General features: G+C 63.1%; 55 protein-coding genes, 2 tRNA genes and 1 pseudogene (2 of these 58 running past the window's edge). 38 read left to right on the top strand and 20 right to left on the bottom strand.

Going from position 1 to position 57,459, the window contains the following annotated elements; translation table 11 throughout:
- The 9 genes from E3O45_RS11170 to dnaA form a co-directional block, all read right to left on the bottom strand.
- Positions 1-30 (bottom strand) — tRNA-Ala (locus E3O45_RS11170) (it extends 43 nt beyond the left edge of the window).
- A gap of 51 nt (positions 31-81) precedes the next feature.
- A tRNA-Ile gene (locus tag E3O45_RS11165) sits at positions 82-155 on the bottom strand.
- Positions 156-304: 149 nt separating this feature from the next.
- The gene (locus tag E3O45_RS11160; protein WP_092448022.1) at positions 305-709 is read right to left on the bottom strand and encodes a DUF3566 domain-containing protein; all 405 of its coding nucleotides are present in this window, start codon (positions 707-709) and stop codon (positions 305-307) included.
- The gene (gene gyrA / locus E3O45_RS11155) at positions 702-3,329 is read right to left on the bottom strand and encodes a DNA gyrase subunit A (RefSeq protein ID WP_241978997.1); all 2,628 of its coding nucleotides are present in this window, start codon (positions 3,327-3,329) and stop codon (positions 702-704) included. Before gyrA ends, E3O45_RS11160 begins: the two co-directional genes overlap by 8 nt.
- A gap of 52 nt (positions 3,330-3,381) precedes the next feature.
- On the bottom strand, positions 3,382-5,400 hold the full coding sequence (gene gyrB, locus E3O45_RS11150) for a DNA topoisomerase (ATP-hydrolyzing) subunit B (protein WP_134443457.1): 2,019 nt from the start codon (positions 5,398-5,400) through the stop codon (positions 3,382-3,384).
- 131 nt (positions 5,401-5,531) lie between these two features.
- On the bottom strand, positions 5,532-6,071 hold the full coding sequence (locus E3O45_RS11145) for a DUF721 domain-containing protein (RefSeq protein ID WP_134443456.1): 540 nt from the start codon (positions 6,069-6,071) through the stop codon (positions 5,532-5,534).
- Positions 6,064-7,233 carry a DNA replication/repair protein RecF gene (recF, locus tag E3O45_RS11140; RefSeq protein WP_134443455.1) on the bottom strand — a complete coding sequence of 390 codons (1,170 nt, stop codon included), beginning with the start codon at positions 7,231-7,233 and terminating at the stop codon, positions 6,064-6,066. The genes E3O45_RS11145 and recF overlap by 8 nt, the downstream gene beginning before the upstream one ends.
- A 5-nt stretch (positions 7,234-7,238) precedes the next feature.
- Entirely contained in the window at positions 7,239-8,387 is a 1,149-nt protein-coding gene (gene dnaN, locus E3O45_RS11135; RefSeq protein WP_134443454.1) for a DNA polymerase III subunit beta, read from the bottom strand.
- 438 nt (positions 8,388-8,825) lie between these two features.
- Positions 8,826-10,244, bottom strand: a complete 1,419-nt coding sequence (gene dnaA / locus E3O45_RS11130; protein ID WP_092448016.1) for a chromosomal replication initiator protein DnaA — start codon at positions 10,242-10,244, stop codon at positions 8,826-8,828.
- Between the two features lie 420 nt (positions 10,245-10,664).
- On the opposite strand from dnaA, the gene rpmH reads away from it, so the two are divergent.
- The 8 genes from rpmH to E3O45_RS11090 all read left to right on the top strand — a co-directional run bounded on the left by rpmH (position 10,665) and on the right by E3O45_RS11090 (position 15,859).
- Positions 10,665-10,802, top strand: a complete 138-nt coding sequence (gene rpmH, locus E3O45_RS11125) for a 50S ribosomal protein L34 (RefSeq protein WP_010204566.1) — start codon at positions 10,665-10,667, stop codon at positions 10,800-10,802.
- Positions 10,803-10,825: 23 nt separating this feature from the next.
- Positions 10,826-11,212: a ribonuclease P protein component gene (rnpA, locus tag E3O45_RS11120; RefSeq protein ID WP_134443453.1), complete on the top strand. Its 387-nt coding sequence runs from the start codon at positions 10,826-10,828 to the stop codon at positions 11,210-11,212.
- A complete protein-coding gene (gene yidD, locus E3O45_RS11115; RefSeq protein ID WP_104132961.1) occupies positions 11,209-11,520 on the top strand; it encodes a membrane protein insertion efficiency factor YidD in 312 nt (103 codons plus the stop codon). Before rnpA ends, yidD begins: the two co-directional genes overlap by 4 nt.
- An 8-nt stretch (positions 11,521-11,528) precedes the next feature.
- Entirely contained in the window at positions 11,529-12,512 is a 984-nt protein-coding gene (gene yidC, locus E3O45_RS11110; RefSeq protein ID WP_092448013.1) for a membrane protein insertase YidC, read from the top strand.
- A 164-nt stretch (positions 12,513-12,676) separates the two neighbouring features.
- Entirely contained in the window at positions 12,677-13,153 is a 477-nt protein-coding gene (locus tag E3O45_RS11105) for a R3H domain-containing nucleic acid-binding protein (RefSeq protein ID WP_241985329.1), read from the top strand.
- 42 nt (positions 13,154-13,195) lie between these two features.
- Positions 13,196-13,861 carry a 16S rRNA (guanine(527)-N(7))-methyltransferase RsmG gene (rsmG, locus tag E3O45_RS11100; RefSeq protein ID WP_241985326.1) on the top strand — a complete coding sequence of 222 codons (666 nt, stop codon included), beginning with the start codon at positions 13,196-13,198 and terminating at the stop codon, positions 13,859-13,861.
- A gap of 76 nt (positions 13,862-13,937) precedes the next feature.
- Positions 13,938-14,909: a ParA family protein gene (locus tag E3O45_RS11095; protein ID WP_174843082.1), complete on the top strand. Its 972-nt coding sequence runs from the start codon at positions 13,938-13,940 to the stop codon at positions 14,907-14,909.
- Positions 14,909-15,859: a ParB/RepB/Spo0J family partition protein gene (locus tag E3O45_RS11090; RefSeq protein WP_166789470.1), complete on the top strand. Its 951-nt coding sequence runs from the start codon at positions 14,909-14,911 to the stop codon at positions 15,857-15,859. Before E3O45_RS11095 ends, E3O45_RS11090 begins: the two co-directional genes overlap by 1 nt.
- 771 nt (positions 15,860-16,630) lie before the next feature.
- On the opposite strand, the gene E3O45_RS11085 is transcribed toward E3O45_RS11090, so the two are convergent.
- The 6 genes from E3O45_RS11085 to E3O45_RS11060 all read right to left on the bottom strand — a co-directional run bounded on the left by E3O45_RS11085 (position 16,631) and on the right by E3O45_RS11060 (position 24,517).
- Entirely contained in the window at positions 16,631-17,587 is a 957-nt protein-coding gene (locus tag E3O45_RS11085; protein WP_134443450.1) for a D-alanine--D-alanine ligase, read from the bottom strand.
- Positions 17,588-17,629: 42 nt separating this feature from the next.
- Positions 17,630-18,994, bottom strand: a complete 1,365-nt coding sequence (locus tag E3O45_RS11080) for a PLP-dependent aminotransferase family protein (RefSeq protein ID WP_241985325.1) — start codon at positions 18,992-18,994, stop codon at positions 17,630-17,632.
- Positions 18,995-19,096: 102 nt separating this feature from the next.
- Positions 19,097-19,420 carry a thioredoxin gene (trxA, locus tag E3O45_RS11075; protein WP_092448009.1) on the bottom strand — a complete coding sequence of 108 codons (324 nt, stop codon included), beginning with the start codon at positions 19,418-19,420 and terminating at the stop codon, positions 19,097-19,099.
- Between the two features lie 22 nt (positions 19,421-19,442).
- Entirely contained in the window at positions 19,443-20,405 is a 963-nt protein-coding gene (gene trxB / locus E3O45_RS11070) for a thioredoxin-disulfide reductase (RefSeq protein WP_092448008.1), read from the bottom strand.
- A gap of 181 nt (positions 20,406-20,586) precedes the next feature.
- Positions 20,587-22,215, bottom strand: coding sequence for a murein biosynthesis integral membrane protein MurJ (gene murJ / locus E3O45_RS11065; RefSeq protein ID WP_134443449.1), 1,629 nt, complete (start codon positions 22,213-22,215; stop codon positions 20,587-20,589).
- Complete coding sequence (locus E3O45_RS11060) at positions 22,208-24,517, bottom strand: DUF6049 family protein (RefSeq protein WP_134443448.1); 2,310 nt, start codon at positions 24,515-24,517, stop codon at positions 22,208-22,210. Before E3O45_RS11060 ends, murJ begins: the two co-directional genes overlap by 8 nt.
- A gap of 79 nt (positions 24,518-24,596) precedes the next feature.
- Between E3O45_RS11060 and E3O45_RS11055 the strand changes: the two genes are divergently transcribed.
- From E3O45_RS11055 to E3O45_RS11020, 8 genes and pseudogenes are all read left to right on the top strand, one after another.
- Complete coding sequence (locus E3O45_RS11055) at positions 24,597-26,027, top strand: CCA tRNA nucleotidyltransferase (RefSeq protein WP_134443447.1); 1,431 nt, start codon at positions 24,597-24,599, stop codon at positions 26,025-26,027.
- Positions 26,028-26,175: 148 nt separating this feature from the next.
- Positions 26,176-26,544, top strand: a pseudogene (gene rpsF / locus E3O45_RS18050) (30S ribosomal protein S6); the annotation flags it as partial.
- A gap of 243 nt (positions 26,545-26,787) precedes the next feature.
- Positions 26,788-27,306, top strand: coding sequence for a single-stranded DNA-binding protein (locus E3O45_RS11045; protein WP_092448003.1), 519 nt, complete (start codon positions 26,788-26,790; stop codon positions 27,304-27,306).
- 49 nt (positions 27,307-27,355) lie between these two features.
- The gene (gene rpsR, locus E3O45_RS11040; RefSeq protein WP_035835236.1) at positions 27,356-27,619 is read left to right on the top strand and encodes a 30S ribosomal protein S18; all 264 of its coding nucleotides are present in this window, start codon (positions 27,356-27,358) and stop codon (positions 27,617-27,619) included.
- A gap of 9 nt (positions 27,620-27,628) precedes the next feature.
- On the top strand, positions 27,629-28,078 hold the full coding sequence (rplI, locus tag E3O45_RS11035; protein WP_134443445.1) for a 50S ribosomal protein L9: 450 nt from the start codon (positions 27,629-27,631) through the stop codon (positions 28,076-28,078).
- Positions 28,079-28,672: 594 nt separating this feature from the next.
- Positions 28,673-29,980, top strand: coding sequence for a replicative DNA helicase (gene dnaB, locus E3O45_RS11030; RefSeq protein ID WP_369828705.1), 1,308 nt, complete (start codon positions 28,673-28,675; stop codon positions 29,978-29,980).
- A gap of 100 nt (positions 29,981-30,080) precedes the next feature.
- Positions 30,081-30,677, top strand: a complete 597-nt coding sequence (locus E3O45_RS11025; RefSeq protein WP_134443444.1) for a hypothetical protein — start codon at positions 30,081-30,083, stop codon at positions 30,675-30,677.
- Between the two features lie 47 nt (positions 30,678-30,724).
- The gene (locus tag E3O45_RS11020) at positions 30,725-30,973 is read left to right on the top strand and encodes a hypothetical protein (RefSeq protein WP_092448189.1); all 249 of its coding nucleotides are present in this window, start codon (positions 30,725-30,727) and stop codon (positions 30,971-30,973) included.
- Between the two features lie 42 nt (positions 30,974-31,015).
- Here the strand turns inward: E3O45_RS11020 and E3O45_RS11015 are convergent, their stop codons facing one another.
- The gene (locus E3O45_RS11015; protein ID WP_241985324.1) at positions 31,016-32,026 is read right to left on the bottom strand and encodes an AraC family transcriptional regulator; all 1,011 of its coding nucleotides are present in this window, start codon (positions 32,024-32,026) and stop codon (positions 31,016-31,018) included.
- 226 nt (positions 32,027-32,252) lie between these two features.
- On the opposite strand from E3O45_RS11015, the gene E3O45_RS11010 reads away from it, so the two are divergent.
- The 5 genes from E3O45_RS11010 to E3O45_RS10990 all read left to right on the top strand — a co-directional run bounded on the left by E3O45_RS11010 (position 32,253) and on the right by E3O45_RS10990 (position 37,985).
- The gene (locus E3O45_RS11010) at positions 32,253-33,599 is read left to right on the top strand and encodes a sugar ABC transporter substrate-binding protein (protein WP_134443442.1); all 1,347 of its coding nucleotides are present in this window, start codon (positions 32,253-32,255) and stop codon (positions 33,597-33,599) included.
- Positions 33,600-33,673: 74 nt separating this feature from the next.
- Positions 33,674-34,624, top strand: coding sequence for a carbohydrate ABC transporter permease (locus E3O45_RS11005; protein WP_134443441.1), 951 nt, complete (start codon positions 33,674-33,676; stop codon positions 34,622-34,624).
- Entirely contained in the window at positions 34,624-35,436 is an 813-nt protein-coding gene (locus E3O45_RS11000) for a carbohydrate ABC transporter permease (protein WP_134443440.1), read from the top strand. Before E3O45_RS11005 ends, E3O45_RS11000 begins: the two co-directional genes overlap by 1 nt.
- Complete coding sequence (locus E3O45_RS10995; RefSeq protein WP_134443439.1) at positions 35,437-36,930, top strand: mannitol dehydrogenase family protein; 1,494 nt, start codon at positions 35,437-35,439, stop codon at positions 36,928-36,930. It begins immediately after the preceding gene.
- A 47-nt stretch (positions 36,931-36,977) separates the two neighbouring features.
- Positions 36,978-37,985 (top strand): NAD(P)-dependent alcohol dehydrogenase, encoded by a 1,008-nt coding sequence (locus E3O45_RS10990; protein WP_370450368.1) that lies wholly within the window; start codon positions 36,978-36,980, stop codon positions 37,983-37,985.
- 59 nt (positions 37,986-38,044) lie between these two features.
- Here the strand turns inward: E3O45_RS10990 and purB are convergent, their stop codons facing one another.
- Entirely contained in the window at positions 38,045-39,427 is a 1,383-nt protein-coding gene (gene purB / locus E3O45_RS10985) for an adenylosuccinate lyase (protein ID WP_134443437.1), read from the bottom strand.
- Complete coding sequence (locus tag E3O45_RS10980; RefSeq protein WP_092448187.1) at positions 39,424-39,951, bottom strand: low molecular weight protein-tyrosine-phosphatase; 528 nt, start codon at positions 39,949-39,951, stop codon at positions 39,424-39,426. The genes purB and E3O45_RS10980 overlap by 4 nt, the downstream gene beginning before the upstream one ends.
- 126 nt (positions 39,952-40,077) lie before the next feature.
- Here E3O45_RS10980 and E3O45_RS10975 point away from each other — a divergent pair, with 126 nt between their 5' ends.
- Together E3O45_RS10975 and E3O45_RS10970 are read left to right on the top strand one after the other, a co-directional pair.
- Positions 40,078-40,359: a hypothetical protein gene (locus tag E3O45_RS10975; protein ID WP_134443436.1), complete on the top strand. Its 282-nt coding sequence runs from the start codon at positions 40,078-40,080 to the stop codon at positions 40,357-40,359.
- Positions 40,356-41,816, top strand: a complete 1,461-nt coding sequence (locus tag E3O45_RS10970) for an alpha/beta hydrolase (RefSeq protein WP_134443435.1) — start codon at positions 40,356-40,358, stop codon at positions 41,814-41,816. The genes E3O45_RS10975 and E3O45_RS10970 overlap by 4 nt, the downstream gene beginning before the upstream one ends.
- A gap of 9 nt (positions 41,817-41,825) precedes the next feature.
- Here E3O45_RS10970 and E3O45_RS10965 read toward each other — a convergent pair whose 3' ends face one another.
- Positions 41,826-42,218, bottom strand: coding sequence for a phage holin family protein (locus E3O45_RS10965; protein WP_092447992.1), 393 nt, complete (start codon positions 42,216-42,218; stop codon positions 41,826-41,828).
- Between the two features lie 114 nt (positions 42,219-42,332).
- Between E3O45_RS10965 and E3O45_RS10960 the strand changes: the two genes are divergently transcribed.
- The 14 genes from E3O45_RS10960 to E3O45_RS10895 all read left to right on the top strand — a co-directional run bounded on the left by E3O45_RS10960 (position 42,333) and on the right by E3O45_RS10895 (position 55,165).
- Positions 42,333-43,439 (top strand): histidinol-phosphate transaminase, encoded by a 1,107-nt coding sequence (locus E3O45_RS10960; protein WP_134443434.1) that lies wholly within the window; start codon positions 42,333-42,335, stop codon positions 43,437-43,439.
- Between the two features lie 37 nt (positions 43,440-43,476).
- Positions 43,477-44,628, top strand: coding sequence for a thiamine pyrophosphate-dependent dehydrogenase E1 component subunit alpha (locus tag E3O45_RS10955; protein WP_134443433.1), 1,152 nt, complete (start codon positions 43,477-43,479; stop codon positions 44,626-44,628).
- Positions 44,628-45,632, top strand: a complete 1,005-nt coding sequence (locus E3O45_RS10950; protein ID WP_134443432.1) for an alpha-ketoacid dehydrogenase subunit beta — start codon at positions 44,628-44,630, stop codon at positions 45,630-45,632. Before E3O45_RS10955 ends, E3O45_RS10950 begins: the two co-directional genes overlap by 1 nt.
- Positions 45,633-45,664: 32 nt before the next feature.
- On the top strand, positions 45,665-47,074 hold the full coding sequence (locus E3O45_RS10945; RefSeq protein WP_134443431.1) for a dihydrolipoamide acetyltransferase family protein: 1,410 nt from the start codon (positions 45,665-45,667) through the stop codon (positions 47,072-47,074).
- Positions 47,075-47,391: 317 nt separating this feature from the next.
- Positions 47,392-48,444 (top strand): metal ABC transporter substrate-binding protein, encoded by a 1,053-nt coding sequence (locus E3O45_RS10940; protein ID WP_134443430.1) that lies wholly within the window; start codon positions 47,392-47,394, stop codon positions 48,442-48,444.
- 7 nt (positions 48,445-48,451) lie between these two features.
- The gene (locus E3O45_RS10935; protein WP_241978863.1) at positions 48,452-49,249 is read left to right on the top strand and encodes a metal ABC transporter ATP-binding protein; all 798 of its coding nucleotides are present in this window, start codon (positions 48,452-48,454) and stop codon (positions 49,247-49,249) included.
- A complete protein-coding gene (locus tag E3O45_RS10930) occupies positions 49,250-50,149 on the top strand; it encodes a metal ABC transporter permease (protein ID WP_241985323.1) in 900 nt (299 codons plus the stop codon).
- Positions 50,149-51,000: a metal ABC transporter permease gene (locus E3O45_RS10925; RefSeq protein ID WP_134443428.1), complete on the top strand. Its 852-nt coding sequence runs from the start codon at positions 50,149-50,151 to the stop codon at positions 50,998-51,000. Before E3O45_RS10930 ends, E3O45_RS10925 begins: the two co-directional genes overlap by 1 nt.
- A complete protein-coding gene (locus E3O45_RS10920) occupies positions 50,997-51,416 on the top strand; it encodes a Fur family transcriptional regulator (RefSeq protein ID WP_134443427.1) in 420 nt (139 codons plus the stop codon). The genes E3O45_RS10925 and E3O45_RS10920 overlap by 4 nt, the downstream gene beginning before the upstream one ends.
- A gap of 244 nt (positions 51,417-51,660) precedes the next feature.
- Positions 51,661-51,897, top strand: coding sequence for a 50S ribosomal protein L28 (gene rpmB, locus E3O45_RS10915; RefSeq protein WP_035835252.1), 237 nt, complete (start codon positions 51,661-51,663; stop codon positions 51,895-51,897).
- Positions 51,897-52,064 carry a 50S ribosomal protein L33 gene (gene rpmG / locus E3O45_RS10910; protein WP_035880539.1) on the top strand — a complete coding sequence of 56 codons (168 nt, stop codon included), beginning with the start codon at positions 51,897-51,899 and terminating at the stop codon, positions 52,062-52,064. Before rpmB ends, rpmG begins: the two co-directional genes overlap by 1 nt.
- Before the next feature lie 2 nt (positions 52,065-52,066).
- Positions 52,067-52,372, top strand: a complete 306-nt coding sequence (rpsN, locus tag E3O45_RS10905; protein ID WP_092110538.1) for a 30S ribosomal protein S14 — start codon at positions 52,067-52,069, stop codon at positions 52,370-52,372.
- 302 nt (positions 52,373-52,674) lie between these two features.
- The gene (locus E3O45_RS10900; protein WP_092447981.1) at positions 52,675-52,962 is read left to right on the top strand and encodes an HU family DNA-binding protein; all 288 of its coding nucleotides are present in this window, start codon (positions 52,675-52,677) and stop codon (positions 52,960-52,962) included.
- A gap of 211 nt (positions 52,963-53,173) precedes the next feature.
- On the top strand, positions 53,174-55,165 hold the full coding sequence (locus tag E3O45_RS10895; RefSeq protein ID WP_134443426.1) for a cytochrome c oxidase assembly protein: 1,992 nt from the start codon (positions 53,174-53,176) through the stop codon (positions 55,163-55,165).
- Here the strand turns inward: E3O45_RS10895 and E3O45_RS10890 are convergent.
- Complete coding sequence (locus tag E3O45_RS10890; RefSeq protein WP_134443425.1) at positions 55,162-56,229, bottom strand: hypothetical protein; 1,068 nt, start codon at positions 56,227-56,229, stop codon at positions 55,162-55,164. The two genes, E3O45_RS10895 and E3O45_RS10890, sit on opposite strands and share 4 nt — an antisense overlap.
- A gap of 126 nt (positions 56,230-56,355) precedes the next feature.
- On the opposite strand from E3O45_RS10890, the gene E3O45_RS10885 reads away from it, so the two are divergent.
- A protein-coding gene (locus E3O45_RS10885; protein ID WP_134443424.1) for an ATP-dependent RecD-like DNA helicase crosses the window boundary here: on the top strand, positions 56,356-57,459 show its 5' portion. Its footprint extends 252 nt past the window's final position; only the first 1,104 of its 1,356 coding nucleotides appear in the window; its start codon is at positions 56,356-56,358; its stop codon lies beyond the right edge, outside the window.

The following is a 57,459-nucleotide window of genomic DNA, read 5'->3' as shown; positions in this document are numbered from 1 at the left end:
CAGGCGCTCTACCAATTGAGCTATGGCCCCGCTTTCTCACCCCGTTTACAGCGAGTGAGAACTGATGAATCTGGTGCTGCGTGGGGATACCGGGATTTGAACCTGGGACCTCTTCATTATCAGTGAAGCGCTCTAACCAACTGAGCTATATCCCCCTGTTGGGCAGATTGAAGACTATCGGAATCTGGCCGGAACCTGAAATCGAGTCACGCCGCGGTGCGGCGGATTTACCCAAATTCGGGCGTGAGGGCTATTTCCGCGGAGAAACAGCCCTCGATCGTGCCTACAAAGCCTTGACTGCAGCTTAGTTGTTGGTGAAGCCGACGAGCAGACCGCCGGTAATTTTGACGCTCAGGTTGTACAGAACGGCATAGATGGCGCCGAGCGCGGTGATCACGACCAGGTTCAGCACGGCCACAACGACCGCGAAGCCCATAACGTTGCCGATCGAGAGAATGGCGGCCAGGTCGGCCGATTCTCCCGCCACGGTGGCGTACAGCTCGTCGACACTGGTCAGCACCTCGGTCTGCACGAGGACGGTGTAGGTAAGGAAGGTAGCAACGATGGTGACGATCGCCAGGCACACCGCCACCAGGAACGACAGTTTCACGCTCGACCAGAAGTCGACGTAGACCAGTTTGAGTCGAACCTGCTTGCTTGTGGTCTTGCGAGTGGACTTCTTGGCGAGCTTTTCGGCGACGCTACTCATTCGGTGTCTCTACTTTCCCTGAATCCGCGTGAGGAACAGCGCCGTCTGCAGCACTGCTGTCGACCGCACCAGCTGGTAGGTCGGCATCCGTCACATCTTCTTCGTCGGTGGTTTCATCGGTGTTTTCATCCGTGGCGACCAGATTACGTTCAATGTTTTTCGCGATGGAAATGATTCTGTCTTCATTCGCAAACTTTGCGAAAACAACACCCATGGTGTCCCGACCCTTGGCCGGAACCTCGGCGACGTCAGAGCGTACCACCTTGCCACTGGCAAGTACCACAAGGACCTCATCCTCGGGATTGACGATCAACGAGCCGACCAGATCGCCGCGATCGTCGTTGAGCTTGGCCACTTTAATGCCCAGGCCGCCACGATTCTGCAGCCGATACTGGTCTGCCGCGGTGCGCTTGGCGTAGCCACCCTCGGTGACGACGAAGACGTAGCCGTCGTCATTGATAACGGATGCGTCCAGCAGCGTATCCTCACCGCGGAAGTGCATTCCGATCACGCCGGACGTGCTGCGGCCCATCGGGCGCAGCGCTTCGTCGGTGGCGGTGAAGCGAATCGACATGCCCTTGCGGGATACCAGCAGCAGGTCGGAATCATCTTCGACCAGCAGGGCAGAGACGAGTTCGTCGCCCTCACGCAGCTTGATCGCGATGATGCCGCCAGTGCGGTTGGTGTCGTATTCACTAAGCGCGGTCTTCTTGATCAGTCCATCGCGGGTGGCGAGGGTCAGATATTGGGCAACCCCGTAGTCACGAATGTCGAGAATCTGTGCGATTTCCTCGCCCGGCTGCAGCGCGAGCAGGTTGGCAACGTGCTGGCCCTTGGCATCGCGACCGGATTCCTGCGCCTCGTAGGCCTTGGCCCGGTAGACCCGACCGGTGTTGGTGAAGAACAACAGCCAGTGGTGTGTCGTGGTCACGAAGAAGTGTTCGACCACGTCGTCGGCGCGCAGCTGGGCGCCCTTGACGCCCTTGCCGCCTCGGTGCTGGTTGCGGTAGTTATCGCTCCGGGTGCGCTTGATGTAGCCGCCGCGGGTGACGGTGACCACCATCTCCTCTTCGGGGATGAGATCCTCGATCGACATATCGCCGTCGAAACCGAACATGATTTCGGTGCGGCGGTCGTCACCGAACTTCGCGGTGATCTCGGCGAGTTCTTCGCTGATGATCGTGCGCTGACGCTCGGGGCTGGCCAAGATCGACTTGAATTCGGCGATCTGCACTTCGAGTTCGGCGGCCTGGTCGATAATCTTCTGGCGCTCGAGGGCTGCCAGGCGGCGCAACTGCATGGTGAGAATCGCGTCGGCCTGAAGCTTGTCCACGTCGAGCAGAGCCATCAGGCCTTCGCGAGCGTCGTCGACCGTATTCGACCGACGAATGAGCGCGATAACCTCATCGAGAGCGTCCAGCGCCTTGAGATAGCCGCGCAGAATGTGGGCATCCGCTTCGGCCTTGTTCAAGCGGAATTGGGTGCGCCGAACGATGACCTCGATCTGGTGCGCGACCCAGGCCGAGATGAAACCGTCGAGGGCGAGCGTGCGCGGCACGCCGTCGACGATGGCCAGCATATTGGCGCCGAAATTCTCCTGCAGCTGAGTGTGCTTGTAAAGGTTGTTCAGCACAACCTTCGCGACGGCGTCGCGCTTGAGCACGATGACGAGGCGCTGGCCGGTGCGACCAGACGTCTCATCCCGAATGTCCGCGATGCCGGCTACTTTGGCGTCCTTGACCAGATCGGCGATCTTGATCGCGAGGTTGTCGGGGTTCACCTGGTAGGGCAGCTCGGTAATTACGAGGCAGGTGCGACCCTGCAACTCTTCGATGCTGACCACGGCACGCATCGTGATCGAACCACGCCCGGTGCGGTAGGCGTCCTGAATACCCTTGGTGCCCAGAATTTGAGCGCCGGTAGGAAAATCCGGTCCCTTAATGCGCGAAATCAGCGCTTCGAGCAGCTCGTCGCGGGTGGCGTCGGGGTTGTCCAGGTACCACTGGGCGCCGGCGGCTACCTCGCGCAGGTTGTGCGGCGGAATGTTGGTGGCCATACCGACGGCGATTCCGACCGAGCCGTTGACCAGCAGGTTCGGAAAGCGGGCCGGCAGCACGGTCGGCTCGAGCGTGCGGCCATCGTAGTTGTCCTGAAAATCGACGGTGTCTTCGTCGATGTCGCGCACCATTTCGAGGGCGAGCGGCGCCATCTTGGTTTCGGTGTACCGCGGGGCTGCTGCGCCGTCATTGCCGGGGGAACCGAAGTTTCCCTGGCCCAGGGCGAGCGGATACCGCAGACTCCACGGCTGAACCAGACGCACGAGCGCGTCGTAGATCGACGAGTCACCGTGCGGGTGGAACTGTCCCATCACGTCACCGACGACGCGCGCGCACTTGGAGAACGCCTTGTCCGGGCGGTAGCCGCCGTCGAACATGGCGTAGATCACGCGACGGTGCACCGGCTTCATACCGTCGCGCACGTCAGGCAGCGCACGCCCGACGATGACGCTCATCGCGTAGTCGAGGTAGGAGCGCTGCATTTCCAGCTGCAGGTCGACCTGGTCGATCTTGCCGTGCTGCACGAGATGAGCCGCCGCCGCAGCCGCGTTCGCTGCACTCAGTTCAGGGGTCACTCCTTCGGGCGTATTCGAGTCGGAGTTGCTCGTGGTGTCATCAGATGTCAAGGAAACGCACGTCCTTCGCGTTTTTCTGGATGAAGTTGCGTCGGGATTCGACGTCTTCACCCATCAGGGTGGAGAAGATTTCGTCGGCGGATGCCGCGTCATCCAAGGTGACCTGCAGCAGGGTGCGGGATTCGGGGGCCATCGTGGTTTCCCACAGCTCCTTGTAGTCCATCTCGCCGAGGCCCTTGTAGCGCTGAATGCCGTTGTCCTTCGGGATCCGCTTGCCCGAGGCCGCGCCATCGGCAAGAAGGGCGTCGCGCTCGGCATCGGAGTACACGTATTCGTGCGGCGAGTTGGTCCACTTGAGCCGGTACAGCGGCGGCTGGGCCAGATAGACGTAGCCGAGGTCGATCAGCGGACGCATGTATCGGAATAGCAGTGTCAGCAGCAGGGTCGTGATGTGCTGGCCGTCGACATCGGCGTCGGCCATTAACACGATCTTGTGGTACCGAACCTTGTCCGGGTTGAATTCTTCGCCCATCCCAGCACCGAAGGCCGTGATCATGGCCTGAACCTCTGCGTTACCGAGGGCACGGTCGAGGCGAGCCTTTTCGACGTTGAGGATCTTGCCGCGCAGCGGCAAGATGGCCTGGAACTCCGGGTTGCGCCCCTGAACGGCGGAGCCGCCGGCCGAATCGCCCTCGACGATGAAGATCTCGGACAAGGAGGGGTCCTTGCTCTGGCAATCCTTGAGCTTGCCCGGCATGCCGCCGCCCTCGAGCAGTCCCTTGCGACGGGCGGTTTCCCGAGCTTTGCGTGCCGCCATACGAGCGTTCGATGCCTGCAAGGACTTACGAATAATTTCGCGGGCCGGGTTCGGGTTGCGGTTGAACCAGTCGGTGAGCTGATCGTTGGCGACCTTTTGTACGAACGATTTCGCCTCGGTGTTGCCGAGTTTGGTCTTGGTCTGGCCTTCGAACTGCGGTTCGGCGAGCTTGATCGACACGACCGCGGTCAGTCCTTCACGCACGTCATCGCCGGTGAGGTTGTCATCCTTTTCTTTCAGGATGCCCTTTTCGCGGGCGTACTTGTTCACGAGTGTGGTCAGCGCGGCGCGGAAACCCTCTTCGTGGGTGCCGCCCTCGTGGGTGTTGATCGTATTCGCGTAGGTGTGCACGCTCTCGGTGTAGGCCGTGGTCCATTGCATGGCCACTTCCAGCGCCATCTTGCGTTCGTGGTCTTCCCACTCGAACGAGATGATCTCTTCGTTGACGAGGTCGGCCTTTTTGGCACGGTTGAGGTACTCGACGTAGTCGACGAGTCCCTGATCGTACTTGAAGGTGTTACTGACGACCGTGCCGTCGTCAGTGCGGTGGGCTTCACGCTCGTCGGTGAGGGTGAGACGCAGGCCCTTGTTCAAAAAACCCATCTGCTGAAAACGAGCGCGCAACGTTTCGTAATCGAAATCGATCGTCTCGAAGGTCTCAGCGCTCGGCCAGAAGGTAATGGTGGTGCCCGTTTCGTCGTTCGCTTCGCCCTGTTCCAGGGGAGCGTTGGGGACACCATTGGCGAAACTCTGGCGCCAAATGAATCCCTGGCGACGAACCTCGACCTCGAGGCGGCTCGACAGGGCGTTCACCACGGAGCTGCCGACACCGTGCAGTCCACCGGAAACGGAATACCCGCCGCCGCCGAATTTTCCACCGGCGTGCAGCACCGTCAGGACGACCTCAACGGTCGAACGGCCCTCTGCCTTGTGAATGTCGACGGGGATTCCGCGACCGTTGTCTTCGACGCGAATGGCGCCGTCGGCCAGAATGCGAATATCAATTGTGTCGCAGTGCCCCGCCAGGGCTTCGTCGACGGAGTTGTCAACGATCTCATAGACCAGGTGGTGCAGTCCGCGCGGTCCGGTGGATCCGATATACATACCGGGTCGCTTTCGAACGGCTTCCAGCCCCTCGAGGACCTGGATATCGTCTGCACCGTATTCGTGCTCCGGCTCCCGCTCCGCCACTATTGGGGATATATCTGGGGACGTGCGTTCGGGCGTCGGTTCAACTGTCATCTGAAAATAGGCTCCTGACCATCGCACGGGCGACCATTTAGTCTACCAAATGAGGCGAGACCAACCGGCCATAATCGCCGTTTGACGCCTTTTGACGCCTTTTGTTCATGGGGGTGACCTTATTTGCTGGATCACCCGTAGGTATCGCGTGGACCACGCCCTGGAATTGATCTGGGACCCTTTTTCCAGGATGGTGCGTTGGGCCCCTGGAAACGAATCGATTGGATGCCGGCATCTGGGTAGCGGGTCGCAATGTGTTCCATGATGACGTTCCGCATCAGACGTAGCTGTGTCGCCCAGGCAGTCGACTCGCAGTGCACCGTGAGTACGCCGTCATCGATGCCCGCCGGGGTGGAATGGTTGGCGGTTTCTTCACCGGCCAGCAGTATCCAGGAAGCAAGCAGTTCCGATTGCGCCAGTGGTGAATTCCAGCCGAGTTGCATGGTGAGCGAGTTGATGGTGTCGCCGAGGCCACGCGGATCGCGTCCAATTCCAAAGGGCACACTCGAGCCGGCGGCCGGGGCGATGCGCTTGCGTCCGCGGGTACGGCGTGCGTTCGGATCGCCGAAGATACTCTTGAATCGTAGGTAAACCTGGCTGGCTTCACTGGCATTGGATTCCAGTGAATCACTGCTCTTTGGTGTTTCACGTGGAACATTCTGGTCAGCCATCGATGACCGCGCCGGCGTGAATGTGGATGGTGTGCGCGACCAGCGCCTGGGGAACGTCTTCCAGTACGGCGGCCGTGATCAGAACCTGCTCAAAAGACCCGATCGCCGCGGCCAGTCGGGCTCGGCGGTCCAAATCCAGCTCTGCAAATACGTCGTCGAGAATCAGCACTGGATCCCCGCTCGCTGAATCCTGGCGTAATAGCTGAGCGGATGCCAATTTCAGCGACAGCGCGAACGACCACGATTCCCCATGACTCGCGTAGCCCTTGGCCGGCAGCTCGTTGAGCATGAAGACGAGGTCATCCCGGTGCGGGCCAGCGAGGGTGATACCGCGTTCGAGTTCACGTTTGCGTAGTCCCACCAAGGCGGTACGAAAGATCTCAGTGGTGGAGGATTCCACCGAACCCGGTCCGGCCGCCGAGCCAATGCCGCCGAGCGCAGCCCCGTCGACGTCTTCATCGGCGCCGAGAATGCTCAAATTTGCCACCAAGGAAGGCCCATGGTCTTCATTCACAACGGCCCGATAGGCCGCGCGCAGAGGATCTCCGAGCAGATGCACGAGTTTGGCCCGCTCGTCGATAATTTCTGAACCGAACTCGACGAGTCGTTCGTCCCAGATATCGAGGGTGGACAGCTGATTTCCGCGGAGACCGGAAGAGCGCGCTGACTTGAGCAGGGTATTGCGCTGCTTGAGCACGCGGTCGTAATCGCTGAGAACCGCGGCCAGCCGCGGGGTCCGCAGCACCAAAAGTTGATCGAGAAACTTACGCCGACCAGAGGGATCTCCGCGCACGAGCGCCAGGTCCTCCGGGGCGAACACGACACTGGAGAAATAGCGGGGTAGGTCACGGGTCTTAATCACCGAGCGATTGACCTGCGCTCGATTCTGTCCCGTGCGGTTGAGCTGGACCTCGGCCAAGATGTCACGACCGTTGTATTCGAGTCGCGCCCGAATGATTCCGGCGTCCTGCCCGGCCCGAATCATGGCCTTATCGGTCGAGACCCGATGCGAGCCGAGCGTACTGAGAAAACCGAGGGCTTCGACCAGGTTCGTTTTTCCCTGACCATTACGTCCGACGATGAGATTAGGCCCGGCGTTGAATGAAACCTCGGCCGTCGCGTAGTTGCGAAAGTCGGTGAGCGAAAGGTGGGTGACCCGCACCGTCGTTAGCGCAGTAGCAGGTTGGGCTGGAGCAGATACTTGTAGCTGTCCGCTCCGGCCTGCTCGCGCGACGTCTGGCTGGTTATCAGAACGGGACCGGGCTTATTCGGGTTTTCCGTCTTCGTGAATGAGATGCGCACGAATTCCGAGTGCACTGCGCTGAGTCCGTCGAGGAGGAACTGCGGCTTGAGCGACACGATCGTCTCGGTACCGGAGAGAATCGCGTCGATGGTCTCCGAGGCCTGCGCCTGTTCGGAACCGACCGCTTCCAGGGTGACTCCGTCAGCGGCGAAGGTGAAACGAAGGGCTGCTTCACGTTCAAGCACGAGCTGCACGCGGCGCGTTGCCTCGATCAGGTCGGCTGTGTTCATGACCGCGTAGTTGTCGACCGTTTCGGGGAACAACCGACGCACCGGAGGAAAGTTGCCCTTGATCAGCAGTGATGTGACGGTTTTCTTGTTGGCGGTGAAGGCGATCAGTTCTCGGTCGTCATTGTTGGTGATCGACACCGAAATGGTTCCGCTGTGGCCGAAGGTCTTGCCGACTTCCTGCAGGGTTCGAGCCGGCACCAGGGCCGTAATTGTTCCCTCGGTGGTGTTGCTTCCGTGGTCCCAGTCGATTTCGCGAACGGCCACACGGTAACGGTCGGTGGCAACGAGGCTCAGGCTGTTTTCGGTTATTTCCAGCTGCACGCCGGTGATGACGGGCGTGACATCATCACGGGATGCAGCGACGGCCACCTGGGCTACTGCGGCGGCAAATTCTTCGGCGGGCACCAGACCGGACTGGGTGCTCACCTGCGGAATGCTGGGGTATTCCTCAACCGGCATAGACAGCAGGGTGAAGCTCGCCGAACCACAACTGACCTTGATCCGGGAATTTTCCGTGGAAAAACGTACTGGCGCGTTGGGCAGTCGGCTGGCGATCTCGGCCAGAAGGCGTCCGGAGACGAGTATTTTGCCCGTTTCTTCTACTTCGGCGGTGATCTCGGTCTGGGCGGAGACTTCGTAGTCGAAGGACGAGAGGATCAGACCCGTTGCCGTGGCTTCGATGAGCACACCGCTGAGGATTGGCAGGGTCGTTCGCTGGGGTAGAAGTTTTACGGCGAAGGAAACTGCTTCGCTGAAGACATCCCGATTTGCCTGAAATCTCACGATGTCATTCCTTAGCGTTGCGAAAGCGGATGGGTGGGCCTCAATGCTAGCTGGCTTCACCGTCCGGTTCGGTACCGGGCCCCATCGGTGGCTTCGGCAGTCAAGGTTGTCGGCTAGATCTGGTTAAAGAATTTTTGTTAATCTTCTTAACCGTTGTGGAAACTGTGGATAACTCTGTGAAAACGGCTGAGGCACTGAGAACTACACGTTTGTAACTTGTGGGCGACCTGTGGAAGTTTGTCATTCGTTTGCGCAAGCGCAACTCTTGGTAATTACAAGTTTCTACAGGGAAGCCCCGAGTTTCTACAGGCGACGACCGGTTGTGTGAGTTAATTCCACAGGGTTATCCACAGGTGTGAAAACTAAAAAAAATTCAGCGCCTCCGGGTCAAACTCAGCTGAGTTTGCCGTGAGGGGCTGAAAATTTTACCGTTGGCGCTTACTTGTACCGGTGATCCTGCTTGATGCGATTGGTCAGTTCAGTGACCTGATTGTAAATCGACCGTCGCTCCTTCATGAGCTCACTGATCTTCTTATTGGCGTACATCACTGTCGTATGGTCCCGATTGCCGAACAGCTGCCCAATCTTGGGCAGCGACAGATTTGTGAGCTCACGACACAGATACATGGCGATTTGGCGGGCCGTGGCGATGGCCTGCGAGCGACTCGACCCGTACAGGTCATCGACCGAGAGCTTGAAGTAATTAGCCGTGTTGGTGATGATGTCGACCGGAGCAATGACGTTGTCTTCGTCCAGGGTGATGAGGTCCTTCAACACCGTTTGAACGAGGTCCATGTCGACCGGAGTCTTGTTCAGACTTGCGAAGGCAGTGACCCGAATCAGTGTTCCCTCCAGTTCGCGAATGTTGGACGAAACCTTCGACGCCATGAACTCCAGAATGTCGTGGGGCACCTGCAGCTTCTCGCTCTGGGCCTTTTTGCGCAGAATGGCGATGCGGGTCTCGAGGTCGGGAGCCTGGACATCCGTTATCAAACCCCACTCGAAGCGGCTGCGCATTCGGTCTTCAAAACCGGTGAGGTGTTTCGGCGGCAGGTCACTCGTGATGACCACCTGCTTGTTGTGGTCGTGCAGGGTGTTGAAGGTATGGAAGAAGGCTTCCTGGGTCTCCGCCTTGTTCTGCAGAAATTGGATGTCGTCAATCATCAGAATGTCGATATTGCGGTACCGAGCCTGAAAAGCTGAGCCACGGTTGTTGGCGATGGAATTGATGAAATCGTTGGTGAACTCTTCGGAACTGACATAACGTACCCGGATGCCGGGATACAAGCTCATAGCGTAGTGACCGATCGCGTGCAAAAGGTGAGTCTTGCCCAGCCCGGACGATCCGTAGATGAAGAGCGGGTTGTAGGCCTTGGCCGGCGCTTCGGCCACGGCAACAGCGGCCGCGTGAGCGAAGCGGTTGGATTGCCCGATGACGAAGTTGTCAAAACTGTATTTGGGGTTGAGTCGCGTCTCGTGCGGCCCCGCTGGCGCGGCACTCTCGAAGACCGATTGCGGCGGTGCCGGCGTAATAACGTCGGGCGGGGTCATTGTCTGCTGAACCGGGCGCAACGACTCCTGCTCGAGTTCGGGATTCACGACGACGTAGAACGTCGACACCGCGGTGGCCTCGTCGAGCTGACCCATTGCGGTGAGCAGGGGAACCCGCATTCGCTGATTGAGCATGCTGGCCGTGAACTCGTTGGGTACCTCAAGATAGAAGGTGCCAGCGGCGATACCTTTCGGCTCGACCAGACTGAGAAAGCCGTAGAGCATGGGCGTAATCGTGGCGTCGGACTCCAGGGAGGTCAGAACGGACCGCCAGGTTTCGGCTATCGGCGCTTCAACGTCTGCCATGGTTCCTACAATCTGTGTGGTTCGGGATAACTCTGTTCAACTGTGACGGCCGGCGCGCCTTCGTTCGGGTGGTGCCGGTACGTTCGTCAGGACTGGATCAAAGTTATCCACCGCTTGTGTATAAAACCGGTCGAATTCTCAGGTTTAGGGCACCAGCCTGTGGATAACTTGTCTTTACGGTAGTCAATCCCGGTCGTGGAGGCTAATTTTGCAGTTCCTGCGCCCGACCGTTCGGTTTCTGCGTTGGTGTCATTATTGTGGAGAATCACTCGATTCGGGCGCTGAGTTTGACCAGACGTTACCGAGGCCGTAGTTTTAATCAGTTGACCCCATCCCGCGGGCTTCCAACTTCTGTGCGCGCCGCTGTTCTGGCCGAGGGGAAATTGGCCAGCGGTGATTCAAATACGTGGAGATTGAACTATGAGCAAGAGAACCTTCCAGCCGAACAACCGCCGTCGCGCCAAGGTGCACGGCTTCCGCCTGCGCATGCGCACCCGTGCGGGCCGCGCCATTCTCGGTGCTCGCCGTCGCAAGGGTCGCACCGAACTCTCCGCGTAAGTTCTCGTGGTCGCCAGGTTATTGTGATCGCTCACGTAAATCGCATCACGAGCGGCAGTGATTACCAGGGCGTCGTTCGGCGCGGTGTGCGGATCGTTGGTGCGCACACCGTTTTGTACATACGCAAAAGTGACGCTCGACCCGGATCCGCTCAAACGGATGCTGTCGACCCGGTTCGCTTCGGATTCATCGTCGCTAAGAATGTGGGTGACGCCGTGAGGCGCAATCTCGTTCGCCGCCGCCTCAAGGCGGTCACGTTCGAGCTGCTCCCCGCGGTGACGCCGGGAACGGATGTCGTCATCCGTGCTTTGCCGACGGCGCGCGATGCCGCGTGGCAGACGCTGCACGACGAAGTTCAACGTTCCCTGTCTCGCCCCCTCCCAATGCGAAAAGGCAGCCCGGGCCGATGAACCCCGTACTCGCGACGATTATTCTGCTCCCGCGCAATGTGGGCGTGCTGATTCTTCGCGTGTATCGCGCCGTGATTTCTCCCCTCTACGGGGATGTGTGCCGGTTTTACCCGTCTTGCTCGGCCTACGCACTGGGGGCCGTTCAGGAACACGGACTAGCGTGGGGAAGCGTCCTCGCTGCACGGAGACTGAGCCATTGTCATCCGTGGTCTGAAGGCGGCATCGATGATGTACCTCTCAAAAGCACGCGTCGCTTTCGTTTGACGTCGTTCGGTTTTGTCGTTGCACCCAGCCACGGAAAGGGCTAACCCACAGTATGGACCTCATAGGTACGATCCTCTGGCCTCTGAAATGGGTGGTCGAGCTGCTGCTCGTAGCCTTCCACTGGCTGTTTTCCCAGATCGGAATCGCGGGACTGGGCTACGACGACGGTCTCACGTGGGTGCTGTCCATCGTCGGCCTCGTTCTGGTGGTGCGTGCCGCCCTCATCCCCATCTTCGTGCGGCAGATCAAGAGCCAACGCAAGATGCTCGAGGTCGCCCCACAACTGAAGAAGATCCAGGACAAGTACAAGGGCAAGAAGGACCAGTTCTCGCGTGAGGCAATGTCCCGCGAGACCATGGCCATGTACAAGAAGACGGGGACCAACCCGCTGAGCTCCTGCCTGCCGCTGTTGCTGCAGATGCCAATCTTCTTCGCACTGTTCTCGGTGCTCAACGACGCCCAGCGTGCCAAGGCCGGCGTCGGACCGCTCAATCAGAGCCTCGCCGAGAGCTTCGGCAATGCCACCCTCTTTGGAAATGCACCCCTGCACGACACCTTCGCCTCCCAGTGGTCGCTGTGGACGGCGGGTGACCCCTTCAATGGCACCGTCATGATCATCGCGGCCACCATGGTCGTGCTGATGACCGCGTCGCAGTTCATCACCCAGCTGCAGATCGTCTCCAAGAACATGTCGCCGGAAACCAAGGCGAGCCCCATGTTCAAGCAGCAGCGCATCATGCTCTACCTGCTCCCCCTCGTCTTCGCCTTCTCCGGTGTCGCGTTCCCGCTCGGCGTCATGTTCTACTGGCTCACCTCCAACTTCTGGACCATGATTCAGCAGTTCCTGGTGATCCGAAACATGCCGACGCCCGGCAGTGAGGCCGCTAAGGCTCGCGAAGAGCGCATGGCCCGCAAGGGCAAGCTCATCGCGACCGATGGTGACATCATTGTGGTTGAGGAGCCCGCCAAGCCGGTACAGCGTCAGCAGCCGGTCGGCAAGGCCCGCGCTAAGAAGCAAACCGGCCCGAAAAAGTAGTGGAGATCACCGTGACGGAAAAGATCCACCTGACCGAGGTCAACAACGCTGAGGTCGATATCACGGCGGCCGCTGCTGTCGAAGGCGACAGCGCGGCGTTCCCCAGTGATATTGCTGCAACGGATCCGTCCCCGGACGTTCCAGAAACAGGTTCCGTCGCGAGCATCGACGCTCCCCTCACGACCGATCAACTCGAACGTGAGGGCGACATCGCTGCGGACTATATCGAGGAATTCCTTGATATCTGCGACCTCGATGGAGACATCGACATTGATGCTCGGAACGGTCGGGCCTACCTCTCGGTCAAGGCATCCGACGCGGACAACCTGCGGGTGTTGTCCAAGCCAGAAACTGTCAATGCGCTGCAAGAGCTGACCCGCCTCGCGGTGCAGAACAAGACGGGATCATTCTCCCGTCTCATTCTCGACATCGGCGGATCTCGCGAGGCTCGTGAAGCTGAGCTGGCGGCGCTCGTTGCCCGTGCCATTGCCCGCATCGAAGCCGGAGCGACCGAGGCCGACCTGCCGGCCATGTCCTCTTACGAGCGCAAACTCGTGCACGACATCGTGTCGGCGAGCGGATACCGATCCGAGTCGTCCGGCGAGGGCCGCGATCGCCATACCGTCATTACCGCAGCGTAGTTTCCGGCCGTTATGTCGGAGTCAGCCACACCGGGACCGCGCGTGCCCGAACCCCTCACACCGGGAACTGCCGAGCCTGAGGTCGTTGAACTCGAGAAGGAACCGGCGGAGGCTTCGAACTTGTTCGGAGCCCAACTCGACCTGATCCGAGCTTTTACGGGTAATTTGGCTGATCAGGGAGAAATACTGGGCTTGATCGGCCCGCTGGAACTCCCCCGGTTGTGGTCGCGTCACATTCTTAATTGCGCGATCGTAGCCCCCCTGCTGCGCCCGGGCCTCGTGGGCGACGTTGGCTCCGGCTCCGGCCTCCCCGGCCTCGTTCTGGCCATCGCTCGCCCCGACGTGAACTTCGTTCTGATCGAACCGATGGAACGGCGAGTCGCCTGGCTGAACGACCAGGTGGCGGTGCTCGGCTTGAAGAATGTCACTGTAGTGCGGGCGCGCGCGGAGGAAGCGCGCCTGAAGCATCCGCTTGACCAGGTCACGGCACGAGCCGTGAGCGCTCTCGGTAAGCTGATCCCATTGACCGCTCCCCTGGTTCGCTCAGGCGGGGAGCTCATCCTCATGAAGGGCGAGGGCGCGCAGCGCGAAATTGAGGCCGCAGCGAAGGCCATTCGCAAGTACGGCCTGCGCGATGTCGAGGTCATTACCCTCGGTGCTGGCGTGCTGCCGGAGGTAACCCGGGTCATCCGGGCTACAGTGGACTAGTCCCGAATGCCGAAAGAATTGGTGTTTGGGGGTCCCTTTCGGGTGGCTCATCAACCGTCGAACGTAAAGGTTTCACGTGAAACATCCTGCTGAAGATCAGCGCGCTGCCAAGGCGGCCGGGATCGACGCTGCACCGCCACTCGCCCGCGAAATTGCTGAGCTGACCCGCCGGCGCCAGGTCATTGCTGCCGGCGAACTGCCCAAACCCGAGAAAACCCGGGTCCTGACCATCTCCAATCAGAAGGGCGGGGTTGGCAAGACCACGACCGCTGTCAACCTTGCCGCGGCCCTCGCGCGTCAGGGAGCCCGGGTGTTGGTCATCGATCTCGACCCGCAGGGAAATGCTTCAACCGCCCTTGGTGTTGAGCACCGAGCCGAAACGCCCAGCGTTTACGACGTCATCATTAACGACATGCCCATGATCGAGGTCGTGCAGAAGAGCCCCGAATTCGGTGCTCTGTTCTGCGTTCCGGCCACGATTCACCTGGCCGGTGCCGAGATTGAACTGGTCTCCCTGGTTGCGCGCGAACAGCGCCTGCGTCGTGCTCTCGACCTGTACCTCGCCGAAATGACCGAGCCGTACGACTATGTCTTCATTGACTGCCCGCCGTCCCTGGGACTGCTGACGATCAATGCGTTTGTCGCGGCGCGAGAAGTGCTCATTCCCATTCAGTGTGAGTACTACGCGCTCGAGGGGCTGAGCCAGCTGCTCAAAAACATCAAGCTGATCGAGAAACACCTCAACCCGGATCTGGTCGTGTCGACGATTCTCCTGACCATGTACGACAGCCGTACCAATCTGGCGACCCAGGTAGCTAAGGAAGTGCGCGATCACTTCCCCAAAGAGGTCCTTAATACGGCAATTCCGCGCTCTGTGCGGGTTTCTGAGGCCCCGAGCTACGGTCAGAGCGTCGTTAGCTACGACCTGAACTCGGCAGGATCGCTCTCCTATCTCGAAGCAGCATCAGAAATGGCCCATCGGGGGGCACCGAGAACCGCAGATCAGCCCCAATCGAACGAAAAGCCCCACAAGAGAGAGCAATACTGATGGCAAAGAGAACCGGGCTTGGCCGCGGTATTGGTGCACTCATTCCGGTGCAGGATGACGCTTCGGCTCCGCGCCCGGTCGACGTCTTCTTTCCCCGCGCCGTGACCGTTGAAGCGGATGCCTCCCCCGCGCTGGTTCCCGTGCCCGGAGCGCGCCTCGCGCACCTCAACCCGCAGGATATCGTTCCCAACCGGGCCCAGCCGCGCACCATATTCGACGAGGATGACCTCGCCGAACTCGTGCACAGTATTCGCGAAGTCGGGGTGCTGCAGCCCATTGTGGTGCGCCCGTTGCCCGACGAGCCCGGCAAGTATGAACTCGTCATGGGTGAGCGCCGGTTGCGCGCCACCAAGGAAGTTGGGCTGGACATTATCCCGGCCGTCGTTCGCGACACTGCCGACGTGGACATGCTGCGCGACGCACTCCTGGAGAACCTGCACCGTGCGCAGCTGAATCCGCTCGAGGAAGCATCCGCTTATCAGCAGTTGCTCGCGGATTTTGGCATTACCCAGGAAGAACTGGCGAGCCGGATCGGGCGCTCGCGTCCGCAGATCACCAACACTTTGCGACTGCTCAAACTACCGGAACCGGTTCAGTTGCGTGTCGCAGCGGGGGTGCTATCGGCGGGTCACGCTCGCGCCATTCTGTCGGTCGGGGACCCGGCCGGCATGCTGCGCCTGGCCGACAAGATTGTCGAAGAGGACCTTTCGGTTCGTGCGGCGGAGGCAGCAGCGTCCGCTGGTCCCAAGAAAGTTGTTGTGAAGGCGTTGCCTGGACGGCGCCAGGGACACCTCGATGAGATCGCCGAACACCTCGGAGATCGTCTCGACACCCGGGTCAAGATCAATCTGGGCGCACGAAAAGGCCAGATCACAGTAGATTTCGCGACAATCGGTGATCTAAATCGCATTCTGACCGTTTTGGGAGAGCCTGGCTTCAGCGCCAGCTAGCTCGTGCCTACGTTTCACGTGAAACGTACCCATTCCGTTGGTCGGTTTTGCCGCCGACGCCACCGTCACCGCAATCGCAATCGCGTGAGCTGCCTGCCGGGAGGGCCATTTTGGCTGGTCGAGCCTGCCTCGACCGCCTTGGTCCTCCCGGAACGATCTCCAAGAGCCGCCCATTTCGTTGGTCGAGCCTTCCGAGACCGCCATCGTCCCCTCGTGAGTTGTTTGCGGGAATCTGGTTGATGTGTTTCACGTGAAACGTCATCACATCACATCACATCACATCACGTCCTGGCTGTTCAAAGGCATTTTTGGCGATGCAGGCGGTCTGGTCTGCGGTGTACGGTAACGCGCTCGTCAGCTGAAACATTCAGCCCTTGCGGGGAGTTTTTGCGAAAAGCGTGCGGAGACTCCCCGCAAACACCTTAAACTCGCACCCCGCGCATGACCTGATTCCGACTGCACTTTCGGTGACTGAACCTGCGCCAGGGTGGTCACTGGAGTTTCACGTGAAACATTCCCGATGCCGCTCGTGTCGCGTGTGTGTGTCCCAGAGTTCGGTAGGCACGGTCAGGCTGCGGCATGGCCATCTCGGCAAGCTCGATCAACGGTGGTTGCACGGGAGTGTGGCCTCGGTCCCGCAGGCTGGGCAGACTGAAGGTGCACGAATGCCCAACCCGTCGGTCGAGCCTTCCGAGACCGCCATCGCCCTCAGCTAAATGATCTGGGGAAGGCGCTGCCGCGATGTTTCACGTGAAACGCAGGAGAGAGAGGTTATTGGGCGGCGCGGGCGTGGGTGGCCAGGGTCGAGTAGGTGGCGCCAAGGGTCTGTTTGGCGGCCTCGATGGCCTGCGGCACCAGGGATGTCTCGGTCAGACCCGGGAAAACATTGGCCTCGAGGAACCAGGCGGTGCCCGCTGCGTCGACGATGAGGTCGACTCGGCTCAGGTGGCGCAGGCCGAGCAGGATGTGAATTGCCACTGCGGTGTCGGAGACGGCTGCCGAGACCGCGTCGGCGAGGCGAGCGGGGGTGTAGAAGTCCGTTTCGCCTGCGTTGTAGCGTGCCTCAAAGCTGTAAACGCCGTCGACGGGCACGATTTCCACGATGGGCAGTGCGGTGGGGCCGTCGCCGGAGTCGATCACAGCCACGGTGACCTCGGTGCCGTCCACGTACGCCTCGACCAGGGCGGTATCGGCGTAGGTGTACGCGTCGACCATGGCGCGGGGCAGATCAGCGGGCGTGCGCACGATCGTGACGCCCTGCGAGGAGCCGCCCTGTGCTGGTTTCACAACCAGGGGCAGGCCGATCGCGCTGACCAGATGCTCGAGAACGCTCGTGGCGCCGAGATCCCGAAAGGTCTCGGTCGAGAGTGCTATGGCTGGGGGAGTGGCAAAGCCGGCGCGCAGCACGAGTTCTTTGGCGGTGGCCTTGTTCCAGGCGAGGGCTGCGGCCGGCCCGCGGGAGCCGAGAAAAGGAATCCCGGTTGTTTCGAGCAGGGAGAGCAGGGCGCCATCCTCGCCGGTGGCGCCATGCAGGGTGGGCCAGATGAGGTCGGGAGCTTGTTCGGTGAGGGTCGTGAGCAGGTTGGCACCGGGGTCGAGCACCGTCACCGTGTGACCTTCACCGGTGAGGGCATCCGCTACCCTTCGGCCCGAGCGGAGCGAAACGTCGCGCTCGTGCGAGATGCCACCGGCCAGGACGGTGATGTTCAGGGGGATGAATTCACTCATGATCAGGACTTTTCCTAGCTGAATACGGGTAAGGTGGGGAATTTAGGAGATATTGGCTGGCGGGCCAGCGAAGCGCTGATTCCTGGCTCCGGGCCGGTCGGGTGCTGCGCCGAGCGCGCCCGTTCCGGCGAAAGTATCGAGCAAGTCGAGTTCCCCGCGAATCACCGTGGCGAGACGACGGATACCGACCCGAATGTTGTCCGGCGTGGGATAACAGAAGGCAAGCCGCATGTTCTGGCGACCATCACCGTTGCCGTAGAAGGCTGTTCCGGGCGTGTAGGCCACGAGTTCCTTCACCGCGCGGGGCAGCATGGCTTTCGAATCTAGCTGTTCGGGCAGGGTGACCCAGACGTAGAAGCCGCCGGTGGGGTTGGTCCAGGTGAGGTCGGGAAGGTACTCGTCGAGCGCCGAGAGCATGGCGTTCTTGCGCTCGTGGTACACGCCGCGGAAGGTGTTGATCTGGCCCTTCCAATCGGCCGTGGAGAGGTACTCCGAGATGACCATCTGCGTGAACGAGCTGGGAGAGAGCACGGCGGCTTCGTTGGCGAGCACGAGTTTCTCGCGGATCGCGTGTGGGGCGAGCGCCCAGCCGACCCGGAAGCCGGGGGCTAGGGTTTTCGAGAAGGTACCCAGGTAGACGACGCCGTCGCGCTCGAGCGAGCGGATCGCATCCGGGGCTGGCTTGTCGAAATAAAGCAGGCCGTATGGATTGTCCTCGAGGACCAGGATGTTGTTCGACCGGCAGATTTCAAGAATTTCCAGACGGCGCTCCCAGCTGAGGGTGACTCCGGCCGGGTTGTGAAAGCTTGGGATCGTGTACAAAAACTTGATCGTGCGCCCGGCAGCCTTGAGGGCAGCGATGTGTTCGCTCAGCGCGGCCGGGATGAGGCCGTTTTCGTCCATCGGAACGTGGTCGACCTCGGCCTGGTAAGACTTGAAGATCACCATGGCGGTGACGTAGCTCGGGCCCTCGGAGATGACGACATCGCCGGGGTCGAGAAATAGTTTGCTGACCAGTTCGAGGGCGTGCTGGGAGCCGGTTGTCACGACGACATCATCGGCGTTGGCCTTGATTCCTTCGAGCGCCATGACGTCGAGAATCTGCTCGCGCAATAAGGGAATTCCCTGACCAGAGCCGTATTGTAAGGCTGTGGCACCCTTCTCGCGCATGACCCGGTCCATGGCGTTGATGACGAGGTCCTCGGGCAGTGCCGCAACGTACGGCATGCCGCCGGCCAACGACACCACTTCGGGGCGGGAGGCCACGGCGAAGAGAGCACGGACCTCGGAGGCCTTCAGGCCCGCGGCTCGTTCGGCGTAGTGGTGGTACCACGGGTCGAGGTTGTTTCCGGCCTGTACAGTACTTGACTGCACAGCGCTGACGTCAGTGGAACCCTGATTTGTCACGTCACATCCGTTCTGCTGTTCACTTCATCGTATGGGGTGGCACCGGGCACAAAAAAACCCGCCCGGTCGAAACCGGGCGGGTCGGGTAGTGCAATGGATCAGTTAGACCAGGTAATCGGCCAGGTCCTTCTCCAGCTGGGGCTTCGGCTTGGCGCCGATGACGGTCTTGACCACCTCGCCCTTCTGGAAGACCTTCATCGCGGGGATGGAGGTGATCTGGTACTTGGCGGCCAGGGCCGGGTGCTCATCGACGTTGAGCTTGACGATGTCGATCTTGTCCGAGTTCTCGGCCGCGATCTGGTCGAGGATCGGGCTGACGGCGCGGCAGGGGCCACACCACTCGGCCCAGAAGTCCACCAGCACGGTCTTCTCGTTGTTAATGACTTCCTGGTCGAAGTTGGCCTCTGTTACAGCGCGTGCAGTCATGTGTATCTCCTTCTTGGGTAAATTAAACGAGCTCGGGTTCGCTGGCCGAGGCCAGCAGGTTCTGGGAAAGTGTGCTGAGGTAGTGCTCGGCATCGAGAGCGGCCGCGCAGCCGGAGCCGGCTGCGGTGATGGCCTGCCGGTAGCTGGAGTCGATGACATCACCGGCCGCGAACACGCCCGGCTGGCTGGTCAGTGACGACCGGCCTGCGACGGCGATGGTGCCCTCGGGGGTGAGGTCAAGCTGCTTGTGCACGAGGTGGGTGCGCGGGTCGTTGCCGATCGCCACGAACACGCCGCCGACCGGGAGGCTGGTCTCGGTACCGGAGACGGTATCGCGCAGGGTCAGGCCATCGACGGCCTCTGCACCCGTGATGCCGACGACTTCGGAGTTCCAGATGAACTCGATCTTGTCGTTGGCGAAGGCACGCTCCTGCATGATCTTGGAGGCGCGCAACTCGCCCTTGCGGTGGATGACGTGCACCTTGGAGGCGAACCGGGTCAGGAACGTTGCTTCTTCCATGGCCGAGTCGCCGCCGCCGATGACGGCGATTTCCTTGCCCTTGAAGAAGAAGCCGTCGCAGGTGGCACACCAGGAGACGCCGCGGCCGGACAGACGCTCTTCGTCGCTGAGGCCGAGCTTGCGGTAGGCGGAACCGGTAGCGAAAATGACCGTGAGCGCCTGTTCAACATCGCCATTGCCGAGGGTGACCGTCTTGATCGGGCCGGACAGGTCGACCGACTCGACGTCGTCGTAGACGACCTCGGTGCCGAACCGTTCGGCCTGTTCCTGCATCTTGGTCATCAAATCGGGGCCCTGCACGCCCTCCGGGAAACCCGGGAAGTTTTCAACATCGGTCGTGTTCATCAATTCGCCGCCGGCCTCAACGGAGCTGGCGATCAGAAGCGGTTTGAGGTTGGCTCTGGCGGCATAGATCGCCGCGGTATAACCGGCCGGTCCTGAACCGATGATGATGATCTGACGCACGCGCACGCTCCTTGCAGTGGGGGGGGCGAGACGGGCGATATCCCGCCTCACATTTCGATACAACACATCCTAATCGGATGCTATTCCACGCCCTCCCAGCTTGGGAGGCGGTGTTCAGCTGGCGGAAGACTATCCTGAGGCGCTCACGGGAGCGCTGAGCCGTGTGTCCGGACCGAAGGCCTTACCGGCCCAGGCGCCGCTGCAGGGGCGCGAGAAAGGCCGTCAGCTCGGCGCTGCGCATGACCAGGAGCAGGCCGAAGTACGCCGCGGCCATGACGAGCCCGATGAGGAGCATGGAGAGGATGGCGGTCAGTCGGGACGCGACGGCAAAACCGTCCTCGACGTTTCCGCCGAGAATGAACAACAGTGTGAATCCCAGGCCGACCGGAATGATCGCCGCGGCGAGGTACTTCACCAGGCTGCGCACGATGCGTCGGCCGTCGATGCCGCCGAGGCGGCGCCGCAGCAGTACGGCGGCCAGCAGGCACTGGAGCACGCCGGACACGGTGATGACCAGGGCGATCCCGACCGCGATCCACTCCACCGGCAGCCCCGCGCAGCCCGCGACCCCGAGCACAATCAGCACCACCTGGAACAGAGTGAAGAAGAACGGCGTACGGGTGTCCCCGAGGGCGTAGAAGGTGCGCTGCAGCACAAACAGGATGCAGAATGCGATCAGTCCGAGAATGAAGGCGATGATGACGTTTCCGATGCCCTGGACCTGCTCGAACGGTGCCACGAATACCGCGGCGAACGGATACGCGCACACGGCGATCACGGCCGTCGCGAGCACGATGATCAGGGTGGTGCCTCGGATCGCGGAGGACGCATCCGTTCTGACCAGATCGAACTTTTCCAGCGCAGCATGCTCGCTCATGCGGGTGAAATACGCGGTGGCGACGGAGACGGTGATCACCGAGTGCGGCAACATGAAGATGAGCCAGGCGGTGGCGAGCACCGCAATGGACGCCTCACCGGTGGCGAGCGAAACGACCTGCGTCTCGACGATCCCGGCGATGGTGGTCAGCAGCAGCATGCCGAAGGTCCAGGTGGCCATTTTGCCGGCGGCTCCGAGGCCGACGCCGCGAAAGTGAAAGTCGGGGCGATAGCGCAGGCCGATGCGCTTCCAGAAGTAGAACAACACCACGGCCTGCGCGATCACGCCGAGGGTGGCGCTGCCGGCCAGGACCGCGATCATGGCCGGGGTGAATTCACCGGCCGCTCGGTTGCCGGCGGCATCGGCACCGTACATGGCGCCGAACACCAATAGGCCGGCGATCGCCACGACGTTGTTGAGCACCGGAACCCAGGTGAATGGTCCGAACATTCTGCGCGCGTTGAGCACCTCCCCGAGCAACGTGTACAGGCCATAAAAAAACATTTGCGGCAGGCACCAGTAGGCGAAGGCGATGGCGAGGTTCTTTTGGTCGGCCGGCAGGTTAATGCCAATGAATCCGGTGATGGCCGGCGCGAACAGCGTGCCGAGGATCGTCGTCACCGCGAGAATCGACAGGGCAAGGGTGAGGAGCTTGTTGATGTAGGCCGTACCGCCGTCGCGGTGCTGGCTGGCACGCACGATCTGTGGCACCAGAACAGCCGTGAGGATTCCGCCGGCGACGATGACGTAGACGGTGTTGGGCAGCTGATTGGCCAGCGCGAACGCATCGGCGCTATCGCCGAGCTGGCCGATCATGCCGGCCAGCACGATGAGCTTGACGAAGCCGAGAAGGCGCGACACGATCGTGCCGGAGGCCAGGAAGGCGCTGGCCCGGCCGATGCTGCCGCCCGTGCTGGTCGGGGTGTCAGACATCGGGGGTCACCGTCAACTGCCCCGCCGCATTTTCACCAGCGGATGCCTCGGCGGAGTGTTCCCGCCGACGGCTGATGATATTGCGCCAAATACCGAATCCGAAGAAACCCACGACCAGGATCGCAAAAATGCTCGCGCCGACGCCTTCCCAGTCGGCGCGCACGGTGACGTCGATGGGAGCGGGCTGGCCGAGGGGGGTGCCGTTCAGGGTGAACAGGGTGACCCGAAGAACGACGTCACCGTTTCCGACCGCAGCGCTCAACGGCACGGACACCGCCTGCGCGGAGTTGGGCTGGATGATCGTCTCGAGCGTGTCGCCCACAACGAGGCGCCCATTCGACGGTACGACCTCGGTGCGCACGGTCACGGCCTGTTCCAGGGCGTTGTTGAGGGTGATGCGGAGGTCGACCTGGCTACCGACGACGATGATCGGCCCGCGCGTAGTCACGGTGACGGCATGCATGAGGTCGAAGGATGACGCCAGACTGGCCGCGACATGGTCAGACCAGGCCGAGGACTGCACGTTCCACGAGGTATCCAGTAGTGCCAGCAGGTCGAGGCGCTGGGGGGCCGTCACCACGATCGGATCGGCCAGGATCGTGGCAAAGTCAGCGACCGCGCCCTCACGGTCGAGCAGGGAACGGGCCAGCGTGACCCTGCCGGAGTCGATTGCCTCGTTCTGGAACGTCACGGTGGTGGCCGGAGTGGACTCCTGCGCCGCCTGAAGGGAGACGGCATCCGCCCAGGAAAGACCGGCCACGGCGGCCATGGTTTGCTCGACCCGGTTGGCGGGGGTCGGACTGCTGCGATCAAACGTGGCCAGCAGCGTGCGCGCCGAGTTCGGGTTCTCGGCCGAAACGATTGCCAGCAGCGAGGCGGCTTCCGACATGCTGACCCGCCAGTCATGGTCGGTCGTGGCATCGGCGGCAGCACGAATGGCCGAGGACAGCGCGCTGTCGCTGACCAGGCCGAGCCCGGTGGGGAGGGTAACCGCGGTGTTCGGGGTGAAGACGTCGGACTGCTCCACATTTCCGCTGGAGAGGATGGTGGTGGTCAGCCCACTCGCGGCGAACACGTCGAGGTCGGTGCTGGCGACCTGGCCTGCGCTGGGCCAGCCGATCGTCGTGCTGGTGTAGTTCCAGGCCAGTAGGTCACTGGTTGTAGGAATGACCGTCTCGCCCGGCGTCACCGTCGGGCCGGGCGTCGGAGTCGGTGCCGGCGTGGTCTGAATGGATGTGCGGGAGGTGACGCTCGGCACGTCGCTGGTCGTCTCAGGAACGGGAGTGTTCGAGGGGACAACGAACAAACTCGGATCGATGGCCTGCGCGAAGGACGTCGGTGCGCGCAGGGTGGACGCACCGGCCTGGGCCTGCAGGGAGATATCGGCGTCGGCGTAGCCCAGCGGGAAAATGTCGTTGCTCGCCGTGGCAAGGCGATCGAGCCAGGCCACCGCGGACGCGGGAGCTTTGCTGCCCAGAACTCGAATGGACGCGATGATCTGCGGGTCGATGGCGATAGCCATCGTTGGCAGGTCGATCACGGAATCGAGCTGGCGTGAGAGCAGCCCGACCGAACTCGTATAGGACTCGAGCGCCTTGGCGGTAATCAGGCCGGTCGCGCTCTCCGGGGTCGTGATCGGCATGATCGACGCCAGCCTGACCGGGGTGGTGGCGCTGCCCGGTGACCAGACAAAAGTTCCCCGGCCCTCGGAACGAACGACATCATCGACCGTGAGAATGGCCGCAACACCGCGCGCCCCCCAGGCGTTCTGGTCGGTCAAGCCAAGGGAGGCAGCGGGAACGGTGATCGACAGATTCGTGTTCGCACCGGCCGGAATAGCTTGCGTAGTCGGCACGCTCAGCATTTGATCGCCCGAATTGGCGTCAGCGTCCGGGCGGAGCCAGGACTCGAGGGCCGCTCGGGTCGTGAGGGCGAGGTCGGCGAGGTACACATCGACCCGGCCGATCGGAATCGCCGCATCGGTATTGTTCTGCACGGCAACCGTCAGGAGCAGATCCTGGCCGGGCGACAGCTCGGAGGAATTCGTGCCGGATATGGTGATCCCGACCGAATCGGCGGCGGTCGTGGCGGTGCCGACCGCCGTCCGTGGAGCCTGGGCCTGGGCTGCAGAGAGCCCATTGACTGGCGTCAGAATCAGCGCGGCCAGAGTGAGGATGCCCACCAGTAACCCCGCCGTCGGCCGCAAGCGCCCTGCTCTGCTGGTGCGCTGGGCCGGGCGCACGGCAGTGCGTGCGGCAGCCGGGAGCGCGGGCCGATGCGCGGAATCTGACTCGGCCACCATAGGGGGATTCTACGGCGTGCCAGCCGGAAGCCACCTGCACCGCGTCTTCGCGCCGCGCGCTGGCAACTAATATGGGCATATGCAGACCGTCGCGGCAGCCCTCGCACGACTGGGCGACCTGGCTGCCTCTCCCACGGTTTCCCGTCTGGCGAACGCATTTGCGGCGGCCGGCCATGAGCTGGCCCTGGTTGGCGGTCCGGTGCGAGATGCGTTCCTCGATCGGCCAGTGCACGACTTGGACTTCACGACGGATGCGACGCCGGATCAGATTCTCGCGCTCGTCAAACCACTCTCCGAGGCACAGTGGGACATCGGTCGGGCCTACGGCACGATCGGAGCGAGCCTGGCCGGTGAAACCGTGGAAATCACCACCTATCGCGCCGACAGCTACGACGGGACCACCCGTAAACCCGACGTGGTCTTCGGTACGAGCCTCGAACCCGACCTGCTCCGCCGGGACTTCACGGTCAATGCCATGGCGCTGCGCCTGCCGCAGCTGACCCTGGTCGACCCGTCCGGTGGCATCGACGACCTGCTGGCCGGGCGCCTGCGCACCCCGAGCACCCCGGAGGTCTCCTTCGGAGACGATCCATTACGGATGCTGCGCGCGGCCCGATTCACCGGCCAGCTGGGTTTCACGCTGGATCTGGACACGGCACTCGCGATGGAAAAGATGTGCGACAGCATCCGTATCGTGTCGGCCGAGCGCATCGGCGACGAGCTCTCGAAGATGCTCGTATCAGCGGACCCGCGCGCCGGCATCGAGGTGCTGATGGAATCGGGACTAGCCGAGATCGTGCTGCCGGAGATTCCCGGCCTGCAGTTGGAGATCGACGAACACCACCACCATAAAGACGTCTATCAGCACACGCTGACGGTACTCGAGCAGGCGATGGGTTACGAGAAATCCCGCGGCAACCTGGAGGCACCCGACCTGATCGTGCGGCTCGCAGCTTTGCTGCACGACATTGGCAAGCCGGCCACCCGCAAACTTGAACCGGGCGGGGTCGTCAGCTTCTACCACCACGACGTGGTCGGCTCGAAGCTGGCCAAGAAGCGACTGCGCGCCCTGCGCTTCGACAATGACACGATCAACGCGGTGTCCCGGCTAATCGAGCTGCACCTACGGTTCTTCGGGTATACCGAAGGCGCCTGGACCGACTCCGCCGTTCGCCGCTATGTTCGCGATGCCGGTGACCAGCTGGAGCGGTTGCACATTCTGACCAGGGCCGACGTGACGACCCGCAACCGGCGCAAGGCCGACCGGCTCGGCTTCGCGTACGACGACCTGGAACACCGCATTGCCGAGCTCAACGAGAAGGAAGAGCTCGGTGCTGTGCGCCCCGACCTCGACGGCGAGCAGATCATGGCCGTGCTCGGACTGAAGCCGGGGCGTGAGGTCGGCGAGGCCTACCGGTATCTGCTCGAACAGCGACTCGACGACGGTCCGCTGGGCGAAGCGGAAGCCACCCGCCGGCTGCAGGAGTGGTGGGCAGGGCGGAACCGGTAGGAGCGCAGTGGCAAAAGCTGCCAACATCCGGTAGTCTGGGCAGGTTGCCTGCGTGCCGGATTCCCCGGACCAGCGCCGGCAGCACATGCACAACCCTCCTGTTGCAGAAAGTCTGCAGCCGTTTTAGTCCGAAGGAGGTGGGTTAGTCATGCATCAGTACGAACTTATGGTTATCCTCGATCCCGAGATCGATGAGCGCACCGTAGCTCCCAGCCTTGACAAGTTCCTCAACGTTGTTCGCAACGATGGCGGAACCATTGACAAGGTTGATGTCTGGGGTCGTCGTCGTCTCGCTTACGAGATCAACAAGAAGACCGAAGGCATTTACGCCGTTGTCGACTTCACCGCGAACGCCTCAGCCACGGTCGAGCTCGACCGCCAGCTGAAGCTGTCCGAGGCCGTCATGCGCACCAAGGTGCTCCGCGCCGAAGAGGGCATCGCCCAGGTCGTCGTCGCGAGCAAGTTGGCCGCCGAGAAGGCTGCCCGCAAGGCTGCCAACCCGAAGGTCATCGCTGCCAAGGCTGACGCTGCCGCTGCAGCTGCCGCAGCACCGGCCGCCAAGGTTGCCGCTGCCCCGAAGGTTGATACCGCGCCGGTCGTTGCCGAGGCCGTTGTGGCAGAGGCTCCGGCCGCTGCTGCTCCGGTTGCTGCTGCCTCCACCGCGGTTCCGGCCGCGAAGGTTGCTGGCGCTAAGCCTGCTGCTGCCAAGGCCGCTCCGGCTCCGGCCGCTGCTGCCGACAAGGCAAGCGACAAGTAGCCCATGGCTGGCGAGACCGTAATCACCGTGGTGGGCAACCTCACCAGCGATCCGGAACTGCGTTACACGCAGAACGGGCTGGCGGTTGCCAACTTCACCATCGCTTCCACTCCGCGTACGTTCGATCGTGCGGCCAACGAGTGGAAAGATGGCGACGCGCTGTTCCTGCGTGCGAGCGTTTGGCGTGAATTCGCCGAGCACGTGGCAGGTTCACTGACCAAGGGTTCGCGTGTCATCGCTTCCGGTCGTCTCAAGCAGCGTTCGTATGAGACGAAGGAAGGTGAAAAGCGCACGAGCATGGAGCTCGAGATCGACGAAATTGGTCCTTCGCTGCGCTACGCCACCGCTTCCCTCACTCGCGCGCAGTCGTCTGGCCCCCGTAGCAGCGCTCCTGCTGCCGGTGGCCAGGGCAATGATGAGCCGTGGGCTCCCAGCGCACCCGCCAAGACTGCGTCGCCCGCAGCCTCCGGTGGGGACGTTTGGAACAGCCCAGGCAACTTCAGCGACGAGACCCCCTTCTAAGCCTCGCCTCGCGCGGAGCTAACGTCTTCTTTTAGAAAGTAAGGAAATCATGGCTGGAAAGTCGAGCGGCGACCGCCGCAAGCCGCTTCGCGGAGCAAAGGGTGGCAAGAACGCCGCTCCCGCGAAGTCGATTCGGGTTGGTGTCATTGATTACAAAGATGTCCCCACCCTGCGCAAGTTCATCTCCGAGCGCGGAAAGATCCGCGCCCGCCGCATTACAGGCGTTTCCGTTCAGGAACAGCGCCTCATCGCCCGTGCCGTCAAGAACGCCCGCGAAATGGCTTTGCTGCCCTACGCAGGCTCAGGCCGGTAAGGAAACCAAATGTCGAAATTGATTCTGACGCATGAGGTCTCCGGCCTCGGTGCACCCGGCGACGTCGTAGACGTCAAGAACGGGTTTGCTCGTAACTACCTCGTTCCCAAGGGCTTCGCTGTGGCGTGGACCCGCGGTGGCGAGAAGCAGATCGAGCAGATCAAGGCAGCCCGCGCAGCGCGCGAGCACGCCACCTTCGAAGAGGCCGAGGCGCTCAAGGTCAAGCTTGAGAACACCAAGGTCACCCTGGTCGTCAAGGCCGGCGCCGGCGGACGTCTGTTCGGTTCGGTCAAGACCACGGATGTGGCTAACGCCGTTGCAGCCGCCGGTCTCGGCGTGGTCGACAAGCGCAAGATTGAACTCACCGCGATCAAGCTGACCGGTGAGCACACGGCAACGGTTCGTCTTCGCGACGAGCTCAGCGCCACGATCACCCTGGTGGTCGTCGCAGCCAAGTAAGGTCACTGCCGGTTCCGCGAGTTACCGGCACGCTTGCCTCTTCCATAGCGGAGGGTTCCGAAAGGAACCCTCCGCTATGTGGCGTTAAGAGACATTTTGTCAGGGTAAACGCAACGCTTTTGTGCACAGGTGAGCATTCGTCTCGTCAAGGTTCAACGGTTGGTTGAGGCTACTTTATTCACAGCCTTGATAATCAATGAAATTGCTGATCAAAGCTATTTATGGGACTAAGTTTAACTATTTATCCACAACTGAGTGCACAGGTTCTGCACAATCTGCACGGCGTTTCGCGCAGATTCTCCACAGAGTTATCCACAAGGGGGTTTGTGGGGGCGCTGCTACCTACCTAGGGTGATGCAGTGCCGGTTTCCAGCTCAAGCTGGTGCATCGTGGCCCGTGTCGGTGGGTCCTGATACACCTGAAAGCACACGGATTCTCCGAAGTGCACGAAGAAAGAGGTACCGAGTGTCGATCGCTCACCTGGGCCTGGCCAACCAGCCAGCGTCAAACGAGTACGCTTCGTCAGTACGCGGCGGTGCCGTCGACCAAAATCGAGGCGAGCGGCCCGCTGAAGCCTGGAAGTCGGAGCGTGCCCTGCCACACGACCTGCTGGCCGAGCAGAGCGCCCTCGGTGGCATGATGCTCAGTAAAGACGCCGTTGCTGATGTCGTCGAGACCGTGCGCGGCGGGGACTTCTACATTCCCAAGCACGAGATCATCTTCGATGCCATTCTCTCGCTCTACGCGCAGGGTGAGCCCACCGACGTCATCACGGTCACCGACGAGCTCACCAAACTCGGAGAGCTGTCGCGGGCCGGTGGTGCCGACTACCTGCACACCCTCACAAGCCTCGTGCCCACGGCAGCCAATGCCGGCTTCTACTCCACGATCGTGGCTGAGCGTGCCCTGCTGCGCCGCCTGGTCGAGGCTGGTACCCGCATTGCCCAAATGGGCTACGCCGGCGAGGGCGAGGTGCTCGACCTCGTCAACACCGCCCAGGCCGAAATCTACTCGGTCACCGGCGGCACCGAAACCGAAGACTACGTTCCGCTGACCGATGCCGTCACCGCCGCCATCGAGGAGATCGAGGCGGCTAAGCTCAAAGACGGCCAGATGAGCGGCGTACCGACCGGCTTCGCTGACCTGGACGAACTCACCAACGGATTCCACGGCGGCCAGCTCATCATCGTCGCGGCCCGTCCGGCACTGGGAAAGTCCACCCTCGCACTCGACTTCGCACGCTCGGCTTCGATCCACAACAACATGCCCAGCATCTTCTTCTCCCTCGAAATGGGGCGCAGTGAAATTGCGATGCGTCTGCTCGCAGCCGAGGCATCCGTTCCCCTGCAGAGCATGCGCAAGGGAACTGTCGAGGCCCGCGACTGGACCACGATCGCGTCCACCCGTGGTCGCATCAACGATGCGCCGCTGTACATCGACGACAGCCCGAACATGACCCTGGTCGAGATTCGGGCCAAGTGTCGCCGTCTCAAGCAACGGGTGGGGCTCAAGATGGTCATCATTGACTACCTGCAGCTCATGACGAGCGGTAAGAAGGTCGAATCGCGTCAGCAGGAGGTCAGTGAATTCTCGCGCGCGCTGAAGCTGCTCGCCAAAGAACTGCAGGTTCCCGTGATCGCGCTGTCCCAGCTCAACCGTGGTCCGGAGCAGCGCGCCGACAAGATGCCGGCCATCTCCGACCTTCGAGAATCGGGTTCGCTCGAGCAGGACGCCGATATGGTCATCCTGCTGCACCGCGAGAGCGCGTACGAGAAAGACAACCCGCGGGCCGGCGAGGCCGACCTCATCGTGGCCAAACACCGTAACGGCCCCACCCGTACCGTCACGGTCGCCTTCCACGGCCACTACTCCCGGTTCGCCGACATGGTCGCCGGCGGGTAGCCTCCCCTACGCACCCCCGCACGCAGCGCGCTCGCAGCCCCGCGACCACCTCGCCACGTAGACTGAGGGGGACAAAATTGTGCAACGAAAGAGGTCGTGCGTGGCGAAGGTCCAGGCGCCATCAAACGTCGGTCCCGGGTACTGGCGCGTGCCCTTCGGGCGCGCCCTGATCGCGTTGATTCCGGCCGCGATCATTACCTTCAATGGCGATCACTCCGCCGAGTTCGGTGTGATCACGTTCGGGGCATTCGCCCTCGCGAGTGGACTCTGGCTCATTCTGTCGGGACCTCGCACCCTGACCGTCGCCACAGACCGCAGCCTGTTCCTGATCAGTGGCATCGTGAGCATGGTCGCTGGCGGAGTGGCCCTCGTCTTTCACGCCGGCGGGCACGGGTTTTTCCTGTTCGTGGTGAGCGTCTGGGGAGCCGTCACGGGGTTCCTGGAGATCTATGCAGGTATTCGCGTGCGCAAGCGAGCACTACCCGCGAAGGACTGGCTGTTCACCGGCATCGGCACCGCCATCCTCGCGCTGCTGTTCCTCCTGCTTCCGCCCAACCCTGTCGTGTCGGTCGGGCTGTTCGGGGCCTATCTGGTCTTTCTCGCAGTTTTCCTGCCCATTGCCGGGCTCTCCCTCAAGTGGGATTCCCCGCGGCAGCGCCGCGGCGTTCCCGTCCCCAACGATTCGGATTCCCTGTGACATCAAAACGCGTCCCCAGAAAAAAAATGGCCAAGAAGACTCCCGGTTTGCCCAATCCCGCGCACCAGCCGAGCCGGTCCGATCGGCTGAAACCAGCCGAACTGCTCGGTATTTCCGGCCTGATGGGCCTGTTCATCGCCGGCACGATTCTATTGACCACCCGCGACCTGATACTTTCGGCGATTGGTTTCGGCGTCACCTTCATCGTGGCTCTCGTGGTGATTGCGATGCTCGTGCTCGGCATGAAGCCGAACGCGTCGGAGCAGACCGACCTTGATGAGCAGAACGGCCACTGACCGCACGCTGGCGCGTCACGTGGCACGCCCAGCCCAACAGTCCTAGACCGGGATGCCCGCCGTGGACTCGAGTATCGACGGTGGTCGCCGGGTCTTGAGGTCGAGACTGGGGGTCTGTCCTGTGGGGGGTTCAGTGGCATCCAGTCGCCGATAGCGGCTCGGAGTCATTCCCACCTCGGTGTGGAACTGTCGATTGAAGTTGGCCAGGTTGGCATAGCCAACTCCGAGAGACACCGAGGCGATCGGGTCATCGGTCTGGGCCAGCAATCGGCAGGCGTTCGCGATGCGCAACTTCTTCACCATGGCGCTGAAGGTCAGCCCGCTCGACTTCTTGAAGTACTTTGAAAACGTCGGCTCCGACATGTGGGCCAGCCGGGCGGCGTCGGACATGCGAATGCGGGTTGACAGGTTGTCGAAGATGTAGGCCAGCCCAGCCTCGACGGCGGATCTGCCGTCGCCCTGACCGGCCGTGGAGAACCACTCCCGGGCGACAAAGGCCTTCTCGTTGACCGGTGCTTCCGCCAGGGTCGCCAGCACGGCGAACACGTGCGAGACCTTGCGGGCGCCCTGCGCGGTGCCAATGAGTTCGAGCTCGGCGGCCGCACGCGCTGCCGTCGACCCGGTGAAGATAATGCCCCGGCTCGAGGACTCCAGGAGCGCCCTCACCGGATTGAGTTCGGGCAACGTGCTCGCGCACCTTTCGAACCATTCGCCGGTGAACTGCAGCACGACGTCGCGGTTGTAGACCACCTCGTCGGTCTGCAGGTCGCTCATCCAATCGTGCGGAACCCCCGGTCCGATGAGCGCCACTTGACCGGGCCCAAACGGGCCGACCTGGTCGCCAATGATGTAGCTGCCCGTGCCGTGCCGAATGAGGTGTAGTTCGTACTCGGGGTGGTAGTTCCAGCGCGCAATTTCGCTCGGGTAATCGTGCTCCAGCCAGCGAAAAGATTCGCTCGGCAGGTGTCGGATCACCTCGCGCGTCGCGGGTCGTTCGAGGAACCGGGCCGCCATGGCGACGGGTCGTGTTTCGTCCGTGGGTAACGCTTTCATCACAACTCCGATCAGACCAGTCAAGCGGATGCCTTTCATACAGGGTAGCCGCAGCATCCGTTGGAAAGAAAGTATCAGAATCGTACTCTGCGCGGACTAGGAGGGCGCGAACGAATTCGGGTAACTTCAAGAATCGGATAACGGCGGGAACGCTCCGGACGGAGCAGTGGATTTCTACCCACCCGCCCCCGCACACAGCAAGAGCAACGACGACAAAGGAGTTCCAATGCTTGGAAAGAAACGTGCGATCACGCTGGGGGCTGGGCTCATCGTGACCGCCTTCGCGCTCACGGGCTGTACCGGTGCCGGCGGGGGCGGAGCGGCGTCGGGAGATGTCACCCTCACCCTCGCCACGGTGAACAACCCGCAGATGAAGGACATGGAACAGCTCAAGGGAACGTTCGAAGAGGACAACCCCGGCATCAACATCAACTTCGTGCAGATGGAAGAGGGCGACTTGCGGGCCGCCGTCACCGCCGACGTGGCCTCCGGGGCCGGCCAGTACGACATCGTCACGGTCGGGGCCTACGAGGTACCGCAGTGGGGCGCCCAGGGCTGGCTCACCGACCTCACCTCGGCCCTCGCCGACGATCCCACCTACGACGTCGACGACACCCTGCCGGCGGTACGCACCGCACTCACCGTCGACGGCAAGCAGTATGCCGTTCCCTTCTACGGTGAATCGTCGATCCTGATGTACAACAAGGAAATGACCGACGCGGCCGGAATCACGATCAGCGACCACCCCACCTGGCAGGAAGTCGCGACGGCAGCCAAAGCGCTCAACACCCCGGACGTTGCGGGCATCTGCCTGCGCGGCAAGCCCGGTTGGGGTGACCTATTCGCACCGCTGACCACCGTCGTGCAGACCTTCGGTGGCGCGTGGTACGACGAAGACTGGAACGCGCAGGTGAACTCGCCCGAGTTCGTCGAAGGCGTGAACTTCTACGTCGACCTGCTCGCGGCGGCTGGCGAGCCCGACCCCGTGTCGAACAGCTTCACCGAGTGCCTCAACCAGCTCCAGTCCGGCAAGGTCGCCATGTGGTACGACGCATCTGTAGCCGCGTCGATCCTCGAGGACCCCGAGACTTCGGCCGTTGCCGGCAAAATGGGCTACACCCACGCTCCCGTCTACAAGACAGAAGAATCGGGCTGGCTCTGGTCCTGGAACCTCGCCGTTCCCAAGACCACGAAGAACGCCGAAGCCGCGACCACCTTCGTCAAGTGGGCCACGAGCAAGGAGTACCAGCAGCTGGTCGGAACGACCCTCGGCTGGACCCGGGTTCCCCCGGGAGCGCGCACGTCGACCTACTCGATCCCCGAATACAAGGAAGCCGCTGCCGCCTTCGCCCCGATCACGCTCGACGTCATGAATGCGGTCAATCCAGAGCAGCCAGGACTCAACCCGCAGCCGTGGGTCGGAATCCAGTACGTGACGATTCCAGAGTTCCAGGACGTGGGAAACCAGGTCGCCCAGCTGGTGGCTGATGCCATCGCCGGACGGACCACCGTGGAGGAGGCCCTGGATAAAGGCCAGGTCATCGCCCAGACCGCGGGCGACAAGCAGAAGTAGCACGGCACCAGGTACGTGCTGTCGGGGGTCGGTCGAACGGCCCCCGGCAGCACCTCAACTATGAGGAAGAAGCAATGACAACCCTGACGACAGCCCCGCCTCCGGCGCCGGCACAGCCCTCGGCACAAAGATCGCACGCCGCCGCACTCTCCCTGCGCAAGAAGGCTCGAGCGTCACGGGCACTCGTGTTACCGGCACTCTTCTTTTCGATCGTACTGACCCAAATTCCGTTTCTGGTCACGATCTACTTCTCGTTCCTGAACTGGAATCAACTTCGCCCGGCCGAGATCGCGTTCGCCGGCTTTCAGAACTACGCGGTCGTCTTCACCGGCCCCGACTTCTTCCCTTCACTGATGGCAACCGTCGTCATCACGGGCTCGTCCGTGGTGCTGTCGCTGGTTTTCGGTTTGTTCTTTGCCGTGTTGCTCGACCGCAAGTTCATGGGTCAGGGCCTCGCACGCACCCTCATGATCACGCCGTTCTTGGTGATGCCGGCCGCCGCGGCGCTCATCTGGAAGTGGTCGATGCTCGACGTCAACGTCGGCATGGTCAACGTTGGACTCAACTTCATCGGTCTGCCCTCGATTGCCTGGAACACCGACTTTCCGGCGCTCACCATCATCATGATGCTGACCTGGCAGTACACGCCGTTCATGATGCTCATCCTGCTCGCCGGGCTGCAGAGCCAGAGCCGGGAAGTGCTCGAGGCCGCGTCCGTCGACGGTGCCGGTCCATTCCGCACCTTCCAGTGGATGACGCTGCCACACCTGCGCCAGTACATTGAAATCGCGACCCTGCTCGGATCGATCATGTTGCTGCAGGCCTTCGACCCGATCGCGATCATGACCAAAGGAACGGGCGGCACCAAGACCCTCTCCTATCTGCTCTATGAGCGGGCGTTTATCGGACTCGACGTCGGGCAGGCCGCCGCCTTCGGGGTCGTCACGGTCATCGTCACGATCGCCGTCGCCACCATCGCTCTCCGTACCCTTTTCAAAGTATTCATGAACGGAAGTGAACGCTGATGCGCACACTCAAGGGCACCCTGATCACGACAATGACGTGGGTTCTAGTGTTGATGTTCTTCTTTCCGATCGCCTGGATGGTCTTCACCAGTTTCAAGACCGAGGGCGCAGCGGCCTCTATCCCGCCGACCCTCTTCACCGCGTTGAGTTTCGACCAGTACCAGCTCGTCTTCGACCGCGGCATGGGAACCTACCTGCTCAACTCCCTCACCGCGAGCATCTCGTCGACGGCGATCGTGCTGCTCCTCGCCATCCCCGCGGCCTATGGGCTCAGCATCCGCCCGATCAAGCGCGTGCAGGACGTGTTGTTCTTCTTCATCTCCACGCGCTTCCTGCCGGCTGCGGCGTCGATCCTGCCGGTGTTCTTCATTCTCAAGGCCCTCGGCGCCCTCGACAACATCACCGCCATCGGCCTGCTCTACGCGGCGATGAACCTTCCGATCGCTGTGTGGATGATGCGGTCGTTCTTCAACGAGGTTCCCCGCGAGATCGTTGAAGCCGCCCAGATCGACGGGGCAAACCTGCGCACCGAACTAATCCGGGTGGTCTTGCCGATTCTGCTGCCCGGCATCGCGGCCGTCGCGCTGATCTGCTTCATCTTCGCCTGGAATGAGTACTTTCTCGCCACGCTGCTCACGACCTCGATCGCTCGCACGACGCCGCCGTTTCTGGCGAGCTTTGTCGACGGTCGTGGCCAGTTCCTTGCGGTGCTCTCCGCCGCGTCAACCATCGCCGTACTTCCGGTCATCATCGCCGGCTGGGTTGCCCAAAAGCAGCTCGTACGCGGACTCGCCATGGGAGCGGTGAAGTAGATGACGCAGCCCACACTGTGCACGGCGACACTCGGCAACCTCAAGTCCGGTGTCGCCCGGCCCAGTTACGACCGCTCGACCCTCACTGCTGGAATCATGCACTTCGGCGTCGGCGGCTTTCATCGCGCCCACCAGGCCGTCGCCCTCGATGAGCTCATGAACGCCGGCCTCGCCCAGGACTGGGCGATTTGCGGGGTCGGACTGCTCGAGGGCGACCGCAGAATGAAGGAAGTGCTCGACCGGCAGGACTGCCTCTACACGGTCACCCTCAAACACCCGGACGGCCACCGCGAGTCGTCGATCATCGGCAGCATGGTCGAGTACCTGTTCGCGCCCGACGATCCGGAGGCCGTGCTCGAGAAAATGGCGAGCCCTGCTATCCGTATCGTGTCGCTCACGATCACGGAGGGCGGCTACAACTTCGACCGGGTGACCGGCGAATTCGACCAGACCCACCCTGGAGTCATCGCGGACCTGGTCGACGGGGCCGTGCCGACGACCGTCTTCGGCTATGTCACCGAGGCCCTCCGTCGCCGACGCGAACGCGGGCTCGAGCCATTCACGGTGCAGTCCTGTGACAATATTCAGGGCAATGGCGACATGGCGAAACGCATGTTCTCGGCCTTCGCGGTGCAGAAGGACGCCGAGTTCGGCGAGTGGATGTTGCACAACGTGCACTTTCCCAACGCGATGGTCGACCGCATCACCCCCGTCACCTCGGCCGACGACATCATCGAAGCTGCTGCCCTCACCGGGCTGCACGACGGCTGGCCCGTGGTCTGCGAACCGTTCTTTCAGTGGGTCGTCGAAGACGACTTCGGTCTCGGTCGTCCGCCGCTCGAGCAGGCTGGTGTGCAGCTGGTCGAGGACGTCACGCCCTACGAGTACATGAAACTGCGGCTGCTCAACGCCAGCCATCAGGCCCTGTGCTACTTCGGCTATCTCAGCGGCCACCGCTATGCCCACGAGGCCATGGCCGATGACGCCCTCCGCAGATTCGTCCAACGCTACATGGACCGAGAAGGCACACCCACGCTCAAACCGGTGCCCGGAATCGACCTCGACGACTACAAGGCCACGCTGATCGCGCGGTTCTCCAACCCCGAGGTGCGCGACACTCTCGCCCGGCTCTGCGCCGAGTCATCCGACCGAATCCCCAAATGGCTCGTGCCGGTCATTCACGACCAGCTCGCCAGCGGTGGCGAGATCGAGTGCTCGGCCGCTATCGTCGCCAGTTGGGCGCGGTATGCCGAAGGCATCGACGAACAGGGTGAGCCGATCACGGTCGTCGACCCCCTGAGTGCCGAGCTTGTGGCCATCGCGCAGACTCAGCGGAGCGACCGGCTCGCCTTCGTGCGTAATGAGAAACTGTTCGGAAATCTCGCCGACAACGAACGATTCGCCGCCGCCTACCTGGCGGCGTTGGATTCGCTCCTTGAGAAGGGCGCGCACGCTACCGTCATGTCGTACCTGTCCATCGAGGACCGCTCATGACGGATGCCTCAGCCACGACACGCCTACCGAAAGAACCCCCAGTGACCATGATGAAAGCCTCCTTGCTGCGCGCCGCCGGAGAGGTCACCGTCGACACGGTGCCCGTTCCCGACCTCGAACACGACCAAGTTCTTGTGCAGGTTGCCGCGGTCGGTGTTTGCGGGAGCGATGTGCATTACTACCAGCACGGCCGAATTGGGCCGTATGTGGTCGAGCATCCGCTTATTCTCGGTCATGAGTTGTCCGGACGCATCACCGCGGTCGGCTCGGGGGTCGACCCCGCTCGCATCGGGCAGCGTGTGGCCGTCGAACCGCAGCGGCCGTGCCGCATCTGCGAGCAATGCAAGGCCGGCCGTTACAACCTCTGTCCCGACATCGAGTTTTTTGCGACGCCGCCGATCGACGGGGCGTTCTGCGAGTACGTGGCGATTCAAACGGACTTTGCTTATGCAATTCCGGACAGTATCTCCGACGAGGCCGCCGCGCTGATCGAACCACTCTCGGTCGGGATCTGGGCCTGCAAACGCGCCGACATTCGCCCGGGAAGCTCGGTGCTCATAGCTGGCGCCGGCCCGATCGGCGTGATCCTGGCGCAGACTGCACGCGCGTTCGGTGCCACAAAGATTTACATCACGGATATCGCGGATGACCGTCGCGCCTTCGCCCTCGAGCACGGGGCCACCATCGCCCTCGACCCCAGGGTCGACTCGGTCGAAGGCCTGGAAGTGGATGCGTTCATCGACGCCTCCGGAGTTGCGGCGGCGGTGCAGGCCGGAATTCTGGCGGTGCGACCGGGTGGCCGGGCCATCCTCGTCGGGATGGGCAACGACACCGTCGAATTGCCCGTCTCCTGGATTCAGAACCGGGAGATCTGGCTGAGCGGCGTCTTTCGCTACACCAACACCTGGCCGCTCGGCATTCAGCTGGTCGAGAGCGGCGCCGTCGACCTCGATGTGCTGGTCACGAGCACCTTTGCGCTTGCCGACGCTGAGCAGGCCCTCAATGCCGGTCGCCAGCCCGGCCAGATGAAGGTCATCGTCTACCCCGGTCGGTAATGAAACGGCGCACGTCCGGAGCAATCCGCAACGTGCGCCGTTTGACCGGTCAGGACCTCCTAGCGCAGAAAGTCGATCAGGGAGTCGGCGAGGCCGACATAGCCGGCCGGGGTGAGGTGGAGCAGGCGAGTCTTCGCGGCCGGGCCGATATCGAGGGCTGAGACAAAGGCGGCCAGATCGGCGCTGGTGATGCGCTTGCCGCGGGTCAGCTCCTTGAGCAGGGCGTAGGGGTCTTCGATCGAGGATCGTCCGGCCGAGACCTCGGCGCGAATCACGGTCTGGATCGCTTCACCGAGAATCTCCCAGTTGGAGTCGAGGTCGCGCTCGAGCAGGGCGCGGTCGATGTCGATCTCGCCGAGGCCGCGCAGAATGTTGTCGAGGGCGAGCAGCGAGTGCCCGAAACCGACGCCGATGTTGCGCTGGGTGGTGGAATCGGTGAGGTCGCGCTGCAGCCGGCTGGTCACCAGCGTCGCGGCGAGCGAGTCGAGAATGGCGCAGGACAATTCGAGGTTGGCCTCTGCGTTCTCGAACCGGATCGGGTTGATCTTGTGCGGCATGGTGGACGATCCGGTGGCTCCGGCCTGCGGAATCTGGCGGAAGTAGCCGATCGAGATGTAGGTCCAGATGTCCGTGGCCAGGTTGTGCAGGATGCGATTGGCGTGGGAGGCGCGGGAGTACAGCTCGGCCTGCCAGTCGTGCGACTCGATCTGAGTGGTGAGCGGGTTCCAGCCGAGGCCGAGGCCCTCGACGAACTCGCGGGAGACGGCGGGCCAGTCCACCGACGGCTCGGCGGCGACGTGGGCGGCGAAGGTGCCGGTGGCGCCGCTGAACTTGCCGAGGTAGTCGCCGGCGTCGATCTGGGCCACGATGCGCTCGAGTCGATAGACGAACACGGCGAGTTCCTTGCCCATGGTGGTCGGCGTCGCGGGCTGCCCGTGGGTGCGGGCCAGCATCGCATCCGCTCGAAATTCGAGAGCACGGCTGCGCAGCGCGTCGATGACCAGGCGAAGCTTGGGCAGCCAGACCGTCTGCACCGCATCACGCACGGTGAGGGCGTAGGAGAGGTTGTTGATGTCCTCGCTGGTCGCCGCGAAGTGGGTGAGCTCGCTGATGTGGGCGAGGCCGAGCGTGCCGAGGCGGCGACGGACGAGGTATTCGACAGCCTTCACGTCGTGCCGGGTGGTTGCCTCGAGCTCGGCCAGCTCATCGATCTCGGCCTGCCCGAAATTCGTCACCAGGGCTCGCAGGTCGAGCTTCTGCTCGGCGGTCAGCGGGGCCGCGCCGAACAGGCTGCGGTCGGTGAGGGTGATCAGCCACTCGACCTCCACGCGCACCCGGGCGCGGTTGAGGCCGGCCTCGGACAGGTACTCGCCCAGATCGGAAACGGCGGATCGGTAGCGGCCGTCAAGCGGGCTTAGAACCTGTACGGGTAGGTGACTCATTGGACTCCCTGTCGAATTGCGGGTGCAAGTTGTTTCAAAAGTGCGTGGTTGGCACTCTCAATCATGCCCAATACCGAGTCAAACAACGCATCGTCGGAATAGTAGGGGTCTGGCACGTCGCACAGGGCGGCCTGCTCGGCGTCAAAACTCAGCAGCAGGCGTACCTTGGCGCGATCGCGATCAGCCAGCGCCCAGTTCCGCAGGATGCGCTCCTGGCCGCGGTCGAGTACGACGACCAGGTCGTGGTCGGCGAACCAGAGCGGATCGAATTGGCGAGCCCGGTGGTGGCTGCCGTCATAACCCCGCTTGGCCAGCGCGGTAATCGTGCGACCATCGGCCTGCTCACCCACATGCCAGTCTCCGGTGCCGGCCGAGCTGGTCGCGATCAGTCGCCCCAGGCCGAGCTTCGTGATCAGATCACGCAGCACGACCTCGGCCATGGGCGATCGGCAGATGTTGCCGGTGCAGACGAAAATGATGCGGAATGGCGTCGACTCGTCGGGGGTGAGTGACGCAAAAGACATGTGTCCCATTGTGGAGCAGATTCGGCTCCTGCACATGCCCAGTATCCGGAATCTGTGCACAGAATCGTCGAGGGGATGCCCGGTGGCCGGCGATTCTGCGACGATCGGTCCTGTCGGGGAGGTGCCATGGATGATCTGGCTGGGCTCATCGCATCGGGGCGCACCGATCAGCTTTCCGTGTTTCGAGCTCAACGGCTGCGGGTGCAGGCCCTCACCGCCGATGTCATGGATTTACAGGGACGGTTACGCCGGGGGGACGAGAGCGAATTCTGGCAGTCGGCCGCGAAGCGTGCCTACCGCGAGCGGGTCGCAGAGATTGTTCACGACCTGGGCCTGGTCGTGAACTTTCTGGACGAAGCGCAGAACCAGTTAAGGCAGAACATTTGGCAGCTGGAGTCGGAGCAATGAGCGAGTACGACGTTGGCGTGGGTGGAAGCGAACTGACAGTGTCCGTGGGGGGAACCACAATCGTGTCAACGGATGTCGTACTGGCCGAGGCCGAGATACTGCGGTATGCCCAAGCCCAGGCCGAGGACTTTCGCGTCAGGGTGGACAGTATCCGGCAACTCGACTCCGCCGGCGGGGCCATGAAATGGACGCCGGGGGACGCCGGGATACCCCTGCTCTGGGCCAGTGGGACGCTCAGCGAACTGGAGCAGCGCAGCGGCGACCTGGCCGAGTCCCTGGTGGCTGCCGCGGAACGGTACGGCTGGGCTGAGCGCAGCGCCCTGCAACTGGCCGTGCTGGGGAGCGCGAAAGTGGGGCATGATGTCGGGACGATTATCAGGCTGATGCTCCTGCTCGGAGCCACTCCACTGGTCCTGGGAGTAATGGCAACCCCTCTGCCTGCTCTGGGATTGGTCGTCTGGGCGATGGCGGGGCTCGTGAAGCGCGAGACGGGATACGGGTTTGTTCTCGACCAACGGGTTATCACGGACCCGCAAACGGTCGTGATGGCCAAGCTGCTCGTCTCTTCGCTCGATGACGTCGCTCTGGGCGCACTGGGAGTGCCTCTTGGAGTTGACCTGATTCTCGGAGACACCGGCCTGGGTGTGACGGGCATCTCGAGCACCGCGGTCGCCGTGCTGGCCGTAGCGCGAAGCGGCGGGCTGTTGCGGGAAGGTGCGGTGAGGGTGCGGCGGGTCCGTGTTTTGGCAAAATTGAAGCCACCCACCGGGGTGAGTGACGTGGCCGCGCGAATTCCCAAAGCCGCCAAGGGCGGGGCGCAGGTTCGCATCGAGAAATATGGTGACGGCGAGCAAACGTCCTGGGCCGTGTACATCGGTGGGACGGTCGACTGGGATCCGGTCGCCACGAACGAGCCCTTCGACCTCGCCGCGAACGTGTCTGCGATTGCCCAGGAAAACGCGGGGTCCTTTCGGGCTGTGATGGAGGCGATGCAGGCCGCCGGCGTTGAACCCGGTGATCCAGTAGTCGTGGCCGGTCATTCGCAGGGTGGCATCGTCGCCACGCAGGTAGCTGCCTCTGAGGCGTTCAACGTGCAGGCGGTGGCCACTTTTGGGGCGCCGGAAACGTGTGTTCCGGTGCCGTCCGGTGTCGCGACGCTCACCGTTGAGCACAGCGATGACGTGGTGACGGCTCTTGGTGGGTCATGCCTGATCGACTCGGAGGATCGCCTCACCGTGCGTCGCGAGGTCTTCGCGACGACCGAACCCCCGGTTGGGGAGAACGTGCCGGCCCACCACCTTGATCGCTACCGCGAGACGGCGCAACTCATCGACGCCTCCCCAGAAGAGAACCTGCAAAATTTTCAGGACACGGTGACCGGCATTGTCGGGAACGCGGACGGCGAGGCCGTCTTGTGGCGCGGCATCCGCTTGCCGGCCGGGCCAGCGCCGAAGTGACGGCGCGGCTCAGTTGCGGTCGGTGACCGGGCGCACGATCAGACCGAGCAGCCAGGAGATGATTCCGAGTACCAGGGCACCGAGCACGCCCCACCAGAAGCCATCGACAACGAGGCCGAAACCCAGAAAACCGGAGAGCCAGGCGACGAGTAGCAGCAGCAGGCCGTTGACGATGAGCGCGAACAGTCCGAGCGTGAGAATGTACAGCGGAAATGCGACGACCCGCACGACCCCGCCAACGACGGTGTTCACGAACCCGAAGATGAGCGCGATGAGCAGGTAGGTGATCACGCTCGCACCCGAGTCGGGTGCGTACGGAATGACGTGCACTCCGGTGACGAGCAGGGCGGTGAGCCACAGGGCCACCGCGTTGACGATCAACTTGATCAGGAATCTGGCCATGTCCCTACTATCTCACCGGGAAGCGCCGTCGGGTGCGGCGTCCGGGCCGCGCGGTCGAAAGGCGGGCAATCATTCATTCGCCATTGCGAATATATGCGGGCGTAGACTCCACGAGTGAGCCTCTCCGACCGACCCTCCGTCCGCCTGCGCCCGGAGATCATCGCACTCCCGGCCTATAAGCAGGGCAAACCGGCTGACGCCAGTGACTTCAAGCTCTCCAGCAACGAGAACCCCTTTGACCCGCTACCGGGGGTCGTGGCGGCGGTCGCCGCCGAAACGGCCTTCAATCGCTACCCGGATGCCTCGGCGCTGGCCCTGTGCGAACGCCTCGCTGCCAAGTACAGCATCGATGTCGCCCAGGTGCACGTCGGTTCGGGTTCGGTGGCCCTGCTGGCCCAGCTGATTCTCGCTGCCGCCGGCCCTGGCGATGAAGTGCTCTACTCCTGGCGGTCGTTCGAGGCCTACCCCTCGCTCGTCACCGTCGCGGGTGCGACCAGCGTGCGCGTGCCCAACCGCGCCGATCACGGTCATGACCTACCCGAAATGGCCGCCGCGATCGGCGAGGCGACCCGGGTCGTCATCGTCTGCTCGCCCAACAACCCCACCGGCACCATCGTCACCAAGGACGAATTCGAGGCCTTCATGGCCGTTGTCCCGACCGATCTGCTGGTCATTCTCGATGAGGCATATATCGAGTTCGTCACCGAAGCGGATGCTGTGACCGGCCCGCCGCTCCTGGCCCGCTACCCGAATCTGGTCGTGCTGCGCACCTTCTCCAAGGCTTACGGCCTGGCCGGACTGCGCATCGGCTATGCCCTCGGGCCGGTGGATATTCTGAACGCCGCCCGCGCGACCGCCATCCCGCTCTCGGTCACCGCGCCAGCAGCCGCGGCAGCGATCGCCTCGCTCGACGCCGAAAAGGAACTGCTTGACCGGGTTCGGACCATTGCTGCGCGTCGCGATGCAACCTGGACGGCACTCACCCAGCAGGGCTGGAACATTCCCCAGCCGCAGGGCAACTTTCTTTGGCTGCCCACGGGTGCCGAAACCGCGAGCGTGGCCGAGGCTCTCGGCGAGGCCGGCCTTATCGTGCGCCCCTTCGTGCCGGAGGGCATTCGGGTGTCGATCGGTGAGGAGCAGGCTGTGGCGACACTCCTATTAATGAGCGCGGATCTTGTCGACGCCCTTCCCGCCGGTCACCCGGCACGAAAGATAGGTTAGTACGGTGTCAGCCACCCGAAACGATGCGACTGTGCCCATGACAGCAGCGCCCACGTCAGCAGCCTTCGGCCTCGATGGGGCCGAGACCTGCGTACGCATGATCTCCCCGAACGGCACGTTCGAACCCAATGCCGCCGCCGAGGAATTTCTGCCCTACCTCGATCGCCTCAGTGAGGCGGACCACCGCCGCTTCTACCGTGACATGGTCGTGGTGCGAAAGTTTGATACCGAAGCGGCCAACCTACAGCGCCAGGGCCAGCTTGCCCTCTGGGTTCCGAGCCACGGCCAGGAGGCCGCCCAGGTCGGGTCGGCCTACGCCACAAGGCCCCAGGACCACGTCTTTCCCTCCTACCGCGAGCACGTCGTCGGCATGATCCGCGGCCTCGACGTCGTTGATATTCTGCGGATGCTGCGCGGCGTGACCCTCGGTGGCTGGGTGCCGGAAGAACACGGAAACTTTCACCTATATACCCTCGTGCTGGCCTCGCAGACGCTGCATTCCACCGGCTATGCCATGGGCATGCAACTGGATGGGTCGACCGCGACCGGCAACCCGGAGACCGACCAGGCCGTCATCGTCTACTACGGCGACGGTGCCTCCTCGCAGGGCGACGCCAACGAGGCGCTGGTCTTTGCGGCCAGCTACCAGACCCCGCAGGTGTTTTTTCTGCAGAACAACCACTGGGCCATCTCGGTACCCGTCGCCCGGCAGTCGCGCACTCCGCTCTACCTGCGCGCCGGTGGCTTCGGCATGCCCGGCACTCAGATCGACGGCAACGATGTGCTCGCGAGCTTCGCCGTCACCGCGAAGTCGATGGATGACGCCCGCGCCGGCCACGGACCGGCACTGATCGAGGCACTCACCTACCGGGTCGGCGCGCACACCACCGCCGACGACCCCACCAAGTACCGCGATCCGGACGAACTTGCCTACTGGGTGGCCCGCGACCCGATCGTGCGCTTTCGCAGCTATCTGCAGGGCCGGGGGATCGAGCAGGAGTTCCTCGACGCCGTCGATGAAGAAGCAGCCGACTTCGCTGCCGACACCCGCAAGCGGGCGCTGGAGATCACCGGTCCGGAGCAATCGGTGATCTTTGACAACGTGTATGCCGAACCGCATCCGCTCGTGGCCGAGCAGAAGGCCTGGCTGGAACGCTACGAAGCGTCTTTCGACGAGGGTAAGAACTGATGACCGCTGTAATTGACACGAGTGTGGCATCCGCTTCACTGCCGATGACGAAGGCCCTGAACGCCGGGCTGCGCCGGGCGATGCTGGACGATCCCAAGGTGCTGCTGATGGGCGAGGACATCGGCCCGCTCGGCGGTGTCTTTCGGGTCACCGAGGGGCTGATCGCTGAATTCGGCGACAAGCGCGTGCTCGATACCCCGCTCGCCGAGTCCGGAATCATCGGCACGGCCATCGGCCTGGCCATGCGCGGGTTTCGTCCGGTCTGTGAGATCCAGTTCGACGGATTCGTCTTTCCCGGGTTCGACCAGATCACCAGCCAGCTGGCGCGTATGCGCAACCGCCACGAGGGCGGCCTGATCATGCCCGTCGTGATTCGCATTCCCTACGGCGGACACATCGGCTCGATCGAGCACCACCAGGAAAGCCCGGAGGCGTACTTCGCGCACACCCCCGGCCTGCGCGTGGTGAGCCCGTCGAACCCGCACGATGCCTACTGGATGATGCAGGAAGCTATCGCGAGTGACGATCCGGTCATTTTCTTCGAGCCGAAGAGCCGCTACTGGCCCAAGGGTGAGGTGCGGTTCGAGCAGAGCGGAACGCCGCTGCACGCCAGCCGCGTGGTGCGGGCCGGGACCGACGTGACCGTCGTCGGCCACGGCGCCATGGTGAGCGTGCTGCTGCAGGCCGCCGAATTGGCCGCAGCCGAGGGCATCAGCCTGGAGGTGATCGACCTGCGCTCGATCTCCCCGATCGATTACGGACCGATTCTGAACTCCGTGCAGAAGACCGGTCACCTCGTGGTCACCCAGGAAGCCCCCGGCTTTGTCAGTGTCGGCAGCGAGATCGCCGCCACGGTCGCCGAGCGGGCGTTCTATACGCTCGAAGCGCCCGTGCTGCGCGTCTCCGGCTTCGACACCCCCTTCCCGCCGGCGGCGGTCGAGACGCACTTTCTGCCGAGTCCCGACCGGGTGCTCGAAGCCGTGGACCGCGCGCTCGCTTACTAATTGGCACTGATGAACTTCAAGAAAGGCACCTTATGAGCGTGTCGAAATTCACCCTCCCCGATGTCGGCGAAGGCCTGACTGAGGCCGAAATCGTGGAATGGAAGGTCGCCCCCGGCGATACCGTGACGATCAACCAGGTGCTGGTCGAGATCGAAACGGCCAAATCCCTGGTCGAGCTGCCGTCTCCGTTCGTGGGCGTCGTCGGTGAAATTCTGGTCGCGGCGGGCACGACGGTCGACGTGGGTACGTTGATCATCACGATACATTCCGATAGCGGGCCGAACGCCGACGCGAGTGCAGACCGGCTGGCGGCCGGTTTGGCAGCGGATGCCGGTGCATCCGCTCTGCAGACGGCCGACGCTGACAGCGCCGACACGACCACGCTCACAACGGACACCAGCAGCAGCATCAGCGATGAGGCGCCCGAACCGCTTCTCGTCGGCCGCGGCGCTGCCGCGACGATGCCCACCCGGCGGCGTCGGCACAGCGGCTCGAGTGTCGCCCACGAGACGCTGGCGCCCGAACCCGCGGTGCGCCCGCGGGCCGAGCCGCTGGAACCGACCCGGCGCGCGGCATCCGTCGGCCCGGTCATGGCCAAGCCGCCGATTCGTAAGCTCGCCAAAGACCTCGGCGTCGACCTCGCCCTCGTCGAAGCGACCGGCCCGGTGGGTGACGTGACCCGGGAAGACGTGCTGCGCGGGGCGACCCAGGCCAGTGTGTTCCGCAACATCCAGACGCCGGAATGGCCGGTCGATCGCGACGAGCACATTCCGGTGAAGGGCGTTCGCAAAGCCATCGCCCAGGCCATGGTGAAGAGCGCTTTCACCGCACCGCATGTGAGCCTGTTCGTCGACGTGGATGCCACCCGCACGATGGAATTCGTCAAGCGGCTCAAGGCCTCGACCGACTTCGCCGGCATTCGCGTCTCGCCGTTGCTGATCATGGCCAAGGCCATGATCTGGGCGGTGCGCCGCAATCCAACGGTGAACTCCACCTTCACCGATGAGGAAATCATCGTGCGGCACTACGTCAACCTCGGCATTGCCGCGGCGACCCCGCGCGGGCTGATCGTGCCCAACATCAAGGAAGCGCAGGATATGAGCCTGCTCGAACTCGCTGCGGCGCTCGAGAAGCTCACCATGACCGCGCGCGACGGCAAGACCAGCCCGGCCGAGATGAGCAACGGCACGATCACGATCACCAATATCGGCGTGTTCGGTATGGACACGGGCACCCCCATTCTCAACTCCCCGGAGGCCGGAATCGTGGCCCTCGGCACGATCAAGCAGAAGCCATGGGTCGTCGACGGCGAGGTGCGGGTGCGGTACGTGACCACGATCGGTGCGAGCTTCGACCACCGGGTCGTCGATGGCGACGTCGCGAGCCGTTTTCTCGCCGACGTCGCGAGCATCATGGAGGAACCGGCCCTCTTGCTGGAATAGAACGTGGTACGCAACTGTGGAGATTTTCGTCAGAACTCACGGTCAAATTTGGCCCAGTCGTCTCGAAATGTCCTCAGTTGTGGCGCCCCAATCGTGATAGACCTCTGGTGAAGCAGTCGAGGAGGGCAGGATGACGGCGGTCGGTGCTCGCAGACTGTACGGGGCCGACACGCTGCGGCACGGGGTCGCAGCTGCCGGTGCGGCCCGTGGGCGTGCCGGCGCCCGACCTCGTCACTGACCAGTAGCGCGGTCAGCGGGTGTGTGCGTACACGGTTAATGGTTTTGACAATCATTATCAACAGCGCTAATCTCGGAGCATGCACAAGAGATATTTCGCCGTTCCCGCACTCCTCGCGTCCGCCGCACTCGCCCTTTCGGGGTGCTCGGCTGGCACGACCGCCAGCGCCGACAGCGCGGACGCTGGACTCAAGGTCGTCGCCACGACCACCCAGGTCGCCGACTTCACCCGCAATGTGATCGGTGACGCCAGCGGCGTCGACCTCACGCAGTTGATCCAGCCCAACCAGAGCGCCCATAGCTATGACCCGTCCGCGGCCGACCTGACCGCGCTCGGCGCCGCCGACGTGCTCGTCATCAATGGTGTCGGACTCGAGGAGTGGCTCGACGACGCCATCGCCGCGTCGGGCTTCGACGGTGTCACGATCGACGCCGACGAGGGCATCACCATCTCCGAGGTTGGGGCCGGCGAAGATCACTCCGACGAAGTCGCCGAGGAGGATGACCACGCTGACGAAGAAGCGGATGCCCACGCCGGCGAGGCCGAAGACGCCCACGACGGTGGAGACCCACACATCTGGACCGACGTGCACAACGCCGAGACCATCGTGCAGACGATCACCGACGGCCTCGTGGCTGCCGACAGCGATAACGCCGCGGACTTTGAGGCCAACGCCGCAGCGTATTCCGCCCAGCTCAGTGCGCTCGACGACTGGATCCGCACCAACGTGGAGACCGTGCCGGAAAGCGACCGCCTGCTCGTGAGCAACCATGACGCCCTCGGCTACTTCACCGCGGCCTACCACATCGACTACGTCGGATCGGTGATTCCGAGCTTCGACGACAACGCCGAGCCGAGCGCCGCCGAGATCGATTCACTGGTCGCGGCGATCACGGCCACCGGTGTGACGGCCGTGTTCTCCGAGGCGTCGCTCAGTCCGAAAACCGCCGAGACGATCGCCACCGAAGCCGGCGTCACCGTCTACTCCGGTGACGACGCCCTCTACGTCGACTCGCTCGGCCCCGACGGTAGCGCCGGCGACACCTACATCAAGGCGCAGCTGCACAATTCAACGCTGATGCTCGAATCGTGGGGCGTCACACCCTCTGCTTTGCCCGCCGAACTGCAATAGTTAACACGTGATCGAGAACACTTCTCAAGAAACACCAACATCGAACGCTGCCGCCGCTCTTCGAGTGGCGGCAGCGTCGTTTGCCTACGGCGCAGAGCCTGCGCTCACCGGCATTGATTTCACCGTGTTGCCGGGTCAGGCCGTCGCCCTGATCGGCCCGAACGGCTCGGGCAAGTCGACCCTGCTCAAGGGCATTCTCGGACTCATCACCCGCACGGACGGCACGGTCGAGGTGCTCGGCCAGTGGCCAGCCCCCGCCGGCTACATCGGCTACGTACCCCAGACCGACCAGCTCGACCCGCACTTTCCGGTCTCGCTCGAGCAAGTCGTCATGATGGGCCGCTACCGCTCGCTCGGCTGGTGGCGCATGCCGGCCAGGGCTGATCGGCAGGCTGTCGCCGAGGCGCTGGAGACCGTCGGACTCAGCAATCGAGCCAAGACTCGGTTCGGGGAGCTGTCGGGCGGGCAGCAGCAGCGCGGTCTGCTGGCGCGAGCCGTCGCATCCGCCCCGCGTTTGCTTCTGCTCGATGAGCCCTTCAACGGACTCGACCAGGTGAACCGCGATGCCCTCATCGAAACGGTAAAGCGGCTCAAGCTGCAGGGGGTCGCCGTGCTGGTATCCACCCACGACCTCGACCTGGCCCGCGCCGTGTGCGAAAGCGTGCTGCTGCTCAACGGCGCCCAGGTGGCGTTCGGGCCGCGCGATACGGTGCTGACCCTCGCTAACGTGCAGCAGGCGTTCGGCTCGGTCGGCGTCGAAATGGACGAGCACACCATCGTGGTTCCCGGCCACGGGGGGCACTGAGTGGATGCCGTCACGCCGGTAATGAATACCGTGCTGATCAACGCGTTCGACCTGCCATTCATGGCTCGGGCGTTGCTCGTGCTCGTCGTGCTGAGCCTCGTCGCCGGCCTCGTCGGCGTACTCGTCAACCTGCGCGGACTCGAATTCATCAGCGACGGACTCACCCACGCCGTCTTCCCCGGGGTGGCGATCGGATTCGTCTGGGGTGGTCGTGACGGACTCTTTGTCGGAGCACTGGTGGCGGCCCTCATCGCCGCCGTCGTGCTCACGGTGATCGTCAAACGCGCAGTCACCTCGGATGCTGCGATCGCGATCGTCTTCACGGCCATGTTCAGCGTGGGAATCATCGTGGTTTCACGGGAAACAAATTACGTCGGCCAGCTCGACGCGCTGCTGTTCGGGCGTCTGTTGACCGTCAGTACGGCCGAGGTCAATCAGACCGTCGTGGTCTGCCTGATTGCGCTGATTATCGTGGGGTTCACGCTCAAGGAGCAGGTCTTTCGCGCCTTTGACCTCGAGGGCACCGCTGCGGCCGGATACCGCCCGCTCGTCCTCGACATTCTGCTCAACGTCGCCATCGCCCTGGTCGTGGTGGCCGCCAGTAGCGCGGTCGGCAACCTGCTCGTGCTTGCCGTGCTGATCGTGCCGGGCGCGGTCGCTCGTCTGGTGACCCGTCGCCTCTGGCTGCTCTTTCTGGTCGCCGCCAGTTTCGCGATTCTGGCCGCCTGGCTGGGCCTCGCGCTCGGCTACGAAGCCTCGGTGAACCGCGGTGTCGACCTGCCGAGCGGCGCCACCGTCGTGCTCGTGCTCGTCGGCGGCTACGTGCTGGCCCTGGTCGCTCGGCTCGGGATCGACCGGATCGGCGGCCCTCGTCGCACGGCGGGCGCGGTGCTGCGCTGATGGGCTACTTCGAGCAGGCGCTCCTCGCCGCGCTGCTGATCGGCGCGCTCAGTGGCCTTGTCGGGACCCTCGTGGTACTGCGCCAGCGCACCTTCTTCGCCCAGGCCCTCACCCACGCGACCTTTCCGGGAGCGGTCGGCGCCGCGATCCTGGGCGTGAGCATCCCGCTCGGCGCCGCAGTGGCTAGCGTGCTCATTGTGGGGATCATGACCATGATCGGACGCGTCAAGCGACAGGGAAATCAGGTCGCATCGGGCATTCTGCTCACCGCCGGATTCGCGCTCGGTGTTCTGCTGCAGGGACTCAATCCCTCGTTGCCGGTCAAGGTCGACTCCTATCTGGTCGGCTCGATTCTCACGGTGACCACCAGAGATGTGACGCTCGTAACCATCGTGCTGGCATTCGCAGTGCTGACCATCGTGGTTTTGGGCAAACAGATCATGTTCTCGACCTTCGACGTGAACGGTTTTCGCGCAGCGGGCTATCGAGAATGGCCGATCGAATTGCTGACCCTGGTGCTCATCACGGCCACGGTCGTGACCGCGATGCCGGCCGTCGGAGCAATCCTCGCCATCGCCTTGATCGCCGCCCCCGCCGCCGCGGCCCGCCTGGTCTCGCGCACGACCTCGCAGATGTTCGTGATTGCCCCCGTGCTCGGCGCGGTGTCCGGCGTGATCGGCGTGCTGCTCTCCCGCTCGCTCGATGTGGCCGCCGGCCCCAGCATCGCCCTCACCGCGGCGGCGTTCTTTCTGCTCGCCCTGGTCGCTCGGCGATTGGTCGGTGCCGCGCGGGTGCCCCAAGAAGCGGATGCGCGCCAGCCCGCGCGAACATCGCTACGGTTGAAGTCATGAAGCGAAACACCTGGCAACGTGAGGCCGTTCGAGGCGCCCTCGATGCCAACGACGGCTTCGTCAGCGCCCAGGCGCTGCACTCCGCCCTGCACGCGACCGGATCCCCAATCGGCCTCGCCACGGTCTACCGCGCCCTCGCCGACCTCGCGGTCAAGGGTGACGCCGACTCCCTGCAGTCACCGGAGGGCGAGAGCCTGTATCGCGCGTGCAGCACCAATGATCATCACCACCACCTGATCTGCCGCAATTGCGGGCTCACGGTCGAGATCGAAGCGGATGCCGTGGAAACCTGGGCGAAAGACGTCGCCGCCAAGAATGGTTTCACCGCCGCCGCCCACGTCGTGGACGTTTTCGGTCTTTGCGCCGCCTGCACTGCCACGGCGACGAGTCAAGCAGCAGCCGCAGCATCCGCTTAATAAGTTGCGCGAAAGCGGGTGAACGGTTGCTTCGTGCTCGCTGAAGTAACCGTTCACCCGCTCTCGCGGCCAGGAGAGTTTGCGGGAGGCGCGCGGATCTAGTAGCGTTGAGAGCTGCTACGCCTGTGTGCGTACATTGCGGGCGATTCTCCCCCGGCCTTGAGTTAGCTCCGGGCCGATGTGGTTCTGCCCGTCGACAAGGGATCTTGGGAAGAGCATTCGCTCTTCGGTAATGGAGGAAACCATGGCATCTGTATGCCAGGTGACCGGAGCTGTTCCCGGCTTCGGACACAATATTTCGCACTCGCACCGACGCACCAAGCGTCGTTTCGACCCGAACGTTCAGAAGAAGACGTACTACGTGCCGTCGCTTCGTCGCAAGGTCACGTTGACCTTGTCCGCAAAGGGCATCAAGGTTATTGATGCTCGTGGTATCGAGAGCGTCGTCAAGGACGTTCTCGCTCGTGGGGTGAAGATCTAATGGCTAAGGCTCATGACGTACGTCCGATCATCAAGCTTCGTTCCACGGCTGGAACCGGTTACACCTATGTGACCAAGAAGAACCGCCGTAACGACCCCGACCGTCTGGTACTCAAGAAGTACGACCCGGTCATCCGTAAGCACGTTGACTTCCGTGAGGAGCGCTAAACATGGCGAAGAAGAGCATGATTGCCAAGAACAACCAGCGCAAGGTCATCGTCGAGCGTTACGCCGTCAAGCGCCTTGAGCTCAAGAAGGCCCTGGTTGACCCTGCCGGCACCGACGAGTCGCGTGAAGCCGCTCGCAAGGGCCTGCAGAAGCTGCCGCGCAACGCGAGCCCGGTGCGCCTGCGCAACCGTGACGCCGTTGACGGTCGTCCCCGTGGCCACCTCTCCAAGTTCGGCATCTCGCGCGTTCGTTTTCGCGACATGGCGCACCGCGGCGAGCTGCCCGGCATCACCAAGTCCAGCTGGTAACTCCTGCGCTGGTAAGCAGTTGACAGCCGGTTTCGCCGGCTTCTGAACCATCAAAACGGGATGTCGACTTCGGTCGACATCCCGTTTTGTTGTTCACGACCTTTTCGCGGAGAGCGAAATAGGGTGCCTGAGCGGGTGAAACTGCCCTGAAATGGTCGAAAATCGCCGTAAATCCGGGGATTTTGGCGGATCAATGCTAGATTTCAACTCGGTCGAACCGACCAGCGGGGCTTCTCTCTCGAGAAGCATCCGTATTACGAATATCGCTGTTTATACAGACGAAGGTCCGAGGAGGACACTCAATGGCTGACAAGTCGCTGAACAAGACCGAGCTCGTTGCCAAGGTTGCCGCTGACTCCGGACAGAGCCAGGCCGCCGTTGACGGCGTTCTGAATGCATTCTTTGCAACCCTGGCCGAGACCGTTGCCGCTGACGGCAAGGTCACCATCCCGGGATGGTTGGGCGTCGAGCGCACCGCAACCGCTGCTCGCACCGGCCGCAACCCGCAGACCGGTGCAGAAATCGCCATCGCTGCCGGCCACCGCGTCAAGCTGACCGCCGGAAGCAAGCTCAAGGCTGCCGCGAAGTAGCTTTCAGTACTGAAAGGGGGCGTCGACCACGGTCGGCGCCCCCTTTGGCGTCCCCGGGCATCCGATGTCGATCGAGGGCCGCGTCGAGACGTGAATTTCTCCTCGAAAAAGGCCCGCAAATGGGCCAAAAATCACGGCTCGGCGCGCGCCGGCACCGGGCGCCGGCCTCAGGCGAGACGGATGCCCAGGGCTGGGCGAATAAGCTGGGCGGGTGCCCCGTCTCGTCCGTGTTCTCGGACCGGCAGCCTTGCTGCTGGTCGCTGTATTGTCCACCCTTGTTGCCCTCGCCTATGGCGGCGGAGCTTCGGCCCAACTGCTGGCCGACCCCGGGCCGGTGGTGCGTTGGGGACTTCCCCTCTCCAAGGTCATTGTCAACATCAGCGCGGCCGGAACGATCGGTGCCCTCGTGCTGACGCTTTTCGCCCTCAGCCCCCGGGAACGCGAGTTCGGCACCGCGCTCGACTTCGCCGCAGCCTCGGCCGCACTGTTCGCCGTCGCATCCGCTGTCACCGGCTTTCTGACCTTTCTCCAGGTCACCAACGTTCCCTTCGGCTTCAGTGATCAGTTCAGCGCCACGGTCGGACAGTTCTTCAGCCAGATCGACCTCGGCCAGGCCTGGCTCGCGACCACGCTGATCGCCGCCGGCGTGACCGTGCTCTGCTTCGCCGTGCGCAACCAGACCGCCCTGATCTTCGTCACTGTGCTGGCGCTGCTCTCGCTGCTACCCATGGCGCAGCAGGGCCACTCGGCGGGCGCTGCCGGCCACAACGCCGCGATCACCGCCCTCGGCCTGCACCTTGTCTTCGCGGCGATCTGGCTCGGCGGCCTGCTGACCATTATCGTGCTGCGCACCCAGCTCGACGGCGAACGCATCCGCTCGGTGATTGCACGCTATTCCTCCCTCGCCCTGGTTTCCTTCGTCGTGGTGGCCGCCTCCGGCTATGTCAGCGCCGAACTGCGCATCGGCAGCTGGGACAACCTGTTCAGCCCGTACGGCTTGCTTGTGCTCGTGAAGGTCGCCGCTCTCGTCGCCCTCGGCGGCTTCGGCATTCTGCAACGCCGGTTCTTCATCAAGCGGATGCAGCGGACCGACTCGACGCACGGTCGCTGGTTCTGGTGGCTCGTGGTGACCGAACTCGGTTTCATGGGGCTCGCCTCGGGCGTAGCCGCCGCCCTCGCTCGCACGGCGACACCGGTCGAACAGGTTGTCGCCACCGAGATTCCGCAGTCGACACCGGCCCAGATCCTCACCGGCGAACTCCTGCCGCCGGAGCTGACCTTCTCCCGCTATTTCACCGAGTGGAGCTTCGACCTCGCCTGGATCCTGTTCTGCGCCTTCGGCATCTTCTTCTACCTGGCCGGCGTCTGGCGGCTGCACCGCCGCGGCGACTCCTGGCCGATCTATCGCAGCGTGCTTTGGGTTCTGGGCATCCTCACCCTGTTCTACATCACCAACGGTGGAGTGAACGTGTACGAGAAGTACCTGTTCTCCACCCACATGCTCATGCACATGTTGCTGACTATGCTCGTGCCCCTGATGCTCGTTCCGGGAGCCCCGGTGACGCTGGCAGCTCGCGCCATCGCCAAGCGCCACGACGGCAGCCGTGGGGCGCGCGAATGGATTCTCACCGCCGTGCACTCGCGCTTCGCCGGCATCGTCGCCAACCCGATCGTCGCTGCCCTACTCTTCGGCGTCTCACTCTGGGTGTTCTACTACACGTCCATTTTCAGCTGGGCGACGACCGACCACATCGGCCACCAATGGATGATCGTGCACTTCCTGATCACCGGCTACCTGTTCGTGCAATCCCTGATCGGCATCGACCCGGTGCCCTACCGCCTGCCGCATGCTTTCCGACTGCTGCTGCTGCTGGTGACGATGGCTTTCCACGCCTTCTTCGGCCTCGCCCTGATGAGCGGCACCGGGCTGCTCCTGGCCGACTGGTACGGCGCGATGGGCCGCACCTGGGGTCTCTCCGCCATCGCCGACCAGCAGATGGGCGGCGGCGTCGCCTGGGGCATTGGCGAGCTGCCGACCTTTGTGCTGGCCGTTGTCGTGGCGATTCAGTGGAGCCGGGACGACACCAAGGTCACGAGAAGGCTGGATCGAAAGGCCGATCGCAACGAAGACGCCGAGCTGATCGCCTACAATACCAACCTGGCCCGGATCACCGAGCGCGACGCGCAAAGTCCGCGCGGCTAGTGCAGCTGGATGGCCAGGGCGCCGCTGGGCTGCACGATGACGCTGAGCCCCATGGTGAACGGCACGTCTTCGTCGCGGGTGCTGATGTCGCCGTCGAACAGGGATTGCACCTCGACCACGATGTGGGCCTGTCCGGCCGTCGCCACCATCTCGAAGGACCGCTCGCCGGCGGTGAGTTCAACCGCGGGGTAACCGGTGATCGACCAGGCCGGGACGCCCTCGATGCGGTCATCGATCGTGATACCCCACGGACAGCTGGTCGGTTGCAGCACGGTCTGGGTGGCACACTCGTCGAGGAACTTGTTCAGTTCTGACTGCACCTGCGCAATCATCTTTTTGTTAGGCAGGGCGTCGATCTCGACCGCGGTGGCCCCGGATGCGCTCACGCGCACGCTCGTCTTCTCCGCGGTCAGCATGGCTGAGGAGTGTTCAATGGTGTAGCGGTTCGGGGCGAAGGCGAGGTACGCGGCGCCGGAAGAGAAGGTGGCTGGCGCATCCGCTGCCGCGTGGGCGCGGGTATCGAGCGTGAGGCCGTTGACCGTGAAGGTGCGTTCGTGCAGCACCGACACCTGCAGCACAGCGAGCGGGCTGACGGCAAACGTCCAGGCGTTGAAGACGCCAGCGAAGGTTCCGGCCCGCTCGACCGTGAACGCCATGCTCGACGCTGTGCCGTTCAAATCAAAGTCGAAGACGACCCGGTGCGTGTCATCGCCGGCCGCATTGCTGGGCGTGTCACTCTTCAACTCGATATCGCTCAGCCCACTCAAAACGGATGCCCGCAGCAGCGTCTCCGGCAATTCGACGGTCAGTTCCGCCGCGGTCAGTTCCGCAGCCGAAGGCATGACCCCACCGAGCGCAAGGGCTCCGACGGTATCACCGCGGGCGAGGGCGTCGAGGTACTGTTCCACGAATCCGCCGGCGCTGTACACCGTGCGATTGAGGGCGGTGATGGTTCCCACGAGACCGGCCGCGAGGAGGGCAGCGACCACCACGAGGGCGAGGACGGCCCGGAGCATTCTGCCGCGGCGCCCGCTCGCCCGCTGGTTTTCGGCCGGGGTGGTCACATAAATATTGTACGGGGGGCGGGTCGGACCTGCGGCCAGTGCCCGACCCAGTGCTCGCTGTGGGCCCACGGGACGTTACAGTGGTATGTCCCCCGCGCAGCATGAGCCTGCCAGAGAAAGTGTGCCGTGTCCGAGATTCCGCTCAGCCGTGAACAGGCGCTGGTCTTCGCGGCAATCGAGGGAACCAAGCAGAACGTGTTCGTCACCGGTCGGGCCGGAACGGGTAAATCGACGCTGCTGAACCATCTGTCCTGGAACACCAGCAAGCAGATCGTGATTGCGGCACCCACGGGTGTCGCTGCGCTCAACGTGGGTGGCCAGACTATTCACTCGCTCTTTCGCCTGCCGATCGGAGTCATCGCCGACAGCCCGATCGACCAGAACGACCAGGTGCGCAAGCTCCTCAATACCATCGACACCCTCGTCATCGACGAAGTCTCGATGGTCAACGCCGACCTGATGGACGCGATTGACCGCAGTTTGCGGCAGGCCCGCCAACGCCCGTTCGAGGTGTTCGGCGGGGTGCAGATCGTGCTGTTCGGAGACCCGTACCAGCTGGCCCCGGTGCCCGGCGGCCCCGACGAGCGCGCCTATTTCGCCGACCACTATCGGTCGATGTGGTTCTTCGACGCCAAGGTCTGGCGGGATGCCGAGCTGCGCATCTTCGAGCTCACCGAGATTCACCGCCAGCGGGACAACGATTTCAAGCTCATGCTCAATGCCGTGCGCCATGGCCAGGTCACCGCCGAGATCGGCGGTGCGCTCAACGGTGCGGGGATGCGAACCCCGCCGAGTGAGGGCGTGATCACCCTCGCGACGCGCAATGATGCGGTAAACCGCATCAACGCATCCGCTTTGAAGAAGCTGTCGGGCAAATCGCTCACCGCGAAGGCCGATATCACCGGGGATTTCGGCGGAAAGCAGTTTCCGGCCGACGAGGTGCTCGAGCTCAAGGTGGGAGCACAGGTGATGTTTTTGCGCAACGACTCCCCGCTCGATGGCGGGCCGCGCTGGGTGAACGGCAGTATCGGCACGGTCACCAAGGTCACCTCGACGGTGTTCGTCGACATCGACGGTGACGTGCACGAGGTTGAGCCGACGGTGTGGGAGAAGTACAAGTACACCTACAACGCCGCGACCAAGAAGCTGAGCCGGGATGTCGTGGCGGAATTCACGCAGTTTCCGCTGCGGTTGGCCTGGGCGGTCACCATTCACAAGTCGCAGGGTGCG

This window comes from Cryobacterium sp. TMS1-20-1 (genome assembly GCF_004402355.1).
Classification (GTDB): Bacteria; Actinomycetota; Actinomycetes; order Actinomycetales; family Microbacteriaceae; genus Cryobacterium; species Cryobacterium levicorallinum.
Note: the sequence above shows the minus strand (reverse complement) of the source record. Positions and strands in the feature narration are given on the sequence as shown.

Coding starts and splice junctions, on each gene's coding strand:
- E3O45_RS11160 (WP_092448022.1), bottom strand. CDS start 709: ATGAGTAGCGTCGCCGAAAAGCTCGCCAAGAAGTCCACTCGCAAGACC.
- gyrB (WP_134443457.1), bottom strand. CDS start 5,400: ATGACAGTTGAACCGACGCCCGAACGCACGTCCCCAGATATATCCCCA.
- E3O45_RS11145 (WP_134443456.1), bottom strand. CDS start 6,071: ATGGCTGACCAGAATGTTCCACGTGAAACACCAAAGAGCAGTGATTCA.
- dnaA (WP_092448016.1), bottom strand. CDS start 10,244: ATGGCAGACGTTGAAGCGCCGATAGCCGAAACCTGGCGGTCCGTTCTG.
- rpmH (WP_010204566.1), top strand. CDS start 10,665: ATGAGCAAGAGAACCTTCCAGCCGAACAACCGCCGTCGCGCCAAGGTG.
- yidD (WP_104132961.1), top strand. CDS start 11,209: ATGAACCCCGTACTCGCGACGATTATTCTGCTCCCGCGCAATGTGGGC.
- yidC (WP_092448013.1), top strand. CDS start 11,529: ATGGACCTCATAGGTACGATCCTCTGGCCTCTGAAATGGGTGGTCGAG.
- E3O45_RS11090 (WP_166789470.1), top strand. CDS start 14,909: ATGGCAAAGAGAACCGGGCTTGGCCGCGGTATTGGTGCACTCATTCCG.
- E3O45_RS11085 (WP_134443450.1), bottom strand. CDS start 17,587: ATGAGTGAATTCATCCCCCTGAACATCACCGTCCTGGCCGGTGGCATC.
- trxA (WP_092448009.1), bottom strand. CDS start 19,420: ATGACTGCACGCGCTGTAACAGAGGCCAACTTCGACCAGGAAGTCATT.
- murJ (WP_134443449.1), bottom strand. CDS start 22,215: ATGTCTGACACCCCGACCAGCACGGGCGGCAGCATCGGCCGGGCCAGC.
- E3O45_RS11060 (WP_134443448.1), bottom strand. CDS start 24,517: ATGGTGGCCGAGTCAGATTCCGCGCATCGGCCCGCGCTCCCGGCTGCC.
- E3O45_RS11055 (WP_134443447.1), top strand. CDS start 24,597: ATGCAGACCGTCGCGGCAGCCCTCGCACGACTGGGCGACCTGGCTGCC.
- E3O45_RS11045 (WP_092448003.1), top strand. CDS start 26,788: ATGGCTGGCGAGACCGTAATCACCGTGGTGGGCAACCTCACCAGCGAT.
- rpsR (WP_035835236.1), top strand. CDS start 27,356: ATGGCTGGAAAGTCGAGCGGCGACCGCCGCAAGCCGCTTCGCGGAGCA.
- rplI (WP_134443445.1), top strand. CDS start 27,629: ATGTCGAAATTGATTCTGACGCATGAGGTCTCCGGCCTCGGTGCACCC.
- E3O45_RS11015 (WP_241985324.1), bottom strand. CDS start 32,026: ATGAAAGCGTTACCCACGGACGAAACACGACCCGTCGCCATGGCGGCC.
- E3O45_RS11010 (WP_134443442.1), top strand. CDS start 32,253: ATGCTTGGAAAGAAACGTGCGATCACGCTGGGGGCTGGGCTCATCGTG.
- E3O45_RS11005 (WP_134443441.1), top strand. CDS start 33,674: ATGACAACCCTGACGACAGCCCCGCCTCCGGCGCCGGCACAGCCCTCG.
- E3O45_RS11000 (WP_134443440.1), top strand. CDS start 34,624: ATGCGCACACTCAAGGGCACCCTGATCACGACAATGACGTGGGTTCTA.
- E3O45_RS10995 (WP_134443439.1), top strand. CDS start 35,437: ATGACGCAGCCCACACTGTGCACGGCGACACTCGGCAACCTCAAGTCC.
- E3O45_RS10990 (WP_370450368.1), top strand. CDS start 36,978: ATGATGAAAGCCTCCTTGCTGCGCGCCGCCGGAGAGGTCACCGTCGAC.
- purB (WP_134443437.1), bottom strand. CDS start 39,427: ATGAGTCACCTACCCGTACAGGTTCTAAGCCCGCTTGACGGCCGCTAC.
- E3O45_RS10980 (WP_092448187.1), bottom strand. CDS start 39,951: ATGTCTTTTGCGTCACTCACCCCCGACGAGTCGACGCCATTCCGCATC.
- E3O45_RS10975 (WP_134443436.1), top strand. CDS start 40,078: ATGGATGATCTGGCTGGGCTCATCGCATCGGGGCGCACCGATCAGCTT.
- E3O45_RS10970 (WP_134443435.1), top strand. CDS start 40,356: ATGAGCGAGTACGACGTTGGCGTGGGTGGAAGCGAACTGACAGTGTCC.
- E3O45_RS10965 (WP_092447992.1), bottom strand. CDS start 42,218: ATGGCCAGATTCCTGATCAAGTTGATCGTCAACGCGGTGGCCCTGTGG.
- E3O45_RS10955 (WP_134443433.1), top strand. CDS start 43,477: ATGACAGCAGCGCCCACGTCAGCAGCCTTCGGCCTCGATGGGGCCGAG.
- E3O45_RS10950 (WP_134443432.1), top strand. CDS start 44,628: ATGACCGCTGTAATTGACACGAGTGTGGCATCCGCTTCACTGCCGATG.
- E3O45_RS10945 (WP_134443431.1), top strand. CDS start 45,665: ATGAGCGTGTCGAAATTCACCCTCCCCGATGTCGGCGAAGGCCTGACT.
- E3O45_RS10940 (WP_134443430.1), top strand. CDS start 47,392: ATGCACAAGAGATATTTCGCCGTTCCCGCACTCCTCGCGTCCGCCGCA.
- E3O45_RS10925 (WP_134443428.1), top strand. CDS start 50,149: ATGGGCTACTTCGAGCAGGCGCTCCTCGCCGCGCTGCTGATCGGCGCG.
- E3O45_RS10920 (WP_134443427.1), top strand. CDS start 50,997: ATGAAGCGAAACACCTGGCAACGTGAGGCCGTTCGAGGCGCCCTCGAT.
- rpmB (WP_035835252.1), top strand. CDS start 51,661: ATGGCATCTGTATGCCAGGTGACCGGAGCTGTTCCCGGCTTCGGACAC.
- rpmG (WP_035880539.1), top strand. CDS start 51,897: ATGGCTAAGGCTCATGACGTACGTCCGATCATCAAGCTTCGTTCCACG.
- rpsN (WP_092110538.1), top strand. CDS start 52,067: ATGGCGAAGAAGAGCATGATTGCCAAGAACAACCAGCGCAAGGTCATC.
- E3O45_RS10900 (WP_092447981.1), top strand. CDS start 52,675: ATGGCTGACAAGTCGCTGAACAAGACCGAGCTCGTTGCCAAGGTTGCC.